The sequence below is a fragment of the Lacisediminihabitans sp. genome (genome assembly GCF_036404185.1).
Classification (GTDB): Bacteria; Actinomycetota; Actinomycetes; order Actinomycetales; family Microbacteriaceae; genus Lacisediminihabitans.
In genome coordinates this window covers 1-49,577 of sequence record NZ_DASWPB010000005.1, presented here as the reverse complement: position 1 = coordinate 49,577, position 49,577 = coordinate 1, and the positions used below count along the sequence as shown (strand labels likewise).

Annotated in this window: 48 protein-coding genes and 1 pseudogene; 10 read left to right on the top strand and 39 right to left on the bottom strand. The window is 69.3% G+C overall.

Annotated elements, in window-relative coordinates; translation table 11 throughout:
• Positions 1–147: CGNR zinc finger domain-containing protein (locus VGC18_RS00435; protein ID WP_331093080.1), on the top strand; the 147-nt coding region annotated here is incomplete at its 5' end.
• Positions 148–223: 76 nt separating this feature from the next.
• Here VGC18_RS00435 and gatA read toward each other — a convergent pair.
• From gatA to VGC18_RS00420, 3 genes are all read right to left on the bottom strand, one after another.
• Positions 224–1,747: an Asp-tRNA(Asn)/Glu-tRNA(Gln) amidotransferase subunit GatA gene (gatA, locus tag VGC18_RS00430; protein WP_331093078.1), complete on the bottom strand. Its 1,524-nt coding sequence runs from the start codon at positions 1,745–1,747 to the stop codon at positions 224–226.
• Positions 1,747–2,046 (bottom strand): Asp-tRNA(Asn)/Glu-tRNA(Gln) amidotransferase subunit GatC, encoded by a 300-nt coding sequence (gatC, locus tag VGC18_RS00425; RefSeq protein ID WP_331093075.1) that lies wholly within the window; start codon positions 2,044–2,046, stop codon positions 1,747–1,749. Before gatC ends, gatA begins: the two co-directional genes overlap by 1 nt.
• 160 nt (positions 2,047–2,206) lie before the next feature.
• Positions 2,207–2,722: a MarR family winged helix-turn-helix transcriptional regulator gene (locus VGC18_RS00420; protein ID WP_331093073.1), complete on the bottom strand. Its 516-nt coding sequence runs from the start codon at positions 2,720–2,722 to the stop codon at positions 2,207–2,209.
• A gap of 39 nt (positions 2,723–2,761) precedes the next feature.
• On the opposite strand from VGC18_RS00420, the gene VGC18_RS00415 reads away from it, so the two are divergent.
• A complete protein-coding gene (locus tag VGC18_RS00415; RefSeq protein ID WP_331093071.1) occupies positions 2,762–3,694 on the top strand; it encodes a DMT family transporter in 933 nt (310 codons plus the stop codon).
• On the opposite strand, the gene VGC18_RS00410 is transcribed toward VGC18_RS00415, so the two are convergent.
• From VGC18_RS00410 to VGC18_RS00380, 7 genes are all read right to left on the bottom strand, one after another.
• A complete protein-coding gene (locus VGC18_RS00410; protein WP_331093069.1) occupies positions 3,642–5,117 on the bottom strand; it encodes an alpha/beta hydrolase in 1,476 nt (491 codons plus the stop codon). The two genes, VGC18_RS00415 and VGC18_RS00410, sit on opposite strands and share 53 nt — an antisense overlap.
• A gap of 154 nt (positions 5,118–5,271) precedes the next feature.
• Positions 5,272–7,557, bottom strand: coding sequence for an NAD-dependent DNA ligase LigA (ligA, locus tag VGC18_RS00405; RefSeq protein ID WP_331093067.1), 2,286 nt, complete (start codon positions 7,555–7,557; stop codon positions 5,272–5,274).
• A gap of 54 nt (positions 7,558–7,611) precedes the next feature.
• Positions 7,612–8,706 carry a tRNA 2-thiouridine(34) synthase MnmA gene (gene mnmA / locus VGC18_RS00400; RefSeq protein ID WP_414672840.1) on the bottom strand — a complete coding sequence of 365 codons (1,095 nt, stop codon included), beginning with the start codon at positions 8,704–8,706 and terminating at the stop codon, positions 7,612–7,614.
• A 91-nt stretch (positions 8,707–8,797) separates the two neighbouring features.
• A complete protein-coding gene (locus VGC18_RS00395) occupies positions 8,798–9,049 on the bottom strand; it encodes a hypothetical protein (RefSeq protein WP_331093063.1) in 252 nt (83 codons plus the stop codon).
• Between the two features lie 35 nt (positions 9,050–9,084).
• Positions 9,085–9,315: a hypothetical protein gene (locus tag VGC18_RS00390; RefSeq protein WP_331093061.1), complete on the bottom strand. Its 231-nt coding sequence runs from the start codon at positions 9,313–9,315 to the stop codon at positions 9,085–9,087.
• On the bottom strand, positions 9,315–9,620 hold the full coding sequence (locus VGC18_RS00385; RefSeq protein ID WP_331093059.1) for a winged helix-turn-helix domain-containing protein: 306 nt from the start codon (positions 9,618–9,620) through the stop codon (positions 9,315–9,317). The genes VGC18_RS00390 and VGC18_RS00385 overlap by 1 nt, the downstream gene beginning before the upstream one ends.
• 345 nt (positions 9,621–9,965) lie before the next feature.
• Positions 9,966–11,180, bottom strand: a complete 1,215-nt coding sequence (locus VGC18_RS00380) for a cysteine desulfurase family protein (RefSeq protein WP_331093057.1) — start codon at positions 11,178–11,180, stop codon at positions 9,966–9,968.
• Between the two features lie 59 nt (positions 11,181–11,239).
• On the opposite strand from VGC18_RS00380, the gene glgX reads away from it, so the two are divergent.
• Both glgX and ybaK read left to right on the top strand, forming a co-directional pair.
• Entirely contained in the window at positions 11,240–13,279 is a 2,040-nt protein-coding gene (gene glgX / locus VGC18_RS00375; protein ID WP_331093054.1) for a glycogen debranching protein GlgX, read from the top strand.
• Positions 13,280–13,282: 3 nt separating this feature from the next.
• A complete protein-coding gene (gene ybaK, locus VGC18_RS00370; RefSeq protein ID WP_331093052.1) occupies positions 13,283–13,756 on the top strand; it encodes a Cys-tRNA(Pro) deacylase in 474 nt (157 codons plus the stop codon).
• Between the two features lies 1 nt (position 13,757).
• On the opposite strand, the gene glgP is transcribed toward ybaK, so the two are convergent.
• Positions 13,758–16,319 carry an alpha-glucan family phosphorylase gene (gene glgP, locus VGC18_RS00365; RefSeq protein ID WP_331093050.1) on the bottom strand — a complete coding sequence of 854 codons (2,562 nt, stop codon included), beginning with the start codon at positions 16,317–16,319 and terminating at the stop codon, positions 13,758–13,760.
• A gap of 129 nt (positions 16,320–16,448) precedes the next feature.
• On the opposite strand from glgP, the gene VGC18_RS00360 reads away from it, so the two are divergent.
• Both VGC18_RS00360 and glgB read left to right on the top strand, forming a co-directional pair.
• Positions 16,449–18,443 carry an alpha-1,4-glucan--maltose-1-phosphate maltosyltransferase gene (locus VGC18_RS00360; RefSeq protein ID WP_331093049.1) on the top strand — a complete coding sequence of 665 codons (1,995 nt, stop codon included), beginning with the start codon at positions 16,449–16,451 and terminating at the stop codon, positions 18,441–18,443.
• The gene (gene glgB / locus VGC18_RS00355) at positions 18,444–20,729 is read left to right on the top strand and encodes a 1,4-alpha-glucan branching protein GlgB (RefSeq protein WP_331093047.1); all 2,286 of its coding nucleotides are present in this window, start codon (positions 18,444–18,446) and stop codon (positions 20,727–20,729) included.
• A gap of 21 nt (positions 20,730–20,750) precedes the next feature.
• Here the strand turns inward: glgB and VGC18_RS00350 are convergent, their stop codons facing one another.
• Entirely contained in the window at positions 20,751–21,659 is a 909-nt protein-coding gene (locus VGC18_RS00350; RefSeq protein WP_331093045.1) for a co-chaperone YbbN, read from the bottom strand.
• A complete protein-coding gene (locus tag VGC18_RS00345) occupies positions 21,656–23,425 on the bottom strand; it encodes a hypothetical protein (RefSeq protein WP_331093043.1) in 1,770 nt (589 codons plus the stop codon). The genes VGC18_RS00350 and VGC18_RS00345 overlap by 4 nt, the downstream gene beginning before the upstream one ends.
• A gap of 300 nt (positions 23,426–23,725) precedes the next feature.
• On the opposite strand from VGC18_RS00345, the gene VGC18_RS00340 reads away from it, so the two are divergent.
• Both VGC18_RS00340 and VGC18_RS00335 read left to right on the top strand, forming a co-directional pair.
• Positions 23,726–25,348: a DivIVA domain-containing protein gene (locus VGC18_RS00340; RefSeq protein ID WP_331093042.1), complete on the top strand. Its 1,623-nt coding sequence runs from the start codon at positions 23,726–23,728 to the stop codon at positions 25,346–25,348.
• A 20-nt stretch (positions 25,349–25,368) separates the two neighbouring features.
• Positions 25,369–26,421, top strand: coding sequence for an AI-2E family transporter (locus VGC18_RS00335; RefSeq protein ID WP_331093040.1), 1,053 nt, complete (start codon positions 25,369–25,371; stop codon positions 26,419–26,421).
• Positions 26,422–26,615: 194 nt separating this feature from the next.
• On the opposite strand, the gene VGC18_RS00330 is transcribed toward VGC18_RS00335, so the two are convergent.
• The 10 genes from VGC18_RS00330 to rpsB all read right to left on the bottom strand — a co-directional run bounded on the left by VGC18_RS00330 (position 26,616) and on the right by rpsB (position 35,069).
• Positions 26,616–27,332: an alpha/beta hydrolase gene (locus tag VGC18_RS00330; RefSeq protein WP_331093038.1), complete on the bottom strand. Its 717-nt coding sequence runs from the start codon at positions 27,330–27,332 to the stop codon at positions 26,616–26,618.
• A gap of 6 nt (positions 27,333–27,338) precedes the next feature.
• Entirely contained in the window at positions 27,339–27,632 is a 294-nt protein-coding gene (locus VGC18_RS00325; protein WP_331093036.1) for a hypothetical protein, read from the bottom strand.
• 28 nt (positions 27,633–27,660) lie between these two features.
• Positions 27,661–29,418, bottom strand: a complete 1,758-nt coding sequence (locus tag VGC18_RS00320) for a sodium:proton antiporter (RefSeq protein ID WP_331093034.1) — start codon at positions 29,416–29,418, stop codon at positions 27,661–27,663.
• A 46-nt stretch (positions 29,419–29,464) separates the two neighbouring features.
• Positions 29,465–30,088, bottom strand: coding sequence for a transglycosylase SLT domain-containing protein (locus tag VGC18_RS00315; protein ID WP_331093032.1), 624 nt, complete (start codon positions 30,086–30,088; stop codon positions 29,465–29,467).
• A gap of 46 nt (positions 30,089–30,134) precedes the next feature.
• Positions 30,135–30,686 carry a DivIVA domain-containing protein gene (locus VGC18_RS00310; RefSeq protein WP_331093030.1) on the bottom strand — a complete coding sequence of 184 codons (552 nt, stop codon included), beginning with the start codon at positions 30,684–30,686 and terminating at the stop codon, positions 30,135–30,137.
• An 82-nt stretch (positions 30,687–30,768) separates the two neighbouring features.
• Positions 30,769–31,770 carry a phosphatidate cytidylyltransferase gene (locus tag VGC18_RS00305; protein WP_331093028.1) on the bottom strand — a complete coding sequence of 334 codons (1,002 nt, stop codon included), beginning with the start codon at positions 31,768–31,770 and terminating at the stop codon, positions 30,769–30,771.
• Positions 31,771–32,322 (bottom strand): ribosome recycling factor, encoded by a 552-nt coding sequence (frr, locus tag VGC18_RS00300; protein ID WP_331093026.1) that lies wholly within the window; start codon positions 32,320–32,322, stop codon positions 31,771–31,773.
• 46 nt (positions 32,323–32,368) lie between these two features.
• The gene (pyrH, locus tag VGC18_RS00295; RefSeq protein ID WP_331093024.1) at positions 32,369–33,082 is read right to left on the bottom strand and encodes a UMP kinase; all 714 of its coding nucleotides are present in this window, start codon (positions 33,080–33,082) and stop codon (positions 32,369–32,371) included.
• Between the two features lie 110 nt (positions 33,083–33,192).
• Complete coding sequence (gene tsf / locus VGC18_RS00290; protein WP_331093022.1) at positions 33,193–34,020, bottom strand: translation elongation factor Ts; 828 nt, start codon at positions 34,018–34,020, stop codon at positions 33,193–33,195.
• An 11-nt stretch (positions 34,021–34,031) separates the two neighbouring features.
• Entirely contained in the window at positions 34,032–35,069 is a 1,038-nt protein-coding gene (rpsB, locus tag VGC18_RS00285; RefSeq protein WP_331093020.1) for a 30S ribosomal protein S2, read from the bottom strand.
• A 345-nt stretch (positions 35,070–35,414) separates the two neighbouring features.
• Here rpsB and VGC18_RS00280 point away from each other — a divergent pair, with 345 nt between their 5' ends.
• The gene (locus VGC18_RS00280; RefSeq protein WP_331093018.1) at positions 35,415–35,951 is read left to right on the top strand and encodes a M23 family metallopeptidase; all 537 of its coding nucleotides are present in this window, start codon (positions 35,415–35,417) and stop codon (positions 35,949–35,951) included.
• 12 nt (positions 35,952–35,963) lie between these two features.
• Here VGC18_RS00280 and VGC18_RS00275 read toward each other — a convergent pair whose 3' ends face one another.
• The 14 genes from VGC18_RS00275 to rplS form a co-directional block, all read right to left on the bottom strand.
• Positions 35,964–36,314 (bottom strand): three-helix bundle dimerization domain-containing protein, encoded by a 351-nt coding sequence (locus VGC18_RS00275; protein ID WP_331093016.1) that lies wholly within the window; start codon positions 36,312–36,314, stop codon positions 35,964–35,966.
• Between the two features lie 17 nt (positions 36,315–36,331).
• Positions 36,332–36,877: a flavodoxin family protein gene (locus VGC18_RS00270; protein WP_331093014.1), complete on the bottom strand. Its 546-nt coding sequence runs from the start codon at positions 36,875–36,877 to the stop codon at positions 36,332–36,334.
• Positions 36,878–36,995: 118 nt separating this feature from the next.
• A complete protein-coding gene (locus VGC18_RS00265; protein WP_331093011.1) occupies positions 36,996–37,907 on the bottom strand; it encodes a tyrosine recombinase XerC in 912 nt (303 codons plus the stop codon).
• 86 nt (positions 37,908–37,993) lie between these two features.
• Entirely contained in the window at positions 37,994–38,935 is a 942-nt protein-coding gene (locus VGC18_RS00260) for a phosphodiesterase (protein WP_331093009.1), read from the bottom strand.
• 30 nt (positions 38,936–38,965) lie between these two features.
• On the bottom strand, positions 38,966–40,216 hold the full coding sequence (gene dprA, locus VGC18_RS00255) for a DNA-processing protein DprA (protein WP_331093006.1): 1,251 nt from the start codon (positions 40,214–40,216) through the stop codon (positions 38,966–38,968).
• Positions 40,213–41,748, bottom strand: coding sequence for a YifB family Mg chelatase-like AAA ATPase (locus VGC18_RS00250; RefSeq protein ID WP_331093004.1), 1,536 nt, complete (start codon positions 41,746–41,748; stop codon positions 40,213–40,215). Before VGC18_RS00250 ends, dprA begins: the two co-directional genes overlap by 4 nt.
• The gene (locus VGC18_RS00245) at positions 41,748–42,104 is read right to left on the bottom strand and encodes a YraN family protein (protein ID WP_331093002.1); all 357 of its coding nucleotides are present in this window, start codon (positions 42,102–42,104) and stop codon (positions 41,748–41,750) included. Before VGC18_RS00245 ends, VGC18_RS00250 begins: the two co-directional genes overlap by 1 nt.
• A 211-nt stretch (positions 42,105–42,315) precedes the next feature.
• Positions 42,316–42,447, bottom strand: coding sequence for a hypothetical protein (locus VGC18_RS00240; RefSeq protein WP_331093000.1), 132 nt, complete (start codon positions 42,445–42,447; stop codon positions 42,316–42,318).
• A 91-nt stretch (positions 42,448–42,538) separates the two neighbouring features.
• Positions 42,539–43,147: a fluoride efflux transporter FluC gene (locus tag VGC18_RS00235; RefSeq protein WP_331092998.1), complete on the bottom strand. Its 609-nt coding sequence runs from the start codon at positions 43,145–43,147 to the stop codon at positions 42,539–42,541.
• Between the two features lie 159 nt (positions 43,148–43,306).
• Positions 43,307–45,334, bottom strand: coding sequence for a prolyl oligopeptidase family serine peptidase (locus VGC18_RS00230; RefSeq protein ID WP_331092995.1), 2,028 nt, complete (start codon positions 45,332–45,334; stop codon positions 43,307–43,309).
• 27 nt (positions 45,335–45,361) lie between these two features.
• Positions 45,362–45,685, bottom strand: a complete 324-nt coding sequence (locus tag VGC18_RS00225) for a DUF2469 family protein (RefSeq protein WP_097061390.1) — start codon at positions 45,683–45,685, stop codon at positions 45,362–45,364.
• 12 nt (positions 45,686–45,697) lie between these two features.
• On the bottom strand, positions 45,698–46,357 hold the full coding sequence (locus VGC18_RS00220) for a ribonuclease HII (RefSeq protein ID WP_331092989.1): 660 nt from the start codon (positions 46,355–46,357) through the stop codon (positions 45,698–45,700).
• Position 46,358: 1 nt separating this feature from the next.
• On the bottom strand, positions 46,359–47,123 hold the full coding sequence (gene lepB, locus VGC18_RS00215) for a signal peptidase I (protein WP_331092987.1): 765 nt from the start codon (positions 47,121–47,123) through the stop codon (positions 46,359–46,361).
• 69 nt (positions 47,124–47,192) lie between these two features.
• Positions 47,193–47,543, bottom strand: coding sequence for a 50S ribosomal protein L19 (gene rplS / locus VGC18_RS00210; RefSeq protein WP_331092985.1), 351 nt, complete (start codon positions 47,541–47,543; stop codon positions 47,193–47,195).
• 205 nt (positions 47,544–47,748) lie between these two features.
• Here rplS and map point away from each other — a divergent pair, with 205 nt between their 5' ends.
• Positions 47,749–48,513: a type I methionyl aminopeptidase gene (gene map / locus VGC18_RS00205; RefSeq protein ID WP_331092983.1), complete on the top strand. Its 765-nt coding sequence runs from the start codon at positions 47,749–47,751 to the stop codon at positions 48,511–48,513.
• 43 nt (positions 48,514–48,556) lie between these two features.
• Here the strand turns inward: map and trmD are convergent, their stop codons facing one another.
• The gene (trmD, locus tag VGC18_RS00200; protein WP_331092981.1) at positions 48,557–49,270 is read right to left on the bottom strand and encodes a tRNA (guanosine(37)-N1)-methyltransferase TrmD; all 714 of its coding nucleotides are present in this window, start codon (positions 49,268–49,270) and stop codon (positions 48,557–48,559) included.
• A gap of 160 nt (positions 49,271–49,430) precedes the next feature.
• Positions 49,431–49,577: pseudogene (locus tag VGC18_RS00195) on the bottom strand (ribosome maturation factor RimM); the annotation flags it as partial.

The window sequence follows — 49,577 nt, the reverse complement described above, 5'->3', positions numbered from 1 at the left end:
ACCGCCCGTCTGCGGAGCTGCGCGGCCGACGACTGCACCGGACTGCTCGTCGACCTGTCGCGCAACGGCTCCAAGCGGTTCTGCAGCATCCGCTGCGGCAACCGCATGAACATGATCGCCTTCCGCGAGCGGGCGGGCTCGAGCTGAGCGGGTGCACGCCGAAGGTGGCTCGGCCCCGATAAAGGGCGGCCCCGGTCGAGGCCGGTATTCGCGCGGCTGAGCCCTAGGCCAGCTCCGGCGCCCGGCTGATCAGGGTGCCGCCCCAGCTGTCCTCGAGCAGGGTCTCGATGACCGCCCCGTACTCGTAGAGCCGGGCATCCGCGCGCGCCGGCGCCATGATCTGCAGGCCGGTCGGCAGCCCGTCCTCGGGGGCGAGCCCCATCGGCAGTCCCATCCCGGGGATGCCCGCGAGGTTCGCGGGGATCGTCGTGACGTCGTTGAGGTACATGGCCAGCGGATCGTCGATCTTCTCGCCGAGTTTGAACGCGGTCGTCGGGGCCGCGGGGCTGATCAGGATGTCCGCCCGGTCGAAGGCGCTCGCGAAGTCGCGCTGGATGAGCGTGCGCACCTTCTGGGCGCTGCCGTAGTAGGCGTCGTAGTAGCCGGCGCTCAGGGCGTAGGTACCGAGGATGACCCGGCGCTTCACCTCCGGGCCGAAGCCGGCCTCGCGGGTCGCGGCCATGACGTCCTCGACGGTCCCTCCGCCAACAGGGTTGACCCGGAGGCCGAATCGCACCGAATCGAACCTGGCGAGGTTGCTCGAGGCCTCTGCGGGAAGAATCAGGTAGTACGCGGCGACGGCGTACTCGAAGTTCGGGGCGCTCACCTCGACGATCTCTGCTCCGTTGGAGGCGAGCAGCTCGAGGGTCTCGTGGAAGCGCTGGCTCACCCCTGGCTGGAATCCGGGGGCGTCGAGCTCCTTGACCACGCCGACGCGCACGCCGTTGAGGTTGCGGGTCTGCTGGCCCTTCCGCGCCGCCGCGGTGAAGCTCGGCCAGTCGTCACTGAGGGAGGTGGAATCGCGTGGATCATGACCGCCGATCACGTCGTGGAGCAGCGCGGCGTCGAGCACCGTGCGAGTCACGGGGCCCACCTGGTCGAGACTGCTCGCGAGGGCGATCGCGCCGTACCGACTCACCCCGCCGTAGGTGGGCTTGACGCCGACGCTTCCGGTGACGGCCGCCGGCTGACGGATGGACCCACCCGTGTCCGACCCGAGGGCGAGCGGTGCCTCGAAAGCCGCGACGGCCGCGGCGCTGCCGCCGCCGGAACCGCCGGGGATGCGATCGAGGTCCCAGGGGTTGTGCGTCGGGCCGAAGGCGGAGTGCTCCGTCGAGGAGCCCATCGCGAACTCGTCCATGTTGGTCTTGCCCAACGGGACGAGATTGGCCTCACGCAGCTTGCGAACGACCGTGGCGTCGTAGGGCGGGACCCAGCCCTCGAGGATGCGGCTGCCCGCGGTCGAGGGCATGTCCAGGGTGCAGAGGACGTCCTTGATGGCGATCGGGACACCGGCGAGCGGGCCGAGCTGGTCGCCGCTGCGGCGAAGCACGTCGATGCCCTCCGCCGTGTCGATGGCATCCTTCGAGATGTGCAGGAAGGCGTGCACATCGCCGTCGACGGCGGCGATCCGGTCGAGGTGGGCGCGGGTGACCTCGACGCTGGAGATCTCGCGGGAGGTGAGCAGCTCGCCGAGGGAGGCGGCGGACAGCCTGGTGAGGTCGACGCTGCCGTTCGAGGCGGCCATTACTGCTCCTCGCCGAGGATCGCGGACACCTTGAACCGGCTGCCGTCGTGTTCGGGGGCGCCGCTCAGGGCCTCGTCGGCGCTCAGGGTGTCGCCGACGACATCGGAACGGAAGACGTTGCTGAGCGGGATGGGATGGCTCGTCGCCGGGACGTCGGCGGTGGCCACCTCCTGCACCTTGGCGATCGACTCGAGGATGACGTCCAGCTCGCCGGTGAGCTTCTCGATCTCCTCGTGGGTGAGCGCGATGCGCGCCAGATTGGCCAGGTGAGAGACCTGTTCGGTCGTGATCTCGGACATTCGACTCCGTGCGTCTGGTTGCCGGTCAAGGCTGTAGAAGATGACACCCCAGTCTATTCCGGCCCACCGGGGTCTCCCGGCGCCAACGAGGCCCCGGCTCGCTCTAGCGCCTCGGATCGGCCTCCACGACGGCCGAACCCGCCCTCATCGCTCGGACCGATCATCCCTCCTGCCCCGGCTGATCCTCGAACTGTGCCAGCCACTTCGTGAGCAGGGATTCCAGCTGCCCCCTCTCCCGCTCCGTGAAAACTCCGAGGAGTCGGCGCTCGTTGTCCATGTGTTCCGGAAAGACCAGGTCGATGAGCGCCAGCCCCTTCGCGGTGAGAGCGACCACCCTGCCCCTGGCGTCGTCGTCGCTGATACGTCGTGTGACCAGTCCGGCCCGGATCAGACGGTCAACGCGTTTTGTCATCGCTCCGGTGGTGACCATCGTGAAGGCGGCCAGCTCACCCGGGGCACGTTCGAATGGCTCGCCCGCACGCCGGAGAGCCGCCAGGACATCGAACTCGCCCTCCGTCAGATCGTGTTTGTCGTAGACAACCACCAGCTCGGCTGTGAGGACCGCCGCGAGCCGATGGAGTCGCCCGATCACTCCCTGAGGGCGCACGTCGACATCCGGACGCTCCTTCGCCCACTCCCGTTGGATCCTGGCCACACGATCAACAGAGCTGCTCATCGGTCCATACTAGCTTCCCGGGAAGATATAGTATCTTCCATGGAAGTTAATTTCCGATGGTTCGCAATCACCGCGATCGCGCCCCTCGCGTGGGGATCCACCTATTTCGTCACCCGGCATTTCCTGCCACCCGATTACCCGCTGTACGGTGCGGTGATCCGGGCGCTGCCCGCGGGCGTCGTGCTTCTCGCGATCGTCAGAGAACGTCCGCGCGGATCGTGGTGGTGGAAGTCCGCGGTGCTCGGCGTCCTGAACGTCGGAGCATTCTTCACGCTGATCTACGCGGCCGCGCAATTGCTGCCCTCCGGGCTCGCGGCGACCCTCATGGCCATGTCGCCGCTGACGATGTTGCTGTTGGCCTGGCCGCTGCTCGACGAACGACCCCGCCTGGTCTCCCTGTTCGGTGCGGCCATCGGAATCGCCGGTGTATGCATCATGCTCGGCGGAGGCCGCGGATCGGTGAACGGTCTCGGGATCCTTGCCTCGTTGGTTGCGATGACGATGTCCTCAACGGGATACCTCCTTGCCAAACGGTGGGGTTCCGAGGTGAGGATATTGTCTCTGACCGCCTGGCAGCTGATCGCCGGTGGTCTGTGTATCCTCCCCATCGCCATTGTCGTGGAGGGACGATTTCCGTCGCTCGATGGCCCGGCCGTCGTCGGATTCGCCTATGTCACCGTCGTGGCGACGGCGGTGGCCTTCTGCGTGTGGTTCGCCGGCCTGCGGCGCCTCAGCGCGGGAGCCGTCGGTCTCATCGGGCTCCTCAACCCGGTGATGGGAGTGCTTCTCGGTGCTGTCCTCGGCGCTGAGCCCTTCGGCTGGCCGCAGGGCATCGGATCAGCACTCGTCCTCTGCGGCATCGTCGCCGGTCAACCGCGATCCGTCCGAACGCGACCGCCAGGGACGGGGATCGTGAGGGCTATTTCGCCCCGGCGATGGTCCGGCCGGCGTCGGCGAGTGTCCCGTCGGTGACGAGGGAGTCCTGTCCGATGCCGATGAGGGCGAGGTTGCGCATCGCCTCGCTGCCCGGGTCGAAGTAGCCGAGGTGGCCGATCGCCGGCGTGAGCTTCTTGTGGGTCACCGCATCCGTTCCGCCTGCGACGCTCATCTTGTGGGCGCCGAACGCGGCGGTGCCAGGATCGCTGCCGTAGAAGGCCGTGTTCACGACCGGGTCCCAGGCAGCCTCCCCGACATAGACGTTGTCACCCTTCACGTCGAGCTGGGACGCCGACTGGGCGGCGCTGCCCGGCGAGCCGATCATCGCCAGCGCGTTCACGGTCACGTCGCCCTTGGCCAGCTCGATCATGGCGGCGGTCGAGCCATAGGAGTGGCTGATGAGCGTCACGTACGGCTCCGAGCCGGCCCGGACCGCCTGCACGCCCCGCACGGCGTTGCCAAGGAACTTCGCGCCCTCGTCCGCTCGGTCGAGGGAGGCGATGCTCAGCACACCGGGGGTGTCGTACCCGATCCAGGCCACCGTCGCGGTTGTTTTTCCCGCCATCGAGTCGTCGCTCGCGGCCAGGAGCTTCAGCCAGCTCGCCTGCTCCGTGTAGAGGTCCTGGGCGATGACCGTCCAGTCGTACATCTGCCCGTCGACGGTGAAGAACATGCCGGGCACCAGGTAGCTCACGTAATCCGCGGTGGCGAGGTCGCCGACGACGACGGCGGCGCGGGTCTCGCCCTTCGGGTCGAAGGTCAGCAGCTGCCGCCTCGGCTCCCCCGGCTTGGTCGCGAGGGTGCGCTGCACCTGTTCCAGCACGTCGAGGTGATGCCGCCCCTTGACCAGCTGCGCGCGCCCGAGGCCGGAATCGACCGACGATCGTTCCTTCGCGATGGCCTGCTTCAGGGCGAGCCGATTGGCCGCGTCCCGTGCCTGGAAGGGCAGCCCGTCCAGGTTGCCCACCAGCTCCGGCACGGTCTTGCCGAGCGAGACCCTGGTCGCCGCGGGCAGATCTGCCCACCACGAGGTGACCGCGGCCGCCTTGGGCGGGCTGACGATCATCCGCTCGATCGACGACGGGTTCTTCGCCGCGAACTGCGCGACCTGTGACCGCGGGAGCAGTCCGATCCGGTCGAGCAGCGCGCTGCCGTCCAGATGGGAGAGCAGCGTGGGGTCGAGCCGGGTGGAGACCGGTGTGGTCGGGTCGGCATTCCGGCCGGCGTCGATGAGGTCTCCGATCCCGGAGGGATCCTGGACGGACGGGTCGGCTGTCACCACCAGGGCGGAGACCTGATGGGCGATTTCGCGCAACCCGAAGGCCTCCGAGACGCCGTTCATGGCGCCGGAGGTGTACAGCATGGCTGCGACGTCGAACAGCACCGGTTGGCGGATCCAATCATCGGCAGTGACCTCCGCGACGACGCTCTCGCGGTGCCACAAACCGTTCACCCCCATGATAGGGAGAATCGGGTCCGTTTCCTAGGCTGGACGGTCGTCGCCCAGGGTCTGCCAAGCGTCGCGGACCGCCCTCACCGGGCCGCGGTGTGCCTGACGATCCTGGCCGCCGGCCGGGCGCAGTCTCCGCCGTCCGAGCCGGGCGCAGACTCCGCTATTCGGGAGGCTCCGGTCGTTCCGCCTCGAGTGCCTCCGGCCCGGACTCGAGCAGCCTCGCGAACTGCGCCGCGTCGATGATGGTGACCCCGAGCTCTTCCGCCTTGGCCAGCTTGGAGCCCGCTCCGGGACCTGCGGCGACGTAGTCGGTCTTCTTCGAGACGCTCGAGGCCGCCTTCCCGCCCGCCGCGATGATCGCCTCCTGAGCGCCCTCGCGGGTGAAGCCCTCGAGGCTGCCCGTGGCCACGACCGTGAGCCCCTCCAGGAGACCGCCGGCCCGAGCGGCCGCACCCGGCCCCGGGTGACCGGGCGTCGCGAACTGCACGCCGGCATCCGTCCAGCGCTCCACGATCTCGACGTGCCAATCGACGGCGAACCAGTCGATCACCGCGTCGGCGATGATGCCGCCGACACCGTCCACCGCCGCGAGCTCCTCCCTGGAGGCGTCCCGGATCGCCTGCACGGAGCCGAAATAGGCGGCGAGCGCCCTGGCGGCGACGGGCCCGACATGCCGGATGCTGAGCGCGACCAGAATGCGCCACAGCTCCTTGGTCTTCGCCCGCTCGATCTCGTCGAGCAGCCTCACCGCCGCCGTGGACGGGACGTACTCCTCGTCGCCGGCGAAGGGGGCAGCGGGATCGAAGTCGCCGTCTCGCTTCTGCCGCTTGCGCTTGAACGGCGATTCCGTTCGCGGGGTGCCGTCGTCGTCGAGCTTGACGAGGCCGGTCTCCGAGTCCCTGACCGTGACCCTGATCGGGAAGATGGCTGGCAGGGTCAGCGCGAACAGGCCCGCCTCGGTGACCAGCGGCGGCTCCTCCGGGAAGTCCGGCTGGGTGAGCGCCGCGGCACCGACCTCCCCGAGGCCCTCGATGTCGAGGGCGCCGCGCGATCCGACGTGCTCGACCCGCCCCCTCACCTGTGCCGGACAGCTGCGGGCGTTCGGACAGCGCAGATCGACGTCGCCCTCCTTCGCCGGCGCGAGCGCCGTGCCGCATTCCGGACAGTGGCTGGGCATCACGAACTCGCGCTCGGAGCCGTCACGCAGTTCGACGACCGGCCCGAGCACCTCGGGAATCACGTCGCCGGCCTTGCGGAGCACGACGGTGTCCCCGATCAGCACGCCCTTGGCCTTCACCACGTCCTGGTTGTGCAGCGTCGCCTGGCGCACCTCGCTGCCCGCGACCCGCACCTTCTGCATCACCGCGAAGGGGGTGACCCTGCCGGTGCGGCCGACGCTGACGACGATGTCGAGCAGCTTGGTGTTGACCTGCTCCGGCGGATACTTGTAGGCGATCGCCCAGCGGGGGGCCCTGCTGGTGGCGCCGAGCTCCTCGTGCAGGGCCAGCTCGTCGACCTTGATGACGATGCCGTCGATCTCGTGCTCGACGCTCGAACGATGCTCGCCGAAGTACTCGATGAACCGGGCCACCTCCCCCGCGGTCTTCTTCACCTCGTAGTGCGAGCTCGTCGGCAGACCCCAGCCGGCCAGGAGGCGGTAGATCTCGGATTGCGACCGCACCGGCGGATCCGGCCAGGCCCCGATGCCGTGCACGAGCATGCTCAGGCGGGCGAGCCGCCTGTACATCCGTTCGAGCTGGGCCTCCGACTTGTTCTCCCGCACCTGACGGAGGCTGCCGGACGCCGCGTTCCTGGCGTTGGCGAACACCCGCTCGCCCGCGGCGACCTGATCGGCGTTGAGCCGGTCGAAGACCTTCGACTCGAAGAAGACCTCGCCGCGGACCTCGACGAGGGGCGGATGACCGGTGCCGGCGAGGCGCGCCGGGATGCTCGGCACGAAGGCGATGTTCTGGGTCACGTCCTCCCCGACGACTCCATCACCGCGGGTGGCCGCGCTGACGAGCAGACCGTTCTCGTACCGCAGGTTGATCGCGAGACCGTCGATCTTGAGCTCGCAGAGATAGTCGACCGCGCGGCCGGAGTCCCGCTCGACCTTCGCGGCCCAGGCCTCGAACTCCGGGACGGAGAAGACGTTGTCGAGGCTCAGCATCCGCTCGGCGTGCCTGACCGGGGCGAAGAGCGTCGTCTCGGCGCGGCCCCCGACGGTCTGGGTCGGCGAGTCCTGGCTCTGCAGCTCGGGGAACAGGCGCTCGAGCTCCTGAAGGCGGCGCAGCATCCGGTCGTATTCGGCGTCGTCGACGAGCACCTCGTCGCGCTCGTAGTACGCATCGCGCAGCTCGAGGATGCGCGTGGTCAGTGCTCCCGCCTCGTCACCGGCCTGTTCGAGGCTCAGCCGCTCGGCGTCCTGGTCGTCGTCGTTCGCCATCCGCCCAGCCTAAACGGCGCCCGCGACATCGCGGAGGGGCTTGCGCGAGGGTCGTCAGCGGGTGGCCGGCTCCGGCACCGCGGACACGGTCCGGTCGATCGTGCACTGGCCGAGCACACGGGTGCCCAGGTAGACCACCGCGGTCTGACCGGGAGCGACACCGCGCAGGGGCTCGACCGGTGTGATCACGAGTGCGCCGTCGCGGACAACGGCAATCGCGGCGACCGGGTCGGAGTGCGCGCGGATCTGCACGTGGCAGTCGAAGGGAACGGACGCATCCTCCGGCGGCAGCCCAGCCCAGCTGAACGTCGCCCCGGAGATCTCGGCGATGTCGAGCGCCTCCTTCGGCCCAACGACGACGGTGTTCGTCTTCGGCTGCACCTCGAGCACAAACCGCGGGCGGCCGTCGTCGGCGGGGAATCCGATGCTCAGCCCCTTGCGCTGGCCGACGGTGAAGGCGTGCGCGCCCTCGTGAGTGCCGAGCACGGCGCCTGACCGGTCGAGGATCTGACCCTGTTCGGCGCCGACCCGCTCGGCCAGCCAGCCGCGGGTGTCGCCGTCGGGGATGAAGCAGATGTCGTGGGAGTCCGGCTTGGTGGCGACGCTGAAGCCGCGGGCGGCGGCCTCGGCCCGCACCTCCGCCTTCGACGGCGTCGCGCCGAGCGGGAACATGCTGTGCGCGAGCTGCTCTGCCGTGAGCACACCAAGCACGTAGGACTGGTCCTTCGCCCAGGCGGCCGCCCTGTGCAGCTCCCGGTTGCCGTTCTCGTCGGTGAGGATCGTGGCGTAGTGGCCGGTCGCCACCGCGTCGAAGCCGAGGTCGATGGCCTTCTCGAGCAGCGCGGCGAACTTGATCCGCTCGTTGCAGCGCATGCACGGATTGGGGGTGCGGCCGGCGGAGTACTCGGCGATGAAGTCGTCGACGACGTCGAGCTTGAACCGCTCGGAGAAGTCCCAGACGTAATAGGGGATGCCGATGATGTTGGCGGCCCGCTGGGCGTCCATCGAGTCCTCGATGGTGCAGCATCCGCGGCTCCCTGTGCGGAGCGTTCCCGGCATCCGGCTCAGGGCGAGGTGGACGCCGACGACGTCGTGGCCAGCGTCAACGGCGCGCGCCGCGGCCACCGCGGAATCGACACCACCGCTCATCGCCGCCAGAACCTTCACCGCACAAGTCTAAACGGCGCCGCGCGAGACGTGCCCGCAAAACCGGTGGGGCCGCGAGGGCCGCGCCCGGCGGTCACGGCAGGTCGGCGATGGCCTTCTCGATGGCGGCGAGGCGCGCGTTCAGGTCGTCGAGCTGCACCGCGACGTGGCGATTCAGCGCGGTCGCCTCCTCGGCGAGGGCCTTGTAGTGGCCGCCCTGCCCCGCATCGGCGACATACCTGCGCGTCTCGAGGCTCTTGCCGACGACCCGGCGCACGGTGTTCGCGAGAATGGCCACGATCACGACGATGGCAAGCCACACGAACGGGCTCGAAAGGAATTGCACGGTGTCCTCCTCCCTGAAGTCTAGGGCGAGGCGGCCTAAGGGATGTCGGTGAGGGTCTTCTCGACGACCCCGAGTCTGGCCTCGATGTTCTCCAGCCGTTCGGCGACCGCGCGGTTGGCCGCGGTGCTCGCCTCGAGTGCGCCCGCAAGCTCCGCCGAAGGCCCTGAGTAACGTTTCGACTTCCAGTATGAGTTGAGGATCGCGTAGGTGATCCCTCCCGCTATCGCCACCACGGGAATCAGCGCACCGACCGCTCCGGCATCCATCAGTTCTTCTCGCTTTCTGTGTGTGCTACCGCGGCGACGAGGGTCTCCGCGGTGAGGTTCAGGGTGAACGGCACGACCTCGAAGAATTTCATGGCCTTGCCGTCGTCGGACATCTCGAGATGACCGGTCACGAACCCGGCCTCCTCGAGCTTGGTGAGGTGCATGTACAGCAACGCCCTGGACATCCCCATGCGCCGGGCGAGCTCGCTCACGTGGAGTGTCTCGCCGGTCAGCAGCGCGAGGATACGCATGCGCTGAGTGCTCGAGATGGCGGAGAGCTTGCCGCTGAGCTCCTCAGCATCCATATCCACCATCCCTGACACCTGTTAGTAAAATGTTACAGGCCGCAACCGCGCCGCCGCAAGCCCTCCCCGTGCATAACTCCTGCAGAATTTCTCCGAGGTCCCTTCGACGGGGGTCGAAGCCGGTCTGCGAACGCGGATCGCAGGAGTTATGCACGACGGCGTGGCGCGCCGGACCGTCTCGGCGCATCGACCGTCTCGGCGCATCGGACACGGGCGACGGCCCCGCGGCGGGACGACGGCGTGCGCGGCGGGACGACGTGCGCGGCGGGACGACGTGCGCGGCGGGAACGTACGCGGCCGGCGGGAGCGCGACCGGCGACGAGAGCCGTTCCCGACGAGAGCCGTTCAGCGGCCGAGGGCGACCGCCCGATCGGAGTAGCCGGCGCGTGCAGCCCGTGCGACCGCCTCCGGCAGCGCCGCGAGGAAGGTCTCCACCTCGGCCGCCGTCGTCGTGTGGCCCACGGTGATGCGCAGCGCGCCGCGCGCCTCCGCCTCGCTCAGGCCCATCGCGAGCAGCACGTGCGAGGCCTCCGGGATGCCCGCCTGGCAGGCCGACCCGGTGCTGACCGACACGCCGGCCGCATCGAGCAGGAACAGCAGGGAGTCGCCCTCGCAGCCGGGGAAGGTGAAGTGGACGTTGTTGTCGAGCCGGTCATCGGGGTCGCCGCGGAGGACGGCGGAGGGCACGGCCGCCCGCACCCCGGCGATGATCCGGTCGCGCAGCCCCACCAGGGACGGTGCCGGATGCGCCGCCGCGACCCCGAAGGCGATGGCGGCCGGGGCGTCCTGGGTGCCGGAGCGCACGTCGCGCTGCTGACCGCCTCCGTGGATGAGCGGCACGAGACTCGCGGTGCGGGACAGGGCGAGGGCGCCGATGCCGAGCGGTCCGCCAATCTTGTGCGCGGACACCGAGAGGGCGGCGAGCCCGGAGGCCCGGAAGTCGATGGGGAGATGCCGATAGGCCGAGACGGCGTCCGCGTGCACGGGAACGCCGTGCGCCGCGGCGAGCGCCACGGCCTCGGCCACCGGCTGGATCGTGCCGACCTCGTTGTTCGCCCAGAGCAGGGTCACGAGCGCGATGTCGTCGTGGGCGGCGAGGGCATCCTCGAGCGCCTCGAGCCGGACGCGGCCGACGGAGTCGAGCGGCAGCCATTCGACGATCGCACCCTCGTATCGCTCGAGCCACTCGACGGTGTCGATGGTGGCGTGGTGCTCGCCGCGGGGAACGAGGATGCGCGGGCGCCGGAGCGGTGCCGCCCCGCGCGCGGCGGCCGCCGTGCCGGACGACGCGGCATCCGGCACCCCGTTGCGCGCCCAGTACAGCCCCTTGATCGCCAGGTTGACCGATTCCGTGCCCCCGGAGGTGAACACGACCTCGATCGGCTCGCAGCCGAGGGATGCGGCGACCGCCTCGCGGGCCTCCTCGAGCATCCGCTTCGCGTTCTGGCCCTGGCTGTGGATGGAGGAGGGGTTGCCGACGATGCCGAGCGCCGAGGTGTAGGCCGCCATGGCGGACGGGAGCATCGGCGTCGTCGCGGCATGGTCCAGGTAGACGACCACAACCTCTCCCTCCGCCTGGCGCGATCCGTGACGAACGCGCAGTCATTACTCTAGAACGCGTGCCTGAAACCGACCCCCTGACCGATCTCGGCGTCCGATCCGGTCCGGAGGGCGGCCGGATCAGGGTCTGGTCGGCGAGCGCCACGGCGATCGAGCTGTGCGTCTTCAGCGAGAAGGACCCGAGCTGGGTCGCCGAATACATCCCCCTGTCGAAGGATGCCTCCGGCGTCTGGTCGGGCGGCTCCCCCAGTCTGCGCCCGGGAACGCAGTACTCGCTCAGGGCGACGGGACCGACCGGACCGACCCACCGGTTCGATCCGTCGCTGCACCTGATCGACCCGTATGCGCGCGGACTCTCCCGCACCGCCGACGGCGGCTGGCGCTCCTACGTCCAGGACGAGGCCTTCGACTGGGCGGGGACGAGCAAACCGAACGTCCCGCTCGACCACACGGTGATCTACGAGGCGCATGCCAAGGGCATCTCGAAGCTCAACCCGGCTGTCCCGGAGGAGCTGCGCGGCACCTATGCCGGCCTCGCCCACGATTCGGCCATCGGCTATCTCAAGGACCTCGGCGTGACCGCCATCGAGCTGTTGCCCGTGCACCAGTTCGTCACCGAGCAGCGTCTGGTCACGCAGGGTCTCGTCAACTACTGGGGGTACAACACCCTCAACTTCTTCACCCCGCACGCCGCATACGCCTCCAGGGCGGCCCAGTCCGGCGGGACCGGCGCCGTGCTGCGCGAGTTCAAGGGCATGGTCAAGCTGCTGCACGAGGCCGGACTCGAGGTGATCCTCGACGTGGTCTTCAACCACACCGCCGAGGAGACCGTCGACGGGCCGACGAGCTCGCTGCGGGGCCTGGACAACGCGAACTACTACCGGCAGGACGCCAGGGGCAGGTACATCGACACCACCGGATGCGGTAACACGGTCGATTTCGGCACGCCCGCCGCTCAGCGGCTCGTGCTCGACTCCTTGCGCTACTGGGCGAACGAGGTGCAGATCGACGGCTTCCGCTTCGACCTCGCCGCCACCCTGGGACGCGACGCCCGCGGCGACTTCGACCCCGAGCATCCGCTGCTGCGCGCGATCGTGGACGATCCGCGGCTGGCCGGGGTGAAGCTGATCGCCGAGCCGTGGGACATCGGTGCGGGCGGCTGGCAGGTCGGCGGCTTCGGCAGGGGCTGGTCCGAGTGGAACGACGACTACCGCGACCGGGTGCGCGACTTCTGGCTCACCGACATCGGCGCCGCGCGGGCGCACGGGGTCGCCCCCATCGGGATCGGGCAGCTCGCGTCGAAGCTCTCCGGCTCGGCCGGGGTGTTCTCCCAGGAGCGCGGCCCGCTCGCCTCCGTCAACTTCGTCACGGCCCACGACGGCCTCACGCTCGCCGACCTGACCGCGTACAACCACAAGCACAACCTCGGCAACGGCGAGAACAATCGCGACGGCACCGACAGCAACCACTCCTTCAACTACGGCATCGAGGGCCCGACCCACGACGCCGCGGTGCTGAGCGCGCGGGAGAAGGCCATCCGCAATCTGCTCGGCACCCTCCTGCTCTCCGCCGGGCTGCCGATGATCACCGCCGGCGACGAGTTCGGACGCAGCCAGCGGGGCAACAACAACGCCTACTGCCACGACAGCGAGCTCGTCTGGCTTCCGTGGGAGCGCGAGGACTGGCAGGACGACCTGCTCCGCGTCTCCAAGCGGCTGCTGGCCCTGCGGCGGGAGCATCCGGCGCTGCGCCCCGTGCGATACGGGATCTTCGGCGAGACGGTACCCTCCGCCACCCAGATGGACTGGTTCAACAAGGAGGGCCTGTCGATGTCGGCCAGGGACTGGGACTCCCCCACCGAGAGGACGCTGCAGTACCTCGCCGCCTCGACACCGGAGTTCGAGGAGTTCAACCGCATCCTGCTCATCGTGCACGGCCTCGAGGTGGAGGAGACCGTCTGCCTGCCGGAGCACGAGGGGGTCGCCTCCTACGAGCTGCTCTGGAACAGCGCGGACGACCACGCGCCGATCGAGACCCATGCGCCCGGTGACGAGCTCACCCTCGCGCCGGCGTCCATGCAGCTGTTCCAGGCGCGCTGACCCATGGCGGGCACTCCGGCCACCGTCGCCCTCACCCGGCTCGGGATCCCCTTCGTCCAGCACGAGTACTCCCACGATCCGTCCGTCGTGGCCTTCGGGCTGGAGGCGGCCACCGCCCTCGGGGTGGAGGCCGATCGGGTGTTCAAGACGCTGCTCGCCGATGCCGACGGCAGGCTGGTCGTCGGCATTGTCCCGGTGACTGGCCACCTCGATCTCAAGGCCCTCGCCGCGGCGGTGGGCGCGAAGAGGGCCGTCATGGCGGATGCCGCGGTGGCCGAACGCAAGACGGGTTACCTGGTCGGCGGCATCAGCCCGATCGGCCAGAAGTCGCGCCTGACGACCGTTCTCGATGAGACCGCCGAGCTCTTCGACACCGTCTTCGTCAGCGGCGGCAGGCGCGGTTTCGACATCGAGCTGGCGCCGCTGGACCTGATCAGCGCGACGAACGCCGTGCTCTCCGCGATCGGTCGCGCCTGAGCTAGCTGGCGACGGCGATGAGGCCGAGCTCCGCCGGAGAGGCGAGCAGGGGATGCCGCGGCACGACCCGCACGTTGTAGCCGAAGCTTCCCGCCCGCGCCAGCGGCACGGTGCCGGTGAACTGCACGGGGTTCGTCGAGCCGGGGGTCGCGACGAGCTCGACCCGCTCGGGGGACACGAGCTGATCGCCCTCGCGGGCACGGCCGTAGACGACCTCGACCGCGACGTCCTCCGGGCTCAGCCCGTCCAGGTTGACGTGGGCGCGCACGTGCAGCTCGTCGCCGACCTGCGGGACGGCGTCGACGCCGCCGGACTCGACGTGGGCCACCGACACGTGCGGCCAGGCCGCCGTGACCTTCGCCTTCCACTCGGCGAGGGTCCTGGCCGGGGCGTAGGAGTCGGCCGACACGGCGCGCTCCGCGGCCGCGGCCGGCAGGTAGAGCCGTTCGACGTATTCGCGGACCATGCGGTCGGCGGACAGGGCCGGGGAGAGGGTGGCGAGCGTGTGCCTGATCGACTCCACCCACCTGGTGGGGACCCCGTCGGCGTCACGATCGTAGAACCGCGGCGCGACCTGGTATTCGATGAGATCGTAGAGCGAGTTCGCCTCGAGCTCGTCGCGCTCGGCGCCGTCTCCGGCGGAGTCGGCGCTCGGGATGGCCCAGCCGTTCTCCTCGTCGTAGAACTCGGCCCACCAGCCGTCGAGGATGGACAGGTTCAGCGAGCCGTTGAGCGCCGCCTTCATCCCGGAGGTGCCACAGGCCTCGAGCGGGCGGAGCGGGTTGTTCAGCCAGACATCCGTGCCGGGATAGAGCAGCTGGGCCATCCCGATGTCGTAGTTCGGCAGGAAGACCATGCGGCCCCGGATGTCCGGCTCCTGGGAGAACTCGACGAGCTTCTGGATGAGCCGCTTGCCCTCGTCGTCGGCCGGATGCGACTTGCCGGCGATGACGATCTGCACCGGATGCTCCTTGGACAGCAGGATGGACCGCAGCCTTTCCGGGTCGTGCAGCATGAGGGTCAGGCGTTTGTAGGTCGGGACGCGCCTGGCGAACCCGATCGTGAGCACGTTCGGATCGAGCAGTTCCGCCATCCAGGCCGGATGCCCGATGCTCGTCGGGTTCTGCTCCGCCCAGGCCGCCGCGACCCGACGCCTGGCGTCGGCGACGAGCTGCTCGCGCATCCCGTTGCGCACGTTCCAGAGGTCCGCGTCCGTGACGACAGGGGACATCCAGTCGGCGGCCGTCGTGTCCGAGGTGCCGAGGCGGTCGGCGGCGAGCGCGACGAGGGACGAGTCCGTCCAGGTGGGCGCGTGCACGCCATTGGTCACCGAGGTGATCGGCACGTCGGCGTTGTCGAAGCCCGGCCACAGCTGGCCGAACATGCCCCGGCTCACCTCGCCGTGCAGCTTCGAGACGCCATTGGCGCGCTGGCCGAGGCGCAGGCCCATGATCGCCATGTTGAAGGTGTTCGGGGTCCCGCCCGCGTAGTTCTCCGCACCGAGGGCGAGCACGTCGTCCACCGCCACCCCGGGAAGCAGGCCGGTCGAGAAGTACTGTCGCACGAGCGTCCCGTCGAAGCGGTCGATGCCCGCGGGAACGGGGGTGTGGGTGGTGAAGACCGTGCCGGCGCGGACGACCTGCAGCGCCTCGGTGAAGGAGAGCCCCTCGCCGATGAGGTCGCTGATGCGCTCGAGACCGAGGAATCCGGCGTGGCCCTCGTTGGTGTGGAAGACCTCGGGGGCCGGCGTCTCCGTGAGCTCGGTGAGCAGCTTGATGGCGCGCACGCCGCCGATGCCGAGCAGCAGCTCCTGGAGCAGGCGATGCTCGCCGCCGCCGCCGTACAGCCGATCGGTGACCGAGCGCAGATCGTCCTCGTTCTCGGGGATGTCGGTGTCGAGCAGCAGCAGGCGGATGCGCCCGACCGCGACCTGCCAGACCCTCGCGTACAGGGCGCGGCCGCCGGGGAGGGCGAGAGCCACGTGGGCGGCCGTCCCGTCCGGGTGGCGCAGCACCGACAGCGGCAGCCCGTCCGGATCGAGGACGGGGTAGGACTCCTGCTGCCAGCCGTCCGGCGAGATCGCCTGGGCGAAATATCCCGAACGATAAAACAGGCCGACACCGATGATCGGGACGCCGAGGTCCGAGGCGCTCTTGAGGTGGTCGCCGGCGAGGATGCCGAGGCCGCCGGAGTACTGCGGCAGGGCGGCGGCGATGCCGAACTCCGGCGAGAAGTAGCCGATCGACTTCGGCGCGTCCGCCGCGACGTTCTGCTGGTACCAGCGCGGCTCGGTCAGATAGGTGTGCAGGTCATCGAGCAGCGCCTGCGCCCTGGCGACGAACTCGCGGTCGGCGGTCAGCTCCTGCAGCCGCGAGGGCTCGATCTCGCCGAGCAGTCCGATCGGATCGTGACCGCTGGCCTCCCAGAGCTGGGGGGAGATGTCCTCGAAGAGTCTGCGCGTCGGCAGGTGCCACGACCAGCGCAGATTGCTCGCCAGTTCCTCCAGGGGACTCAGCGCTTCGGGCAGAACGGTGCGGACGGTGAAACGTCGAATGGCCTTCATCCGATCCACCCTAGGTGACCGAGGTTACCGATCCATTAAGTTTCCGCCTTCCGGGGGCCGGAACACGGCCGGGCGCCGAGTCAAGGGGAAGAGTTTTGCCCCGCGACGGGCTACGGTCAAGGAGTGGCTATGGCATACGAACCGAAGATGGGTCGCATTCCGATCCGAGACCTCTCCCCGCAGCAGCCGGAGAACACCTGGCCTGCCAAGGCCTACGTCGGGGAGGTGGTCCCGTTCCAGGCGACCGTCTTCAAGGAGGGGCACGACCTCCTGGGTGTCGACCTGCTCCTGACGAGCCCCAACGGTCTCCAGGCGAAGCACCGGATGCACGAGGTCGGCATCGGGATCGACCGCTGGCAGGTCGATGTGCTCCTGGACGTCCAGGGTAGCTGGATCTACAGCATCCAGGCCTGGAACGACGACTGGGCCACCTGGCTGCACAACGCGGAGATCAAGGTCCCGGCCGGGGTGGACGTGCAGCTCATGCTGACCATCGGCGGTCAGCTGCTGGCGAGGGCGGCGAAGGCCGATCCGGAGAGCAGGGTGCTCAAGGAGGCGGCCGCGACCATCGCGACGCGCAGTCTCGACCCGCTGCTGCGCCTCCAGGCGGCGCTGGATCCCCGGGTGACCGCGGAGATCGAGAGGCAGCCGCTCGCGAGCCTGCAGACGCTGAGTCTGCCGCTCGAGATCAGGGTGGAACGCTCCCTCGCCGGTGCCGGCAGCTGGTACGAGTTCTTCCCCCGGTCGGAGGGGGCGAAGCGGACCAAGGACGGCCGCTGGGTCAGCGGCACCTTCCGCACGGCGGCCAGGCGGCTGCCTGCGGTGGCGCAGATGGGCTTCGACGTCGTCTATCTGCCGCCCATCCATCCGATCGGGACCAGCTTCCGCAAGGGGCCGAACAACACGCTGGATGCCGCGCCGGGTGATCCGGGCTCTCCCTGGGCGATCGGTTCCGCGGAGGGCGGCCACGACGCCATCCACCCCGACCTCGGCACCGTGGACGACTTCTCCGCCTTCCTCGACGCCGCCGCCAAGAACGGACTCGAGGTCGCGATCGACCTGGCCCTCCAGTGCTCCCCCGACCATCCGTGGGTGACGGAGCATCCGGAGTGGTTCACGACCCTGCCGGACGGCTCGATCGCCTACGCCGAGAACCCGCCGAAGAAGTACCAGGACATCTATCCGCTGAACTTCGACAACGATCCCATCGGCATCCGCACCGAGATCCTGCGCATCGTCCGCTACTGGATCGGCCTCGGCGTGAGCATCTTCCGGGTCGACAACCCGCACACCAAGCCCCTGCAGTTCTGGGAGTGGCTGCTGCACGAGGTCAACACCGAGTTCCCGGACGTCGTCTTCCTCGCCGAGGCGTTCACCCGCCCCGCGATGCTCTACTCGCTCGCACAGGTGGGCTTCCAGCAGTCGTACACCTACTTCACCTGGCGCAACAGCAAGACGGAGCTCGAGGAGTTCCTCACCGAGATCTCCCACGAGCACGCCGCCTACCTGCGGCCCAATCTCTTTGTGAACACCCCGGACATCCTCACCGAGTACCTGCAGTTCGGCGGACCCGCCGCGTACAAGATCCGCGCCGCGATCGCCGCGACCGCCTCGCCCAGCTGGGGGATGTACGCGGGCTACGAGCTCTACGAGAACGTCGCCCGTCCGGGCTCCGAGGAGAACATCGACAACGAGAAGTTCGAGTACAAGGCGAGGGACTACGCGGCCGCGGAGGCGGCCGGGCGCTCGCTCGCCCCGTACGTCACGCTGCTCAACAAGATCCGCTCCGAGCATCCCGCCCTCCGCCAGCTGCGCAACCTCGACGTGCACTGGAGCGACGACGAGGCGATCCTCGTCTACAGCAAGTACCTCGACGGCCGGTACACCCGCTCCGGCAGGGGCGACGCCATCATCGTGGTCGCCAACGTCGATCCGCACTCGGCCCGCGAGACCACGGTCTATCTCGACCCCACCCGGTTCGGGATCGACCCGTCAGAGAGCTTCGAGGTGACCGACCTCATCACCAGACAGAAGTTCATCTGGGGCCTGCAGAACTTCGTCAGGCTGGATGCGTTCGTCGAGCCGGTCCATATCCTGCGTGTTGAGCTCCCGAAGGGCAAGTAGATGGCCAAGGAATCAGGCAAGACGCCGAAGAAACCGCTGCCGGAGATCGTCGGAGCCGAGGCGGCGGAGGTCGCCGCCGCGGTGAGGAAGGTCGTCGAGCCCACGAAGCGGCGGAAGGCCGCGGTCGCGCCGCTCCCGGAACTCCACCCAGACCACGTGCGCTCGCTCGTCGATGGCAGACATCCGCAGCCCCACGCGACCCTCGGACAGCACCCGTTCGGCGACGGCTTCGTCATCCGCGTGGTCAGGCAGCTGGCGGAGACGGTGACGGCGGTGCGCGCCGACGGCAGCCGCGTGGCGCTCGCCCATCTCGCCGACGGGCTGTGGCAGGGCTTCGCCCCCGGTCCGGGTCAGGCGTACCGGATCGTGGCGACCTACCCGAACGGCCCGGAGTGGGTGGCGGACGATCCCTACCGCTTCGTCCCGTCGGTGGGAGAGCTCGACCTGTACCTGTGGGGCCAGGGCCGCCACGAACAGCTGTGGAAGGTCTTCGGCGCCCAGTACCGCCCGCACGAGGGGGTCGAGGGCACCAGCTTCTCCGTCTGGGCCCCGCACGCGAGGGCCGCCCGCGTCCTCGGCGACTTCAACGGCTGGTACGGCGTGAACCACGCGATGCGCCGGCTCGACGACAACGGCGTCTGGGAGCTCTTCGTGCCGGGGCTCACCCCCGACAACACCTACAAGTTCGAGCTGCTCACGCAGGATGGCCGCTGGGTGACCCGCGCAGACCCGATGGCGCGCTACACCGAGGTGCCGCCGGCGACCGGCTCACGGGTCGGCCAGACCCTGTACGAGTGGGGTGATGCCGAGTGGCTGCGCGCGCGGGCCGGCCGCGATCCGCACAACTCCCCGCTGAGCGTCTACGAGATGCACCTGGGCTCCTGGCAGCCGGGCCTCGGCTATCGCGAGCTGGCCGACCAGCTCGTCGACTACCTCCACGAGACCGGGTTCAGCCACGTCGAGTTCATGCCGCTCGCCGAGCATCCCTTCGGCGGATCCTGGGGCTATCAGGTGACCGGCTACTACGCCCCGACCAGCCGGTTCGGGCACCCGGACGACCTGCGTTACCTCATCGACCGGCTCCATCGGGGCGGCATCGGCGTCATCATGGACTGGGTCCCCGCCCATTTCCCCAAGGACGAATGGGCGCTGGCGAACTTCGACGGCCAGCCGCTCTACGAGCACTCCGATCCCCGTCGCGGCGAACAGCCCGACTGGGGGACCCTGGTCTTCAACTTCGGCGACTCCCAGGTGCGCAACTTCCTCGTGGCCAATGCCCTCTACTGGCTCGAGGACTTCCACATCGACGGCCTTCGGGTCGATGCCGTCGCGTCCATGCTCTACCTCGACTACTCGCGGGAGCACGGGCAGTGGGAGCCGAACCGCTTCGGCGGGCGGGAGAACCTCGAGGCGATCAGCTTCCTGCAGGAGGTCAACGCGACCGCCTACAAGCGGAACCCCGGCATCGTCATGATCGCCGAGGAGTCGACGGCCTGGCCGGGGGTCACCGCCCCCACCGACGCGCCGGGGCTGGGCTTCGGTCTCAAGTGGAACATGGGCTGGATGCACGACAGCCTCTCCTACATGGAGCAGGACCCGATGTACCGCTCCTATCACCACAACGAGATCACCTTCAGCATGGTCTACGCCTACACGGAGAACTTCCTGCTGCCCATCAGCCACGACGAGGTCGTGCACGGCAAGGGCTCCCTCCTCACCAAGATGCCCGGCGATCAGTGGCAGAAACTCGCGAACCTCCGCGCCTATCTCGCCTTCATGTGGGCGCACCCGGGTAAGCAGCTGCTCTTCATGGGACAGGAGTTCGGGCAGCCCTCCGAGTGGTCGGAGGAGCGCGGGCTCGACTGGTGGATCCTCGACCAGCCGGTGCACCGCGGCCTGCTGACCCTCGTCGGCCAGCTCAACCGGGTCTACCGCGAGCAGCCCGCCCTGTGGTCCCGCGACAACGACCCGGGCGGCTTCGAATGGTTGGATGCCGGCGACGCCGAGCACAACGTCGTCTCCTTCGTGCGCTGGGACCAGCACGGCGATCCCATCGCCGTGCTCATGAACTTCTCCGGCAACCCCGTCGGGCCGTACCGGGTCGGGCTGCCGTTCCCCGGTCTCTGGGAGGAGATCCTCAACACGGATGCCTCGGAGTACGGCGGTTCCGGCGTCGGCAACTACGGCGCGGTGGTGGCGACCGACCAGCCATGGGCCGGGCGGCCGGCATCCGCGGAGCTCACGCTGCCGCCGCTCGCGGGCCTCTGGCTCAAGCTGCGGCGGTAGCGGCAGGCCGGCACACCCGGATCAGTACAGGAGGCCGGTGAGCCTGCGGCGGGCGGCGACGACCCTCGGGTCGTCGACGCCGGCGATCTCGAAGTAGTCGAGCAGCCGGGTGCGCACGCGGTCTTTGGCCTGCTGGTCGAGGCTCGGGAAGAGGTCGAGCAGGCGGGAGAAGGCGTCCTCGAGATGACCGCCGGACACGTCGAGGTCGGCCACCGCCAGCTGGGTCTCGACGTCGGCCGGCGCCTCGGCCGCCGCCGCGCGGATGTCCGCGGCGGAGCTGCTCCCGAGCCGGGCGAGCAGCGAGACCTGGGCGAGGCCGGCCACCGCGAGCTGGTCGCGCGGGTCCTGGGCGATCGCGGTCCTGTACTCTTTGATCGCGGTCTCGTAGTCCCCCGCGGCGATGGCGTCGTAGGCCTCCTGATGGTGCGGCGGCAGCGGCGCCTCCACCGGCTCCTGGGGCTCGGCGGAGCCGTCGGGCGGGGTCACCGAGCCGGTGACGTTGTTCTGTGCGGCGAGCTTGAGCACCTGCTCGAGCACCTGGCGCACGTCGGCGTCCGGGACGTCCCCCTCGTACAGGGCGACGGGACGACCGGCGATGACGGCGGCGACGGTCGGGGCGGCGACCGCCTGGAAGGCCTGCTGCAGCTGCGGGTTCCTCGTGGCGTCCACGGTCGCCAGGACGAACCGCCCCGCGTAGCTCGTGATCACCCCGGTGAGGGTCGCCGACGGCGACCCCGCGTAGAGCTCGACGATGACCGGGACCGTCTGGGAGAGGTCGAGGATGCTCGTGAAGGTGGCGTCCGTCGCCTCCACGACGAGCGACTGGGCGCCCGCGGCGGGGGCGCCGGCGGGCGGAGCGGGGGGACGGACGAGCGAGGAGAGGTCGACCGCACCGCGGAGGTTGGCAAGAGACGGGGGGAGATTGGTCATGGCAGCTCCTTGGCCGAGACGAGTCCGGTGGCGAAACCGAGAAGGACGATCTTGTTTGTGCTACTGACGGGCGGCAGGTAGAAGAGCAGCTGATCGCCGTACACGGCCTCTGTCCCCTTCGTCGAGCCGGAGATCCCCGACAGCGACTTCACCGCACCCTCCGGGTTGACCGAGGCGCCGGCCTCGTTGGGCTTCACCGTGACGGTCTCGTTGAGATAGACGGTGACGATCGCGCCGGAGTCGGAGCTGCCGAGCGCGATGCTGTCCGCGGGGCCGTCGCTGTTGGCGAAGGTCATCGACGCCGTCGGCAGGTCGGCCTGCTGCTTCTTCCGTGCATCCTGCCCGATGCGGGTGATCAGGGTGTCCTTCGTCGTGTCGAACTCCTTGAAGTACGGGCTGGCCGTTCCGTTGGCCAGGATGTCCCCGTACGCCATGGCCACCTTCGAGGGGGCGAGCTGGAACAGCTTGACGTCGGGAAGCAGCCGGGAGGCGCCGACGCTCGCCGGGGCGACGTCGGGGAGCTTCGCGCTGGCCTCGAGGGCGGTGGCGTATGCCACCTTGAAGTTGTCCCGCGGCGCATCCTGCACGAGCATGAGGGCGACCGGCGGGACCGTCTTGTCCCCCGGCTTCTGCACGACGGTGAACACCGTGCGCGGCCAGGTCTTCGTCTGCTGCGGCAGGGTCAGGACGATGTCGCCGCTCGGGATGGCGGGGGCCGCGGCGAGGGTGCTTGCCGGGGCGTAGCTGCTGTCGGCCGTGCGGATGGCGTAGGTGGCCGTGCGGAGGTCGAGCGCGGCATCCACGAAACGGGTCTTCGCCAGATCGGCGTTCTTGTCGGCGTCAGCCTTGGTCGCGACCTCGGAGATCCGGGCGACGATGCGCTTGAGCTGCGGAAGCGTGACCGCGGGCGGGCTCTGGCCGGCCGTCACCGGGACCGTGGCGGAGGCCTTGGGGACGGCGGAGGCCGCGCCATCGCTGCCGAACTGCGGCCAGAGATCCGCCGAGCATCCGCTTATCCCGAGAGTCCCGATCAACACGACTGGCACGACTGCGATCATACGACGACGCGACGACCTGCGACCGGAGACCGTGACCTTCTGCTTGTGCGGGCGGTAACTGCGCTGGCGAGGCACCTTGGGCATCTTGGGTGTCTTGCGGCGGGGCCCGCGAGACCGCCTGAGGTGGGCGAGGGCCCAGAAGTAGAGGCCGAGCCCGATGAGCAGGAGGATGCCGCCGGCGACGACGAGCGGCCCGGCCCACGGGGTGCGGTTGTCGAGCGGCCAGCGGATGGACAGGTGATCCGGCGCCGGCTTCGTGCCGTCGGAGACGATGATCATCGAGATGTCGCTGGGGACGTTCACGGTGAAGTCGAGGCTCTTGGCCCGCGAATACTCGCCGAGCCAGAGGTCGGAACCACGGGGATCCGGCACGCGGGTCTCGTCGCCCTTGACCAGTTTGCTGGCGAGCGTGTTGTCGCCCTTGACGAACCGGATGTCGTTGTAGCTGGCCTTCCCGATCCAGGCGAGCACGTCCTCCGTGCGTCCGTAGCCCGCGAAGACCTTGTCCGCGCCGCTGATGTCCACCGTCTGGCGGCCGTCGAGCGACCGGAGGGTCTTGTTGTCGAGGAAGGTGACGGTTGCCCTGCCCGTCAGGGCGACGGAGGCGGTGACGTTATCCGGCTCGGCGAAGACGGTGCGCTGGGCGATGCCGAGCGCGATCAGGCCGAAGGCGATGACGAAGCTCACGATGGCGGCGACTAAACGCACTCTGGGTTACTCCTCTCGTGTTGCCGTGCTCGACGGATGATCGGCGACCCCCCGTGTCACGAGCCGCAACGGCACCTCGCACTAGGGGGCGAGGTCAGGGGGAATGGGGCTCTCGGCCCACAGCGGCAACAGACAAAGACACACCAGACTAGCGCAGGCTGCCTGGGAGGCGCCTCTTCGTGAGTGGATCTCCGCGGGTCTCACGACCAAATCGCGAATCTTCGTGTAGGCGCTTGCGGGATAAACTCGGATCGTTCGACCCGGATTCCTGGGCGGATCCCTGACTGACGAGGAGAAACCGTGGCTACTGACGACGAGACGTTCAGCACTGCGATGCGCGGCTACAACCGTGAAGAGGTCGACAGGGCCCTGCAGGATCTGCGCCGCGAGCTGATCAAGGCGAACCAGGACAAGGCCGACGCCACCAAGGAGGTCAAGCGCCTCAGCGCGACCGTCGAGGACCTCCAGGCCGAGATCGAGGAGACCGGCAGCCCGACGTACAGCGGGCTGGGCACGAAGCTCGAGAACACCCTGCGGGTCGCGGAAGAGCAGTCCACCCGGCTGATCAGCCAGGCCGACATCGACGCGGAGAAGCTGCGCAGTTCCGTGCAGGCCGAGGTCGGCGGCCTCAGGGCCGAGGCGACAGAGCGGGCGGAACGCATCCTCTCCGACGCGCAGGCCGCGGCCGACCGCATCCTCTCCGGCGCGAACTCCGAGGCGATCGATATCCTCGACCGGGCCAGGGACGAGGCCGAGACGCTGACCCAGGAGGCCCTGAGGGAGGCGGCGGCCATCCGCGGCGCCGTCGCGACGGAGGCCGCGGAGGTCAGGGCGACCGCGAAGCGCGAGGCGGCGGCCGTTCGTGCCGAGGCCGAGCGGGACTCCGCGGAGCTCAAGGTGGTGGTCGCCCGCGAGGTCGGCGAGGCGAGGGAGGCGGCGGCGGCGCTCGCCCGCGAGACCGAGCTCGCCAGGGCCGAGTTCACCAGCGAGAGCGAGAAGCAGTGGGGTGATCTCGCCCGCGAGGTGGAGCATCAGCGTGGCGACCTCGCCAGGGAGATCGAGGCGGACCGCCTCGCGCACGCCCAGGCGACCGAGAACCAGCGTGCGGAGCTCGCACGGGAGATCGACGAGGCGCGCACCAGGCTCGAGGAGGAGACCGCGGAGGCCAGGGCGGCGCTCGAGCAGGAGACCGCGAGCACGCGGGCGCTGCTCGAGCAGGAGGCCGTCGAGGCACGGACCCGACTCGAGCTGGATGCGCAGCGCAGCCGCAACGAGCTCTCCCAGGAGATCGCGGAGACCAGGGCCACCGTCGCGGCGGAGACCCTGACGGAGCGGACGAACCTGGCGCACGACATCGACGAGCAGCGGGCGAATCTGGCGAGGGAGATCGAGCAGCGCCAGGCCGAGGTCACCCGCGAGCTGGATCAGAGGACGGCCCAGGTCGACCACGATGTCGCGGAGAGCCGCAGCAGGCTCGAGCTCGACGCGGAGCAGGCGCGCGCCGATCTCGACGTCGAGCTCAAGGCCCGAAGGGACGAGGCGGAGAAGGAGTTCCTGGCAAAGCACCAGGAGGCCGTCGCTCAGACCCAGAAGTACCTCGACGAGGCCCAGGCGCAGCTGACGGAGGCCACAATCGCCGCGAGCGAGAAGCGCACCGAGGCCGCCACGATCACGGACCAGGCGCGGACGGAGGCGAAGGCGCTGCGCGAGCAGACGGCGGAGCAGACGGCCGCCATCCTGGCCGATGCCGAGGAGCGCGCCAAGGCGATGGTGGCCGAGGCGGAGAACCGCACCCAGCAGCTCGTGTCCGACGCCGAGGAACGCCTCAGCCAGATTAGGATTGAGCGCGAAGCCGTGGCCGGCTACTTCGAAAGCCTGCGCACCGTGCTTTCGGAGGCTGAGAAGGTCACCACCGACAATTAGTCGTTCGACCGGGAGCCGTGGTGAAGATTCAGAACGCGTTCCGCGTCGGCCTCCTCGGCGGGCTCGGGGTTCTGGTCGCCGTCGCCATCGGCGAGGCGGTCATCACCCTGCAGACGATCATCACCTACATCGGTGCCGCGCTCTTCCTCGCCCTGGGCATCGACCCGGCGGTCTCCTGGCTGGAACGGCACCGCTTCCCCCGCTGGGCGGCCATCCTCACCGTGCTTCTCGGCATCCTCGGGATCTTCGTCGGGCTCGTCTTCGCCATCGTCCCCGTCGTCGTCGATCAGGTCAACAACCTGATCTCGAGCGTGCCGGAGTTCATCACCACCGTCACGACCTCGACCTGGATCTCGGATGTGCAGAAGAACCTGCCCGACTGGATCGACCTCAATCAGATCATCACCACCGCGGGCACCTGGTTCAGGGACAACGTGGCGACGATCGGCGGCCGCATCTTCACCGTTGGCGTCGGCATCGCCAGCGGCGTCACCGGCTTCCTGATCATCTTCATCCTGACGCTCTACTTCGTCGCCTCGCTCTCGAGCATGAAGCGCGGCCTCTACAAGCTCGTTCCGGCATCCAAGCGTGCCCGGTTCTCCGACATCACCGAGCAGATCGCCACCTCGGTGGGACGCTACGTGGTGGGCCAGGGCACCATCGCCCTCGCGAACGGCATCGCGAGCTTCATCTTCCTGTCGATCATGTCGATCTTCGGGGCGAAGTACCCCGCGCTGTTCGCCTTCATCGCCTTCCTGTTCGCGCTGGTGCCGCTGGTCGGCACCCTCAGCGGCAGCGTCCTCATCACGCTGAGCACACTGCTCCTGGCCGGTCCCGGCGTCGCGCTCTGGGTCGGCGTCTACTACCTCGCCTACATGCAGATCGAGGCATACGTCATCAACCCCCGGGTCATGACGCGGGCGGTGAAGGTGCCGGGAGCGATCGTGGTGGTCGCGGCCCTCGCCGGCGGCTCGCTGCTCGGCATCCTCGGCGCCCTCATCGCCATCCCCGTCGCCGCCGCCGTGCTGCTCATCTTCGACCAGGTCATCGTCCCGAGGCAGAACGAGCTCTAGCCGCCCGCCCCGCGCCCGGCCGCACCGCGCATCCGCCGCGCTACGTTCCGAAATGACGGAGTTCCGCCGAGGAAATGGGGTATTTCGCCCGATTCGGGTCGATTACGAGCGGGAAATCCGCCATTTCGGAAGGGGCGGGGTCATTTCGGAAGGGGCGGTCATTTCGGAGGGGGCGGTCAGCCTGCGGGCGGCGGTCAGCCTGCGGGCGGGAAAGTCTCCGGCAGGGGCAGGGCCGCGGGGTTCAGCCGCAGCACGATCTCGCTCAGCACCCGGCGGGTCTGCGTCTCCCCCACCCAGAGGTGCTTGCCGCCCTCGACGGCGACGAACTCGGTCTCGGGCACGACGGCGAAACGACTCGCCGCCTCCGCCGGTCGCAGATAGTCGTCGAATTCGGGGATGACGGCCACGAGCCGCTTGCCGCTGCCCGCCCAGGCCGCCAGCTCGGCATCCGTGGTCCTGTGCAGCGGAGGGGAGAGCAGGATGACCCCCTCGACCGGGAAGGAGCGGCCGTGCTTGAGCGCAACCTCCGTGCCGAAGGACCACCCGACGATCCACGGATGCGGCAGGCCGCGCTCCGCGACGAACCGCATCGCCGCCGCCAGGTCGAGCCGCTCGTCGATGCCCTCCCCGAAGGCGCCCTCCGACACTCCGCGCGGGGACGACACCCCGCGGAAGTTGAACCGCAGGACGGCCAGATCGGCGAGCGCGGGCAGCCGTGCCGCCGCCTTGCGGATGATGTGGGAGTCCATGAACCCGCCGGCCGTCGGCAGGGGGTGCAGGGCCACGATCGTGGCCACCGGCTCCCGCTCGGCAGGCAGGGACAGCTCGCCGACGAGGGTCAGCCCGTCCTCGGTGTGCAGTTCGATGTCCTCGCGCCGAGCCGGAAGCTCGACGCCGCCCTTGATTTCCATGATCTCCTAGTGGATCTTCCAGCAGTGGGAATGCCAGTGCCGTCTGGCGGCGATGTCGTCCGCCTCGCCCATGAGCCCGTCGGCACGCCAGGCGACGACGTGGCCGGTGCCCGGAGCGATCTCCAGGCCGCATCCGGGGCAGACGTAGTACTTGACCGCCGACGCCGGCGAGATCGACTGCACGGTCCAGAGGCCGTCACGCTTGGTCTCCGTGCGCGTGCCGCCGTAGAGGACCCTGGACAGGTCGACGTCGTCGTCGCTCCCCGGGCGGGATCGGCGGGGACGATTCGACCTTGGCACCCGTCCAGCCTAATTAGTTCGCGTCGGGTCAGGATCCGCTGGGGTTGTCCAGCTGCTCGATCCGGGTCTCCTCGAGGTCGAGCATCGTCTGGGCGCGGTCCAGGATGCGCGAGGCGTAGGTCCCCTGGGCGCGGGCGTCCAGCAGGGCGTTGCGCTCGGCCTGGAGCACCTCGCGTCGCAGGGCGCGATACTGCTGATGGGGCGAATGCGCCAGCGCGTCGGCCCCGTTGCCGTTCTCCGCGCGCTCCCACGCGGCCTCGGTCGTCAGTCGGGTGTCGTTGCGCACCCGCTCGACGACCTCGGGATCGAACGGCTCGGAGCCCGGCAGCACGATCGACGGATTGTCCAGCGCCTGGAGTCCCGCCGAGCTCATCTCCTCGACGAGAGAGGCCAGCTCCCGGCGATCGGCGACCCTGTCTGTGCCGCGGATGCCCGTCGCCGCGATGACCCAGGGCAGCGTCCCGCCCTGCAGCAGCAGGGTGGCGATCGCGACGGTGAAGGCGATGAGGATGAGCTGTTCCCGGTAGGGGAAGGTCTCCGGGAGGGACTGGGCGGCCGCGAGCGTGACCACCCCGCGCATCCCCGACCAGGACAGGATGAGACCGCCGCGCCATCCGAAGCCCTCCTCGCGCAGGCTGGTGAGATCCGTGCTGCGCCTGGTGTAGATCCGCTCCGCGCGCTCGCGCCGCCGTTGCAACCGCTCGCTCTGGATGGTCATCCGGCGGATCCGGTCGATGGCCTCCCCGAACCGGAGGTTGCTGCGGGCCCTCTGCTCGTTGTGCCTGCGCAGCCAGACGAGCAGCGGGCCGACGAAGAGGAACCGCACCACGATGATGACCACCGTCATGAGCAGACCGACCAGGAAGGCGCTCTCCAGGGGGAACACCCTCGGCTTGACCGCCCTGACGATCCCGTTGATCTGCAGGCCCATGAGCAGGAAGACGCCGTTCTCCAGCATGAACTGGACGGTGCGCCAGTTGAGCCGCTCGCTGATGCGGGCCTGCGGGCCGAACCGCTTCGCGCTGTTGTGCCCCGCATAGAGTCCCGCCACGACAACGGCGAGGACACCGGATGCGTGCAGCTCCTCCGCGGGGATGAAGGCGATGAACGGGGTCACGAAGGAGATCGCGGTGTCGAGCACCGGGTCGTGCAGCTTCGAGCGCAGGAACACGGTCACGAATCCGATCGCCAGGCCGACGACGATCGCGATGGCCACGGAGGAGGCGAAGTCGCCGACGACGCCCCAGAAGCTCACCGCCGTCGCGGCCGCGGCGATCGCCGAGCGCAGCAGGACCAGCGCGGTCGCGTCGTTGACGAGGCTCTCCCCCTCGAGGATGGTCACGAGCCGCGGAGGGAGACCGAGTCGCTTGCCGAGCGAGGTCGCCGCGACGGCATCCGTCGGGCTGATGACCGCGCCGAGCGCGACGGCCGCACCGAAGTTGAGCTCGGGGAAGATGACGAACAGGAGGGCGCCCGTGACGAATGCGGTCGCGATGACGAGCAGCACGGAGAGGGCGGAGATCGTGTTGAGGTTGCGCCGGAAGTCGACGATGGGGACGTTGATGGCCGCCGAATAGAGCAGTGGGGGCAGCAGTCCGACGAGCACCACCTCCGGCGGCACCGTGAACGACTCCAGCCCGGGTAGGAAGCTCGCGGCGATTCCGACGACGACGAGGATGAGCGGGGCGGCGACACCGAGCCGCTTGGAGAACACCGCGACCGCGACGATCGTGACGACGCCCACCACGGCGAGCAGCGCGTACCTGGCGAACTCGGCGGACTCCATCCGCCCAGTTTAGAGAGCGGTCATCGCCGGCCGGAAGGCCGGGGGGTCAGTACCAGCCGGAGGACTGGCTGTGTGCCCAGGCGCCGCAGGGGGTCCCGTAGCGTCCCTGGATGTAGCCGAGCCCCCAGGTGATCTGGGTCGCGGGGTTGGTGGCCCAGTCCGCGCCGGCCGAGGCCATCTTCGATCCCGGAAGGGCCTGCGGGATCCCATAGGCGCCACTGGGGTTGGAGGCGTAGACGTTCCAGTGCGACTCCCGGTTGAACAGGGACACCAGGCAGGCGAACTGATCGTCGCCCCAGCCGCGGGCGTGGACGAGCGCGTAGCCGATCGCCTGGGCCGTCCCCGGGTCCGGGATGCCGACGGCGGGCACCGACAGGGCGGGGGGAAGGATGACGACCTTCTTCGTGATGCCGTAGTTGTCGCGATCGAGCGCCTGGGTGTACCCGGCCCCGGCGACGAAACTCTGCGCGCCGCGCTCGGCGGGGATCGTCTCCGCCGATGCCGCGGGGGCCTGCCGAGGGGCGAAGATCAGCACCAGGACGAAGGCGAGGGCCGCGCAGAAGGCAAAACCGGGCAGTGTGCGCCGACTGGGCGTGTAGCGCCCGAAGGGCTCGGTCCCGGCGCCGGTTCCGGCGATCGCGGGCGTCGAAGAACTCGAATGCCTAGCCACAGTTAGGACACTTTACCAGGCGGGCGGCCGTCCGCCGGTACGAAACTCAGCGGACCGCCAGCATCACGTTGACGACGGCGTCGAGCAGCAGGTCCACCTGCGCCTCGCGATAGCCGCCCTTCTGGGGCCGGAACGCCGCCGTGCGCACCTCTTCCACGCTCATCGGCTTGCCGTCCTGGAAGTACCTGACCAACCGGTTCCCGAGCGCGTCGACGTCCTTCCGGCGATACCCGTTGCTGAGGAAGCTCACCCGGTCGAAGCGGTGGCCCTCCGGCCTGGCGAGACGGTCGAGCACCTCCTGGGCGATGCCGCGGGCCTCCGTGTACCAGGCCTCGTCGCCCCGCTGCTGGATGGCGCGCTCGCGCTCGCGACTGGCGAAGGCATCCTCGAGGCGCTCGAGGGCCGCGTCGACGTGCACGGCGGAATAACCGCCCTTCTGCATGTCGAAGGCCATCTGACGGATGCTCGCCGCGGTGACCACCGTCGGCTCGGACGGCTCCGCGGTGTACGCGCGTCGCGCGTCCTCGAGGAAGTCTTCGACCTGCTCGACGCTGTACCCTCTGCGCGAGTTGCGGGTGCGGGGAAACGTTGTGCTCACGCGTCTATTGTGACGCCTCGGGCGCGCGAGCGACAATCCGGGCGCCCCTGGGGGCCGCCCATCGGGAACCCCGGGCGACCGATCAGGTGAAGAGCAGGAAGAGGATGTACGCGGCCGCCGCGCTCGGCAGGGTCGAATCGAGCCGGTCGAGGAAGCCGCCGTGACCGGGGAGCCAGGTGCTGATGTCCTTGATGCCGAGGTCGCGTTTGATCAGCGACTCGGTCAGATCTCCGATCGTCGCCGTGAAGACGATGACCGCGGCGAAGACGAGGCCGAACCACCACGGCTCTTCCAGCATGAAGATCGACAGGAGCACGCCGGCGATGAGCGCGGCGGCCACGGAGCCGGCGAAGCCCTCCCAGGTCTTCTTGGGGCTGATCCTGGGCGCCATCGGATGCTTGCCGAAGGACAGCCCGGTCGCATACGCCCCCGTGTCGACGGAGATCACGAGCACGAGGAAGGCGAGCGTCCACCACTGGCCGCCGTTCTGGGCGGTGAGGACGACGGCGAAGCTCGCGAGGAACGAGACGTAGACCATGACGAAGGCGCCCGCGGCGATGTCGGCCCACAACCGGCGGGCATCGACGCGATGGGAGGGCCTGCCGAGCTCGGCGACCCGCCACAGGGTGACGAAGAGGATGCCGGCGAGGATCGCGATCCACTGGCCCTCGTCCCCGAAGTAGAAGGAGGCGGGGATGGCCGCCAGCGCGGCCACGACGGTCGGCCACCGGGGGACGTCGCGACCGCCGAAGCGCAGCGCGCTGGCCAGCTCGAAGGAGGTGAAGCCGATGAGCAGGCCGGCGAACACCATGAACAGCGCCTTGACGAACACCAGGCTGAGCACGAGCGTGACGCCGAGGCCGACGCCGATGAGGATGGCCAGCGGCAGGTTGCGCCCGGTGCGTTCCACGATGCGGACGCTCGTGGCGTCGAGCTGCGCCCGCGTCGCGGCCACCTGCGCCTTGAAGTCGACCTCGAGCGCGTGTGCCCTCGCCTCGATCTCTCCGCGCTTGAAGAGTCCGCGTCGCCGGGGCGGTGTCGGAGGGGTCACGGCCGGAGGAAGACCGTCGGGAGCATCAGACATCTAGACCTCGAGAAGCTCGGCTTCTTTCTTCTTCAACGCGTCATCGATGGCATCGATGTTGGTCCGGGTGACGGCCTCCAGCTCCTTCTCGGCGCGGGCGATCTCGTCGTCGCCCACCTCCTTGAGGGCATCCAGATCGTCCTTCGCCTTGCGACGGATGTTGCGGATCGACACCTTGGCGTCCTCGCCCTTGGCCCTGACGATCTTCACGAACTCCCTGCGGCGTTCCTCGGTCAGCTCCGGCAGGGTCGCCCGGACGATCGTGCCGTCGTTGCCGACGTTGGCACCGAGGTTCGGCGCGTTCACGATCGCCCGCTCGATCTCTTTCAGCGCGCCCTTGTCGTAGGGGGTGATGACGAGGGTGCGGGCCTCCGGGTTGTTCATGCCGGCGAGCTGCCCGAGCGGGGTGGGCGTTCCGTAGTAGTCGACCAGGATCTTCTGGAACAGGGCGGGGTTGGCGCGACCGGTGCGCACGGTGGCGAAGTCCTCTTTCGCGGCGTCGACGGACTTGTGCATCTTGTCTTTGGCCTCGGCCAGGACATCGGAAATCACGGGGGTCTCCTCGTAGGGGAATGGAACTAGCCGCAAGTTTACCGAGTCAGTTCGAGACCTGCGTGCCGATGCTCTCCCCGCGGATCGCGGCCGTGACGTTTCCGCCCGGTTCCATGCCGAAGACGACCATCGGCATCCCGTTGTCCATGCACAGGCTGAAGGCCGTGGAGTCGACGACCTTGAGGCCCTTCACGAGCGCCTCCTGGTAGGTCACGTGGTCGAGCTTCGAGGCATCCGAGTTGGTGCGCGGGTCGGCGTCGTAGACGCCGTCCACGCCGTTCTTGGCCAGCAGCACCACGTCGGCGCCGATCTCCAGGGCCCGCTGGGCCGCGACCGTGTCGGTGGAGAAATACGGCAGGCCGGCGCCGGCGCCGAAGATGACGACCCTGCCCTTCTCGAGGTGACGCTCCGCGCGCCGCGGGATGTACGGCTCGGCGACCTGGGTCATCGAGATGGCCGACTGCACCCGGGTCGCCGCTCCCGCCTGCTCGAGGAAGTCCTGGAGGGCGAGGGCGTTCATCACCGTCCCGAGCATGCCCATGTAGTCCGCGCGACCACGGTCCATGCCGCGCTGGGAGAGCTCCGCGCCGCGGAAGAAATTGCCTCCGCCGACGACGATCGCGATCTCGACGTCCTTCGCGGCCAGGGCGATCTCCTTGGCGAGGGAGCTGACCACATCGGGGTTGACCCCGAGCGCACCCCCGCCGAACGCCTCACCCGAGAGTTTCAGCAGAACCCGTCTCTTGCGCGTGTCCGTCATGCTCTCTCCTTTGAATCGTGGCTCGTTACAGGGTATCGGTGGCCGGCTGTCGCCCGGCAGAAAAAAGGGCTCGAACCGCGAAAGCGATTCGAGCCCATGGTCGGCACCGGTCAGGCGCCGACCTTGAATCGAGCGAAGTCGGTGACCGTCAATCCGGCATCCGACAGCACCTTGGAGACGGACAGCTTGTTGTCCCTGGCGTAGTCCTGATCGCCGAGCACAACCTGCTTGAAGAAGGCGTTCACGCGTCCCTCGATGATCTTGGGAAGCGCGGCCTCCGGCTTGCCCTCACCACGGCTGATCTCCTCGACGATGCGGCGCTCGTTGTCGACGACGTCGGCGGGGACCTGGTCGCGGCTGAGGTACTGGGGGTCGGCGAAGGAGATGTGCTGCGCGATGCTGCGAGCCGTCTCCGCGTCGTCACCCGAGTATCCGACCACAACGCCGACCTGCGGGGGCAGGTCCTTGTTGGTCTTGTGGAGGTAGACAGCGAACTTCTCGCCGGTCACCAGGGCGACACGACGCAGCTCGAGCTTCTCGCCGAGGATCGCCGCCTCGTCGCCGATGAGCTCGGCGACCGTCTGGTCGCCGGCCTTCGCCGCGAGGCCCTCCTCGGCGTTCTTCGCACCCGCGGCGGCCACGGCGTCGAGCACCCTGTCACCGAGGGCGATGAACTTCGCGCTCTTGGCCACGAAGTCCGTCTCGCTGGCGAGCTCGATGAGCGTCGTCGTCGACCCGTTCTCCTTGGCCGCGATGAGGCCCTCGCTCGTGGAGCGGTCGCTCCGCTTCGCGTTGCTCTTCGCTCCGCGCAGGCGCAGCAGCTCGGTGGCCTTCTCGAGGTCTCCCCCGGCCTCCACGAGAGCGTTCTTGGTCTCCACCATGCCGGTGCCGAGGCGCTCGCGCAGGGTCTTGAGGTCTTCCAGGCTGAAATCTGCCATCGTACGGTTCCTTACTTGGTCTCTGCGGCGGCCGGCGCTGCCGGCTTCTTCTCGTCTGCGGTGGCCTCGGCCTCGAGCTTGGCCTCGGCCGACGCGTCGGACTCGACGTGGTGCTCCGGGACGATGGTCGCGTCGGCGGTCGCCTCGTGCTCGGCGACGACGGCATCCGCGTCGTTCTCGGCGACGGGCTCCTCGGCGGCGACGACCTCGGCAACGGCCGCGGCGTCCGGCTGGGCGGACTCGACGAGGCCGTCGACGGCCTCGATCTTCTCCGCCTCGGTGGACGGCGTCTCCGACGCGGCGAGCAGTTCGGCCTCCCACGCGGCCAGCGGCTCGACGGCATCACCCTCTGCGGGCTTCTGGTGACGCTGGATGAGACCCTCGGCCGCGGCATCCGCGATGATCCGGGTCAGCAGTCCGACGGAGCGGATCGCGTCGTCGTTGCCGGGGATCGGGTACTGGACCTCGTCGGGGTCGCAGTTGGTGTCGAGGATCGCGATGACCGGGATGCCGAGCTTGTGCGCCTCGTCGATGGCGAGGTGCTCCTTCTTGGTGTCGACGATCCAGATCGCCGACGGGGTCTTGGTGAGGTTGCGGATTCCGCCGAGGGAGCGCTGCAGCTTGACCAGCTCGCGGCGCTGGATGAGCAGCTCCTTCTTGGTGTAGCCGCGCGTGGTGTCGTCGAAGTCGATCTCCTCGAGCTCCTTCATGCGGGCGAGACGCTTGGAGACCGTCTGGAAGTTGGTGAGCAGGCCACCGAGCCAGCGCTGGTTGACAAACGGCTGGCCGACGCGCTGCGCCTGCTCGGCGATGGAGCCCTGGGCCTGCTTCTTGGTGCCGACGAAGAGGATGGTGCCGCCGTGGGCGACCGTCTCCTTGACGTAGTCGTAGGTCTTGTCGATGTACTGCAGCGACTGCTGCAGGTCGATGATGTGGCTGCCGCTGCGCTCGGTCAGGATGAATCGCTTCATCTTGGGGTTCCAGCGACGCGTCTGGTGTCCGAAGTGAACGCCGCTGTCGAGCAGCTGGCGGATGGTAACAACGGCCATGGCCGATCCTTGTCCGCGTCGTGATCGTCGTGCCTCCTCGGCACAACACGGCACAACGCTGTTTCAGTTTGTTATGACCGCCGGTCGGCGGCCAATCCTGGTGCCCGGCGCGCATCCGCCTCGTCTCACCTGCGTGAGGACAAGGACTGAGTGGATGCGGTGGCGTGATGTCCCGCCGATCAGGGCGAGAACTGGGCACGCGTAGTCACCCCGCAGAGCGGAGTGCTCCGAAAAGTGTAGCATCACCCGTCCGGTTCCACTCCTCCACCGATCGGTCGCCCGCGGGCCGTCCCCGGTCGCGGTCTCCACGCCCCGGGAGGGGATTGCCGCTGCCATCCTGATCGGGTGTTGTCCCCGCTCGCGGCCGTCCGGCCGACCCGGCTCGGTGGCCCGGCGATCCTGCTCGTCGGGCTCCTGGTGGCGCTCTCCCCCGCCCCGGTTCCCGCGGCTGCCGCGGCGGGGACGACCGTGAGCTGGGCCTGGCCGATCGACCCGCCGCATCCCATCGCCCGGCCGTTCGTCGCGCCGCCGACCCCCTATGCGGCCGGCCACCGGGGGATCGACATCGACGCGGGGGTCGGCGCCTCCGTTCGGGCGCCCGCAGACGGGGTGGTCTATTTCGCCGGGGTCGTCGTCGACCGGCCGGTGCTGTCGATCCGGCACGCGGACGGGCTGCTCTCCAGCTACGAGCCCGTGGAGACGTCCCTCGGGGAGGGGACCGAGGTGCGCCGCGGTGAGGTCATCGGCACCGTGCGGCCCGGGCATTGCCCCGAGGGATGTCTGCATTTCGGGGTGCGGCTGAACGGACAGTACGTCTCGCCGCTCAACTACCTGGGCGGGATCCCCCGCTCGGTGCTGCTGCCGACGAGGCGGGGGCCGTGAGACGCGCGGGCCTCACGCCGGAGCGGGGCCCCCCGGATCGGGCTCAGCCGGATCGGGCTCAGCCGGATCGGGCTCGCCCCCACGATCTCCGCCAGCACGGTCTCCCCTGGCACGATCTCCTCCGGCACGGCCTCCCCCGGCACGATCTCCCCTGGCACGGTCTCCCCTGGCCTCGAGCCGGAGCCGGCCGATCGCGCCGTGCTCGATGAGGTTCGGCAGGTAGAGGCGGATGGGAGAGTCCATGAGGGGCCGATACTCGTCGTCGACGATCGTGAGAATGTGATCCCGGGATGCGCGCGGGAATCGCATCGCCAGGCGGTCGACCACCCGCGCGGCGACCCGGTCATCCAGCGGTGGGGTCACGGTCTAAGACTACGCGGCTAGTGTCCGCCCGCGACGACCACCGCGTCCGATGCGGCGATGCCGAGCTCGCGGCCCCACACCAGCGCGCGATCCAGCTGTTCCGAGTCGACGGAACCGTTTCCCGCCAGGGTGAAGCTCGCCCCCTCGACGATCGGCCTGCCGCCGAGGCCCCGAAGAACATGCTCGATCTTCGCCGACGCGGCACCGGACAGCACGCGGGGTACGCCCATCCGCGTGTCGAATGCGGCGACGAGCGGAGGAACCGTCGTGAGCTCCTTCAACCAGGTCCTCACGCCGATCCCCGGCGCCTGCGGTTCGAGCGTGAGGCCCTTGGCGGGATCCCCGGCCTGGGCCACCGCACCGGCCCTCGTCCGATCGCTCGACATGCCGTGGACATGGGTCGGTCCGCCGACCACCAGGAGATCGATGTTGCCGGGGATCCCGGCGACCTCGTTGACGTTGACCACGGTCACCGTGGCCCGTTCCGACAATCCCTTTGCCACTGCCTCGGCGATGCTCCGCGTGTTACCGAACATCGATTCGTAGACGACGACGGCCTTCATGGCACTGACTCCCTCGACTCTGACGGTTTCGTGGCTACAGCCTGTGTCTGGGCTCGATGGCCGACTAGGGCCGAAAGTCCCATTGTCAGTCCCCATTGTCGAGGAAACCTGCCGAGTCCTACGCCCGGGGATGCGCCGCCCGGTAGCTCTCCTTGAGGCGCTCCGTGGAGACGTGGGTGTAGATCTGCGTGGTGCCGAGGCTCGCGTGGCCGAGCATCTCCTGGACGGCGCGCAGATCGGCGCCGCCGTCGAGCAGGTGGGTCGCCGCGGTGTGCCTGAGGGTGTGCGGTCCGGCGGGGCCGCTGCCGGGCAGGTCGGCGAGCAGCCCAGAGATCAGTCGGTAGACGGCGCGCGTTCCCAGCCTGGCTCCCCTCCGGCTGAGGAAGAACGCGTTCGTGACCTCGGTCGCCCGCTCGAGCAGCGCGGGACGGCCCGCCTCGAGGTAGCGGACGATCGCCTTCTGCGCCGGGACCCCGAACGGCACGACCCGCTCCTTCGATCCCTTCCCGAGCACGCGGACGGTGAGGCGACCGAGATCCAGGCTCGCGAGGTCGAGACCGGTCACCTCGCTGACCCGCAGCGCGGAGGCGTAGAGCAGCTCGACGATGGCGAGGTCGCGGAGGCCCTCCGGGTCCCCCGCCTCGGCCCGCGCCGCCAGCCCCGCGAGGATGTCCTCGATCTGTGCCCGCGTGAGCACGCGCGGGAGGTGCTGATCCGGCCGCGGCGCCTTGAGCCGTACACCGGCATCGGCCACCGCGGAGCCGGTCCTCGCCAGCCACGAGGTCAGGCCGCGGGCGGCCGCGGACCGGCGGGCAAGGGTCGATTTCGCCAGTCCCGCCTGCGAGCTCTTCCAGAGCCAGTCGCGCAGCAGGTCGAGGGAGAGCTCGTCCGTGACGGTCAGCCCCCGATCGCCGGCGAAATCGACGAGCTGACCGAGATCGGAGCGATAGGCGCGCACGGTGTGCTCGCTGAAGCCACGCTCCGCGGCGAGATGCGCCGCGAAATCGTCCACCGCCCTGTCGAGTCGCACGGTCCCATACTCCCCCGGCGGACGACGAACCGCGGGCATGCCGCTGGCGCGTCCGCGCCCGGCGGTCCTCTCGACTCCCGCGATCCTCAGTCCTCCCCGTCGCCCTCCACCTCGGCGACCGTCGTGGTCGAGGCCTTGCTCGAGAAGACCTCCAGCCGCCGCTCCGCGGTCATCTCGGAGAGCCGTTCGACGAAGCGCCGACCGAACCCGCTCACCTCCGGGAATCCGCCGATGGGCACGACAGAGTGCACCACCTGATCGGCATAGACGTGGACCAGATTGAACGCCTGCGAGCCCTCGACTCCCGACAGCGTATGGACTGGTGCGGCGAGGTCCATCGTGTAGCAGGTGGCCGCGGCGACGGAGACGGGGATCCCCGCGAACAGGCTGTGGGTGGTGTAGTGGAGGTGGCCAGCGAGGATGCCGCGGACGTCGGTCCCCCTGACGACCTCCGCGAGACCGTCCTGACCGCGCAGCTCGAGCAGGGCCATGAGGTCGAGGGGCGTCGGGATCGGCGGATGGTGCATCGCGAGCAGAGTCCCCTGGGGCGCAGGGGTCGACAGTTCGTCGGCCAGCCAGTCGAGCTGGTCGCGTGTCAGGTCGCCATGATGGTAACCGGGGACGGTGCTGTCGAGGGCGACGATGCGCAGGCCGTTGATGTCGTAGACCCTGTCCTGCGTGGGCGCCGGATCCTGACCCGCCTCATCGAAAAGCTCTGTCTGGAACTGGAGCCGCTCGTCGTGATTGCCCATCACCCAGACGATGCGGGCGCCCATCCGCGCGGCCGCCGGCTCGACGATGGCGCGCAGCCGCCGGTACGCGCCCGGCTCGCCGAGGTCGGCCAGGTCGCCGGTGAAGACGATCGCCTCCGGACGGGCGCCGGAGTGCTCGAGCCTTGCCATCGCCTCGACCAGGTTGTGCCCGGTCGCCACCGCGCCGTAGAGCGGCCGGTCCCCGGCCAGGAGGTGGGTGTCGCTGATGTGGGCGATGACGTGCGCTGGAGCCGGATGCCTGCCGAAGGGGATCACGGAACCACCCTAATTCTTGCGGCCGACGTTTCATCCGGACTTCTTGACCCATCCCCGATCGCGGTCGATCGCTCCTCCCTCCAACTCCAGCAGGCCGAGCACGGACTGCACCTCCGCGACGGAGAGCCCCGCCCTACTCGCCACGTCGGCCGCGGAACGCGGTGCCCGCGAACTCAGGGCGTCCAGCACGCGGATCCGCTCCGGCGTCGTGGCCGAGCGAGCCCCCGGCGGGGCGCCAGGCCCCTCCGGCTCGATCCCGTCCGGCGCGATCTCCTCCGGGTCAAGGGGTGCGAGCTCGGCCATCTCGTCGGCGTTGGTGACGCAGACGGCAGTGAAGTCGCGAATGAGCCGATGACAGCCGACGGAGGCCGCGCTCGTGACCGGTCCGGGAACCGCGCCGAGCGCCCGGCCGAGGCTCGCCGCGTGGCCGGCGGTGTTGAGCGAACCGGAACGACTGCCCGCCTCGATCACGACGGTGGCCCGGCTCGCGGCGGCGATGAGCCGGTTGCGCTGCAGGAAGCGCCATCGGGTCGGCGGGAAGCCGCAGGGCAGTTCGGAGAGCACCGCCCCGTTCGCCACGATCGTGCCGAGGAGGCCCTCGTGACCGCTCGGATAAAAGCGATCCACTCCGCCGGCGAGGAAGGCTACGGTCTGGCCGGAACTGGCCAGCGCGGCTCGATGCGCCATCCCGTCGATCCCGTATGCGGCGCCGGACACGATCGTGTAGCCGCGGTCGACGAGTCCCGCGGAGGCCTCGGCGGTGACGTGTTCCCCGTATCCGGTGGCCGCGCGTGCTCCGACGAGCGCGATCGAACGGTCCAGGGTCGCGAGGGTGGACCGATTGCCCCGCAGCCAGAGGGCGGACGGAGCGTGCGGTCCGAGATCGGCCATCCCGTCCGGCCAGTCACGGTCGCCGGGAACGAGCAGCCGCACGGAGAATCCCGCCGCCTGACGCAGGGCGTTCACGGCGGAGGAGGAGACCAGCCTGGGCTTCCACCTCGCCATCGCGAGATCGAGCTCGCGCCGGGTGACGGTCTCACCACCGTCCGCCAGCGCGGCGACCAGCCGATCGCTGGTCCACTGTTCGACCACGGCGGTGAGCGCGCCGGGGGCGCCGAGCACGGAGATCAGCTCTCCGGCCGTCCGATCCCCCGGCTCCGCGATCCCGGTCCAGGTCGCCCTGGCGAACAGTTCCTCCACCCGATCGGGGTCGACGTCGGCGGAGGTGACCGCCTGGACGAGCGATGTCACCTGGGCCTCGTCGAGACCGAAATAGCTCATGACAGCGCCCTTCTCAGATACAGCGCCCGGCCGAGATGGTCGGCGGTGGGCCGGGACGCGCCGGCGAGGTCCGCAATCGTCCAGCCGAGGCGCAGCACCCGGTCGTAGCCGCGCATGGTGAGACCGCCGCGCTCGAGAGCACGGTCGATCGCGACCGTCGTCGTCGCCCCCAACCGCGCCGTCGTCCCCCGCAGCCAGGCGCCGGGCACCTCGGAGTTGAGCCGCCAGGGTGTCGCCGACAGCCGATCGGCCGCGACACCCCTGGCCGCCTCGACCCGCCGCCTGGCCTCGAGGGTCGTCATCCGGGGCCTCTCCTCCGCCAGCCGCAGCCGCGCGGCCGTCACCCTGGCCACCCTCAGTTGGATGTCGATGCGATCGAGCAGGGGGCCGGACAGCCGCCCGAGGTAACGACGGCGCGTCTGCGGCGGACAGACGCAGTCGGAGTCCTGCGCCCCGTACTGCCCGCACGGGCAGGGATTCGCGGCCAGCACGAGTTGGAATCTCGCCGGATAGTGGGCGACGGCTCCCGCGCGATGGATGCTGATGCGCCCCGATTCCAGCGGCTGCCGAAGGGCGTCGAGGGCCGCCGGCTGGAACTCCGGCGCCTCGTCGAGGAACAGGATCCCGTGGGACGCCCGCGCCGCGGCCCCCGGGCGGATCGTCGCGCTGCCGCCCCCGACCAGCGAGACCGCGCTGGCCGTGTGGTGCGGGGACTCCAACGGAGGACGGGTGGCGAGCGAGGACCCGACGGGCAGCCCCGCCAGCGATCGGATGGAGCTCACCTCCAGGGCGGCCTGCGGATCGAGGTCGGGCAGCAGCCCGGGAAGCCGCGCCGCCAGCATCGTCTTGCCGGCGCCCGGCGGCCCGAGGAAGAACATGTGATGACCGCCGGCCGCGGCCACCAGCATCGCCTCGATCGCGTCATCGTTGCCGACGACGTCGGCGAGGTCGACCAGGCTCTCCGCGGGTGTGTCCTCCGGCTCCGGGACTCCGACCGGATCGACCGGGATCGGATCGAACCGGCCGCCGTGCCAGATGGCCGCCTCCCGCAGCGAGGCGACGCCGACGACCCTGATCCCGGGGACGAGAGTCGCCTCGTCGCCGTTGGCCGCGGGCACCATGACGGTGGAGGCCCCCGCACGGCTGGCGGCGAGCACGGCGGGGAGGATGCCAGCCACCGGACGAAGTCGCCCGTCCAGCCCCAGCTCCCCCAGATGCACCACGCCGGCAACCGATTCGGCATCGACGGTTCCGGCGGCGGCGAGGGCGGCCATGGCGATCGCGAGGTCGAAGCCGGATCCGTGTTTCGGCAGGGAGGCGGGAGACAGGTTGACGGTGATCTTGCGGGTCGGCAGCCCGCATCCCGAGTTCGTCGCCGCCGCCCGCACCCGGTCCCTGGCCTCGCCGAGGGCCGTGTCCGGCAGCCCGATGAGCACGAAGGCGGGCAGGTTGCTCGAGATGTCCGCCTCGACCTCGACGACCGTGCCGCTGAGCCCCAGCAGCGCGACGGCGGAGGTGCGGCCGATGGGCATCAGAACACCCTCCGCAGGTGCTCGATCGTCGGCGCTCCCACCGAGGGGGCGATGACGGCGATCGCGTCGATGCGGATCCGGTCGTGGTCGCCGGGATGCGCCTGGCACCATGCGGCGGCCAGGCGTCTCAGCCGGGCGAGCTTGGGGACGGTGATCGCCTCGAGCGGATGCCCGAAGGCGAGACTCGTCCGGGTCTTGACCTCGACGAAGACCGTCTCGTCGCCGTCGACACCGACGACGTCGATCTCACCCTGGCCGCACCGCCAGTTGCGGTCGATGACCCGGAAGCCTCTCTCCACCAGGAAGTCGCAGGCGATCTCCTCACCCCGTCGCCCCAGCACGTCCTTCGCAGCCATGTCCACCTCCGGATACGAGGATGGCCCGGCGCCGCGGCCGATCGTCGAGCCGCCCGACGAATCGTGTACCGATCCCCGCGGATGACGCTGGGGAGGAGAGGCGAGGGGGAAGCTTCCATCTAGGGAGAAGCTTCCCCCTCTCGCTCACGGTCCAGGCGTGGACGCACCTGTGATAACCGGGAGCGGCCTGGGTGGTCGAGCATCCGTGCCGTCATGGCAGGGATCCGATCCACAGTCCGAGGAGAGCGGCAAGCACGACAGTGATCAGCATTCCGAGGCCATTGACCAGTCCGGCGACGTACTCGCCCTCACGAACGAGTCGAACCGTCTCGAAGCTGGCCATGCTGGCCGATCTCTGATGATTCCGTCGAGGAGAAGTCGCAATGCTGCTCCCAGGCCACCGCCGACCGAGAGCAGGACGAAAATGAGCGGGCTCACCGCGCCTGCCCCGCGTCCGCCAGGGATGCCGTGCGGCGGCGATGGACAGAGGCGGATGCCACGATGCCGAAAAGGGTGGCCACCGCACCGAGGACAACCGTGGCCACTCCGTAGGCGACAGCCGACGGCGTCCGACCGGCGCTCAGCAACTGCCCGACCGTGGTCGCCAGTGCGCTGTAGGTGGTGAAACCGCCCAGGAAACCGGTGCCGAGAAGAAGACGAAGCGTGCGACGGATGCCCTCGTCGGCCCCCAGCCTCGCCAGCGCCTCGAGAAGGGCGCCCAGGGCGAACGCGCCGACGACGTTGATGATGAGGGTGCCGACCGGCAGCCCGAGAATCGGCGGAATGGCGAGGCTCAGCGCTTCGCGGCCGGCCGTGCCGACGGCGCCTCCCAGGGCCACGATGGCGAGGTAGCGCCTCCGGAGATGTATGGGACGAGGACGTCCGAGCGGGGTCTCGCCGACATCGAGGTCGCTGTCGACGGGCAGTTCGGCGACGACCTCCGCGGGTTCCCCGGGGCCACCCCGACGATCCGCCGTGGGGACGTCGAAGGAATCGCGGTCGTCGAGGGCTCTGTCACCACTGGGTCTCCTATCTCCGGGCACACGACGGTGCAGAGATAGGGACTGTTGTCGACCAGATGTCGAGGTTGGTTACGGCGAGCCCCACCGCCGTAGCACTTTCGTGCCGCACCAAGTCAACCAGAAAATCCCTCGGAGCGCAGCCCCCGCTTGAGAGAAACGAACCGTCCGCGACGAGGGGGCTCAGCCGAGCCGTCTCCACAGGAACTCGTACATGAGCGCGAACAGCCTGGCGCTGTGCCGGTTGTCCACCGCGCCGCCGTGACCGCCGTCCGCGTTCTCGTAGTACAGCACGTCCGGTACGCCCATCGCCTGCATCCTGGCCGCCATCTTGCGGGCCTGCACCGGCCCGACCCGATCGTCGCTCGTCGCCGCGTAGAAGAGCACCGGCGGGTAGTGCACCCCCTCGCGCAACAGGTGATACGGCGAGAATCCGCGGATGAAGTCCCACTCGTCCGGGTCGTCGGGATCACCGTATTCCGCGATCCAGGATGCACCGGCGGACAGGTGCGTGTATCGCCTCATGTCGAGTAGGGGGACGCCGCAGACGATCGCACCGAACAGCTCCGGATAGCCGGTGAGCATGTTGCCGACGAGCAGGCCGCCGTTGCTCCTGCCCTCGGCGCCGAGCCGGGCGGGGCTCGTCACCCCGCGGCTCACGAGATCGCGGGCGACGGCGGCGAAGTCCTCGTAGGCGCGCGGCCGGTTCCGTTTGAGGGCCGCCGTGTGCCAGGCGGGACCGTACTCCCCGCCGCCGCGGATGCCCGCGAGAACGAAGACCCCGCCGCGCTCGAGCCAGGCGCGCCCGATGACCCCGCTGTACTCCGGCAGGCGCGCGATCTGGAATCCGCCGTAGCCGGAGAGCAGCGTTCGGTGCGAGCCGTCGAGCACGAGCCCCCGCCGAGCGACCTGGAAGTACGGCACCCGCGTGCCGTCGTCGGAGACCGCCCAGTGCTGCTGCACCTCGAACCGCGCGGCGTCGAAGAAGGCCGCGGAGGTCTTCAGCACCTCCGGCTCCGCCTCGCCGATCACTCCGCGCAGCACCGAGGTCGGTGTTGTGAACCCGGTCGCCTGCACCCAGAACTCGTCGGACTCGTCCGGGTCGGTGTCGGCCACCCGCAGCGTGCTCAGCGCGGGGAGCCCCGTCAGGTCGCGGCGGGCCCAGCCATCCCCGGGTCTGAGCGCGACGAGACGCGAGGTCACGTCGACGAGCAGGGTCAGGATGAGGTGGTGGCGGGTCCAGCTCCAGCCCTCGAGCGCCGTGCGGGCATCCGGTCTGAACAGCACCTCGACGTCGCGCCGACCGGCGAGGAAACGATCCAGCTCGATGGCCAGGAGCGAGCCGGCTGGGTACGTGCCGCCGCCGGTCTCCCACTCGGATCGCGGCTGCACGAGCAGCCATCGTTCGTGGATCTCGACATCGGCGTCCTCTGGCGTCTCGAGACGAATCAGCCCGTCGTCGGTGAGGAGGAGGGTCCTGCTCCGGTAGAAGTCGAGGTCCTCGAAGACGAGGTCCCGTTCGAATCCGGGTGTGTGGTCGTGGACGGCGCCGACCGAGAGGTCATCGGGGCCGACCTCGTGGATGAGCTCGGCATCCGCCGGCGACTGGCCACGACGGAGCCGACGCACGGTGCGCGGATAGCTCGAGGCCGTCATCGTGCCCTCGCCGAAATCGGTGGCCACGAAGATGGTGTCCCTGTCGATCCAGGAGACGCGGCTCTTCGCTGTCGGCAGCACGAAGCCGTCGGAGGGGAAGCTCAGCGACCCGAGGTCGAACTCGCGTACGGTGACGGCGTCACCGCCGTCCGGCGACAGCGACAGCAGCGCCCGCGTGTTGTCGTGCGGCAGCAACTGGGCGCGGGAGAAGACCCACTCCGTGCCCTCCTCGGCGCCCAGCCGATCGACGTCGAGCAGCACCTCCCACGTCGTCGTCTCCGCGCGATAGCCCTCCAGGGTGGTGCGCCGCCACAGGCCGCGAGGATGCTCCCGGTCGCGCCAGAAGTTGTAGTAGAACTCGCCGTGCTTGGCCGTGAACGGAACCCGCTCCTCGGAGTCGATCACCTCGAGCAACCGTCCGGTCAGCACGTCGAGCTCCGGCGAGGACACGGCGGCGAGCGCGGCCTCGCTCTGGGCGGAGGCCCAGGCCAGGGCATCCGGCCCGTGGATGTCCTCCAGCCAGAGGTTCTCGTCGGTGGGGAGTTCTGGTGTCATGGATCCAGCCTAGGCAGGCCGGAACCGCTACTCGTCGAGCGCGAGCTCCTTCGGAAGCTCCAGCTCCTTGGCGGAGAGCTCTTCCACGTTCACGTCCTTGAAGGTGAGCACCCGCACCGACTTGACGAACCGGTCGGAGCGGTAGACGTCCCACACCCAGACGTCGTTCATGGTCAGCTCGAAGTAGAAGTCGTGCTCCGTGTCCTGCCGAACCAGCTCGACCTCGTTGGCGAGGTAGAACCGCCGCTCGGTCTCGACAACGTAGCGGAACTGGGATACGACGTCCCGGTACTCGCGGTACAGCGCCAGCTCGACCTCACGGTCGTAGTCTTCGAACTCGTCTTCGTCCATGCTCCGACGATTCTAGTTCGAATTCGCCGGGGTGGGAGCGTGCAACCAGGTATGCCGGTGCAGCGCCGTCGGCCCGAGCTCGGCGATGGCCGCGAAGTGCTCGGCGCTGCCGTATCCCTTGTTCGCGTCCCAGCGGTAACCCGGATATCCCTCGTGGGCGGCGATCATCAGGCGGTCCCTGTGCACCTTCGCGACGACGGATGCCGCGGCGACGGATGCGCAGTCGCGGTCGGCCTTGATCCTCGTCTGCAGCGGCAGCCGCGAGTCGAGGACCGGGTTCAGCCAGTCGACGTTGCCGTCGAGCAGGATGACCGAGTCCCGGATGCGCGCGCCCGCCTCGTGCAGCTCGACGAGCGCACGCCTGCCCGCCATCCCGAGCGCCCTCATGATGCCGAAGCGGTCGACTTCTTCGGCGGTGGCGAGACCGACGGCGGTGGCGAGACCCCAGCCCGCCGCGAGCGGCGCCATCTCCTCGCGGCGCTTCTCGGTCAGCAGCTTCGAATCGCGCAGGCCCGCGGGGATCGGGCCGACCGTCACGTCGACGAGGCAGAGTCCGACCGCGACCGGGCCGGCGATCGCGCCGCGACCGACCTCGTCGCATCCGATCACGTACCTCGCCCCGCCGCCGTGCAGCGCGGTCTCGACCTCGAGGGTCGGGTCGGCGACGGCCACCCTACTTCGTGCCGCTCTCGACGCCGTTGAACACGTCGGGGTAGTCGCCCAGCCAGCCCCAGTGGCTGGCGGGCCAGGTGATGACGAAGGCCCGGCCGACGACGTCGTCGACGGGGACGAAGCCCTTGCCCGGCGAGTTGTTGGTGTAGTGGTACGCCGAATCGGCCGAGTTGTCGCGGTTGTCGCCCATCACCCACAGCGAGTCCTTGGGCACCGTCACCGAGAAGTCGTCTCTGGTGGCCTTAGTGTTGCCCGGCTGGAGGGTGATGTACGGCTCGACCAGCGGGATGCCGTTGACGGTGAGCTGACCGAAGGCGTTGCAGCACGCCACCTTGTCGCCTGGCAGGCCGATGACCCGCTTGATCAGGTGATCGTTGCTGTCCGAGGCGCTTAGCCCGACGGCGGAGAGTACCCAGTCCACCGCGCCGGCGAGGCCGGCCGGACGGGGAGCGGGCGGGACGCCGTCGCCGGTGAGCCATCCGCCCGGATCCTTGAACACGACGACGTCGCCGTGCTTGAGCGGAACCATCCGGGGCACCAGCTCGTTGACGATGATCCTGTCGTTGATCTGCAGAGTGTTCTCCATGGAACCGGAGGGGATGTAGAAGGAGCGGATGAGGAAGGTCTTGATGCCGACCGAGATGATGATCGCCGCGAGGAAGATCAGGACGATGTCGCGAATGAAGATGCCGACACCGCGCTGCTTGCGGGGGCGCGTGGCCTTCTCCCCATTGTCGGTCGAGGCGACCGCACCGCTATCCGTCATTAAACCCCTGAGCTCCCCATCATTTTAGGTGATGGGGAGCTCAGGAAAAGCTGCGAGGAAACGGCGCGTCTAGTGGGCGTCGCGCTTCTCCTTGATCTTGGCCTTCTTGCCGCGGAGGTTGCGGAGGTAGTAGAGCTTCGCGCGGCGGACGTCTCCGCGGGTGACGACCTCGATGTGGTCGATGACCGGGGAGTGCACGGGGAAGGTACGCTCGACACCGACCTGGAAGCTGACCTTGCGCACGCAGAACGTCTCGCGAACGCCCTCGCCGGAGCGGCCGATGACAACACCCTGGAAGACCTGGATGCGGGAGCGCGTTCCCTCAACGATGTTGACGTGCACCTTCACGTTGTCGCCGGCGCGGAAGTCCGGGATGTCGGTGCGGAGGGATGCCGCATCGACGGCGTCGAGGATATGCATGGTCGTTCGCTCTCTGTAACCGCCACAGGTCGATCACGGTTTCGGTGAAACGTCAGAAGGAGTGGTGCTCGAATCGATGACGGTTCCCCCTGTGGCAGGACCGTGCGACAAGCACAAGGGGTAATTCTGCCACACTGCGGGCCACCGTGCCAGCCACGTCCCCGCGGCGGGGAGACAATTGGTGGAAGGGACAGGGAGTGGAGCCATGATCGAGTTGCGGACACCGGCGGAGATCGACGAGATGCGGGCGGCGGGGACATTCGTCGCGGGCGTCCTGACGGAGCTGGCCGCGGCATCCGCTGTCGGCGTCAATCTGCTCAAGCTGGATGCGATCGCGGCCGACCTCATCCGCACCGCCGGCGCGGTCAGCTGCTACGTCGACTACCACCCCTCCTTCGGCGCGATGCCCTTCGGCAAGGTGCTCTGCACCTCGGTCAACGACGCGGCCCTGCACGGGCTGCCGCACGACTACCGCCTGCGGGACGGCGACGTGATCAGCCTCGACTTCGCGGCATCCGTCGGCGGCTGGGTCGCCGACTCCGCCGTCACCGTGATCGTCGGCACCCCGCGCGACGAGGACCTGCGGATGATCGAGGTGACCGAGCGGGCGCTGGCCGCCGGCATCGCGGCCTCGAGGGTCGGGGGCAGGATGGGCGACGTCTCCGCGGCGATCGGGGCGGTCTGCCACGAGGCGGGCTTCTCGGTCAACACCGACTTCGGCGGGCACGGGGTCGGGCACACGATGCACGGCGACCCGCACGTCCCCAACGACGGCCGTCCGGGGCGGGGATTCCCCCTGCGGGCCGGGCTCGTCTTCGCGATCGAGCCGTGGCTCATGCAGACCACCGACCGCATCTTCACCGATCCGGATGGCTGGACGCTGCGCAGTTTGGACGGCTCGCGGGCCGCGCATTCCGAGCACACCATCGCGATCACGGACGACGGGCCGGTCGTGCTGACCGCCCGCTAGGGCCGGCTGCTCGGCTGTTCCGGCTGCCCGGCTCTGCCGTCTGCTACTCCGGCCGCTCCGGCGCGAGCAGGTCGGGACGCACCCGGCGCGTGCGCTCGAGCTGCTGCTCGTGGCGCCAGGCCGCGATCGCCCCGTGGTTGCCGCTGAGCAGCACGGGGGGAACCTCGAGACCGCGCCACTGCGCCGGCTTGGTGTAACTCGGGTATTCGAGCAGTCCGTCGGAGTGCGATTCCTCGACGAGGCTCTCCGGATTGCCGATGACCCCGGGAATGAGCCGGCCGACGGCCTCGATCATCGCCATGGTGGCGACCTCTCCCCCGTTGAGCACGTAGTCGCCGAGGCTGACCAGCCTGACCCTGGCGTTGGCGGCCGCGTAGTCGACGACGCGCTGATCGATGCCCTCGTACCGGCCGCATCCGAAGACCAGCTGGCGCTCGGTCGCGAGCTCCTGCGCCATCGCCTGGGTGAAGAGCTCGCCGGCTGGCGAGGGGAAGATGACCAGCGGCGGCTCGGTGTGCTGGGCCTCGCTCACGTAGAGGATGCTGTCGAGGGCGTCGCCCCACGGCTCCGGCCGCATGACCATGCCCGCTCCCCCGCCGTACGGGGTGTCGTCGACGGTGCGGTGCCGGTCGTAGGCGTAGTCGCGCAGGTCGTGCACCGCCAGGTCGATGAGGCCGTTCTGCCTGGCCCTGCCGAGGAGGGAGACGTCGAGCACCGAGAAGAACTCCGGGAAGATCGTCACGATGTCGATGCGCATCTGTCGATAGTAGGCGCTCGACCTCCGTGCGGCCCGTCGCCCGGCGCCCACCCAACACGCCATCCGCGCGGTGTTTCGTCGACCGCGCGCCGGTTTTATAGGGGCGCGCGGTCGACGAAACACCGCGACGACAAGAGAAGAGTTGCGGCTACGGCGGCGGCTACAGCTCGGGGGCGGCGGGCTCGGGCTCGTCGTCCGGGAGGTCCTCGAACAGGCCGGCGGGAGGGGTGACGGTCAGCGTGCCCGCCTGGATGTCCACGGCAGGCACGATCGCCCTCACGAACGGCACGAGCACCTCACCGGAGGG

Excerpts from the sequence above, each read along its gene's own strand:
- VGC18_RS00420 (WP_331093073.1), bottom strand. The coding sequence starts at position 2,722 with ATGAGCAGCTCTGTTGATCGTGTGGCCAGGATCCAACGGGAGTGGGCG.
- map (WP_331092983.1), top strand. The coding sequence starts at position 47,749 with ATGATCGAGTTGCGGACACCGGCGGAGATCGACGAGATGCGGGCGGCG.
- glgP (WP_331093050.1), bottom strand. The coding sequence starts at position 16,319 with ATGAAGGCCATTCGACGTTTCACCGTCCGCACCGTTCTGCCCGAAGCG.
- lepB (WP_331092987.1), bottom strand. The coding sequence starts at position 47,123 with ATGACGGATAGCGGTGCGGTCGCCTCGACCGACAATGGGGAGAAGGCC.
- trmD (WP_331092981.1), bottom strand. The coding sequence starts at position 49,270 with ATGCGCATCGACATCGTGACGATCTTCCCGGAGTTCTTCTCGGTGCTC.
- VGC18_RS00410 (WP_331093069.1), bottom strand. The coding sequence starts at position 5,117 with ATGGGGGTGAACGGTTTGTGGCACCGCGAGAGCGTCGTCGCGGAGGTC.
- VGC18_RS00415 (WP_331093071.1), top strand. The coding sequence starts at position 2,762 with ATGGAAGTTAATTTCCGATGGTTCGCAATCACCGCGATCGCGCCCCTC.
- VGC18_RS00305 (WP_331093028.1), bottom strand. The coding sequence starts at position 31,770 with ATGTCTGATGCTCCCGACGGTCTTCCTCCGGCCGTGACCCCTCCGACA.
- VGC18_RS00390 (WP_331093061.1), bottom strand. The coding sequence starts at position 9,315 with ATGGATGCCGGAGCGGTCGGTGCGCTGATTCCCGTGGTGGCGATAGCG.
- VGC18_RS00385 (WP_331093059.1), bottom strand. The coding sequence starts at position 9,620 with ATGGATGCTGAGGAGCTCAGCGGCAAGCTCTCCGCCATCTCGAGCACT.
- pyrH (WP_331093024.1), bottom strand. The coding sequence starts at position 33,082 with ATGACGGACACGCGCAAGAGACGGGTTCTGCTGAAACTCTCGGGTGAG.
- VGC18_RS00330 (WP_331093038.1), bottom strand. The coding sequence starts at position 27,332 with ATGGAAATCAAGGGCGGCGTCGAGCTTCCGGCTCGGCGCGAGGACATC.
- VGC18_RS00250 (WP_331093004.1), bottom strand. The coding sequence starts at position 41,748 with ATGCCCATCGGCCGCACCTCCGCCGTCGCGCTGCTGGGGCTCAGCGGC.
- mnmA (WP_414672840.1), bottom strand. The coding sequence starts at position 8,706 with ATGAGCGGTGGTGTCGATTCCGCGGTGGCCGCGGCGCGCGCCGTTGAC.
- VGC18_RS00350 (WP_331093045.1), bottom strand. The coding sequence starts at position 21,659 with ATGACCAATCTCCCCCCGTCTCTTGCCAACCTCCGCGGTGCGGTCGAC.
- VGC18_RS00240 (WP_331093000.1), bottom strand. The coding sequence starts at position 42,447 with ATGGCCAGCTTCGAGACGGTTCGACTCGTTCGTGAGGGCGAGTACGTC.
- VGC18_RS00320 (WP_331093034.1), bottom strand. The coding sequence starts at position 29,418 with ATGGAGTCCGCCGAGTTCGCCAGGTACGCGCTGCTCGCCGTGGTGGGC.
- glgB (WP_331093047.1), top strand. The coding sequence starts at position 18,444 with ATGGCCAAGGAATCAGGCAAGACGCCGAAGAAACCGCTGCCGGAGATC.
- rpsB (WP_331093020.1), bottom strand. The coding sequence starts at position 35,069 with ATGGCCGTTGTTACCATCCGCCAGCTGCTCGACAGCGGCGTTCACTTC.
- VGC18_RS00360 (WP_331093049.1), top strand. The coding sequence starts at position 16,449 with ATGGCATACGAACCGAAGATGGGTCGCATTCCGATCCGAGACCTCTCC.
- gatC (WP_331093075.1), bottom strand. The coding sequence starts at position 2,046 with ATGTCCGAGATCACGACCGAACAGGTCTCTCACCTGGCCAATCTGGCG.
- ybaK (WP_331093052.1), top strand. The coding sequence starts at position 13,283 with ATGGCGGGCACTCCGGCCACCGTCGCCCTCACCCGGCTCGGGATCCCC.
- tsf (WP_331093022.1), bottom strand. The coding sequence starts at position 34,020 with ATGGCAGATTTCAGCCTGGAAGACCTCAAGACCCTGCGCGAGCGCCTC.
- VGC18_RS00245 (WP_331093002.1), bottom strand. The coding sequence starts at position 42,104 with ATGGCTGCGAAGGACGTGCTGGGGCGACGGGGTGAGGAGATCGCCTGC.
- rplS (WP_331092985.1), bottom strand. The coding sequence starts at position 47,543 with ATGCATATCCTCGACGCCGTCGATGCGGCATCCCTCCGCACCGACATC.
- VGC18_RS00225 (WP_097061390.1), bottom strand. The coding sequence starts at position 45,685 with ATGGACGAAGACGAGTTCGAAGACTACGACCGTGAGGTCGAGCTGGCG.
- dprA (WP_331093006.1), bottom strand. The coding sequence starts at position 40,216 with ATGAGCTATTTCGGTCTCGACGAGGCCCAGGTGACATCGCTCGTCCAG.
- VGC18_RS00270 (WP_331093014.1), bottom strand. The coding sequence starts at position 36,877 with ATGAAGGCCGTCGTCGTCTACGAATCGATGTTCGGTAACACGCGGAGC.
- ligA (WP_331093067.1), bottom strand. The coding sequence starts at position 7,557 with ATGGCGAACGACGACGACCAGGACGCCGAGCGGCTGAGCCTCGAACAG.
- VGC18_RS00230 (WP_331092995.1), bottom strand. The coding sequence starts at position 45,334 with ATGACACCAGAACTCCCCACCGACGAGAACCTCTGGCTGGAGGACATC.
- gatA (WP_331093078.1), bottom strand. The coding sequence starts at position 1,747 with ATGGCCGCCTCGAACGGCAGCGTCGACCTCACCAGGCTGTCCGCCGCC.